This window comes from Ruania zhangjianzhongii (assembly GCF_008000995.1).
In the GTDB taxonomy this organism is placed as follows: Bacteria; Actinomycetota; Actinomycetes; order Actinomycetales; family Beutenbergiaceae; genus Ruania; species Ruania zhangjianzhongii.
Window position 1 is genome coordinate 1660493 of sequence record NZ_CP042828.1, and the last position, 56858, is coordinate 1717350.

Sequence of the window (56858 nt, forward strand, 5' to 3'; positions counted from 1 at the left end):
GCATGGACTGTGAGCGTGCTCGCAGGTCCAACCGGTGCGCCCAGGCCACCGTCGAGCGGTGCTTCGCGGTAACGTCATCCCCATGTCCATCATGCCGTCGCATCCTCCGCGCACCTTCGGTTCCGTCAGTGTGGCTATGGTCACGCCGATGAAGCCCGGCGGGAAGCTCGACATCCCCGCAGCCCAGCGGCTCGCGCGGCACCTGGTGGACTCCGGTGCCGACTCCCTGGTGCTCTCCGGCACCACCGGCGAGTCGCCGACCACGCACCAGCCGGAGAAGGACGAGCTGGTCACCGCCGTGGTGGAGGCGGTGGGCGAGGAGGCGATGATCATCGCCGGCGCCGGCTCCAACGACACCGCGCACGCCACCCGGATCGCCACTGCGGCCGAACGCACCGGCGCCCACGGAATCCTGGTGCTCACCCCGTACTACAACCGCCCGTCCCAGGAGGGCGTCTACCGGCACATCCGTACTGTGGTCGAGGCCACCAGCCTGCCCGCGATGATCTACGACATCCCGGGCCGGACCGGAGTAGCGGTCGGGGACGAGATTCTCGACCGGTTCGCCGAGCACCCGCAGATCCATGCGGTCAAGGACGCGACCGGAAACGTCGCCCAAGGCTTCGACCGGATGCGCCGCACCGGGCTGGAGTTCTACTCCGGGGACGACAACCTCAATCTGGCCTGGCTGGTGCACGGTGCCTCGGGTGTGGTCTCCGTGGTCGGTCACGTGGAGGTGGCCCGGTACGCTCAGATGGTCGCCGCCGTGGATGCCGGCGATCTGTTCGGTGCACGCGACCTCTCCGCCCAGCTCGCCCCCGTGGTGGAGGCACTCATGGGCACCGGGCAGGGCGCGGTGATGGCCAAGGCCGCGCTGCAGCTGCAGGGCCACCTGGAGCACCGCAGCGTCCGCTCGCCGTTGGTCGAGGCCAACGACGCCGAGCTGGCCGACCTGCGCACCGCCCTGATCTTGCACGGACTACTGAAGGACACCGATCGATGAGTCACCCGCACCCCGAGCTCGACCTGCCCGCACCGCTGGCCCCTGGCGCACTGCGGATCGTTCCGCTCGGCGGGCTCGGCGAAGTCGGCCGGAACATGGCGGTCCTGGAGTTCGGCGGCAAGCTGCTGATCATCGACTGCGGCGTGCTGTTCCCTGAGGACAGCCAGCCCGGCGTGGACCTGATCCTGCCCGACTTCAGCTACATCGAGGACCGGATGGACCAGGTGGAGGCGATCGTGCTCACCCACGGGCACGAGGACCACATCGGCGCCGTGCCGTATCTGCTCCGGCTCCGCCGGGACGTGCCGATCGTCGGCTCGAAGCTGTCCCTGGCGTTCCTGGCCGCCAAGCTGAAGGAGCACCGGATCACTCCCGAACTGCGCGAAGTGGCCGAGGAGCAGCGGCTCAGCATGGGCCCCTTCGATCTGGAGTTCGTGGCGGTGAACCACTCCATCCCGGACGCGCTCGCCGTGATGGTGCGCACTCCGGCCGGTTCGGTGCTGCACACCGGTGACTTCAAGATGGACCAGCTGCCCCTGGACTCGCGGATCACCGATCTGCGCGCCTTCGCCCGGCTGGGCGAGGAGGGCGTGGATCTGTTCATGACCGACTCCACGAACGCCGAGGTACCCGGGTTCACCACCTCGGAGCGGGACATCGGCCCGGTGCTGGACTCGGTGTTCGGCCAGGCTGACGGCCGGATCGTGGTGGCTTCGTTCTCCTCGCACGTGCACCGGGTGCAGCAGGTGCTCGACGCCGCGCACGCCCACGGACGCCGGGTGGCGCTGGTGGGCCGCTCCATGGTGCGGAACATGACCATCGCCAGCGAGCTGGGCTACCTGAACGTGCCTGATGGCGTGCTGATCGACATCAAGAAGATCGGCGACGTGCCCGAGGACCGGATGGTGCTGATGTGCACCGGGTCCCAGGGTGAGCCGATGGCGGCGCTGTCCCGGATCGCCAACCGGGACCACCGGGTGAGCGTGGGCCCGGGGGACACGGTGATCCTGGCCTCGTCGCTGATTCCCGGGAACGAGAACGCCGTCTTCCGGATCATCAACGGGCTGATCCGCCTGGGTGCGAAGGTGGTGCACCAGGCCAATGCCCGGGTGCACGTCTCCGGGCACGCCTCCGCCGGTGAGCTGCTGTACGTGTACAACATCGTCCGTCCCCGCAATGTGATGCCGGTGCACGGCGAGATCCGGCACCTGGTGGCGAATGGCGCCCTGGCGGTCAAGACCGGCGTGTCGCCGGAGCGGGTGGTGCTCGCCGAGGACGGCGTGGTGGTGGATCTGGTCGACGGCCGGGCCCGGATCGCCGGTGCCGTGCCCTGCGGGTACGTCTACGTGGACGGGTCCTCCGTGGGCGGAGTGACCGATGCCGAGCTGAAGGACCGGAGAATCCTCGGCGAGGAGGGCTTCATCACCATCTTTGCGGTGGTGGACTCCTCCAGCGGCCAGGTGGTCGCCGGACCTCACCTGCAGGCCAGGGGAGTGGCCGAGGGTGAGGACCGGCTGGCGATGATCGTCCCGGAGATCACCAAGGCGCTCACCGAGGCCGCCGCCGGTGGGAACGCCGACGTGCACCAGCTGCAGCAGGTGATCCGCCGGGTGGTCGGCCGGTTCGCCTCCAGCAAGCTGCGCCGCCGCCCGATGATCATCCCAGTGGTGGTGGAGTCCTGAGCATCCGCCGGTAGCGGGCCGCGCGTTCGGCCTCCGAGCCCGGCAGCAGGCCGCCCAGCTCCAGGCTGACCAGTCCGTGCACCAGGCCCCAGGCGCGTACGGCCTGGTCCTCCACCTGTTCCTCGGGTGCTGTCGGCATCAGGCGTGCGACGGCGGAGCGCAGGATGGCAAACGTCGGTTCCGTCAGGCTGGCCGCACCTGTGCGCAGGCCCGATGCGGAGAACATCACCCGGTAGAAGTGCGGGTTGGCCAGGGCACTGGCCCGGTAGGCCATGCCGAGCGCGGTCAGGTCGGTGCCAGCATCGCCGGTGCGGCCGACCGCGTCCAGGTGCGCCGCGAACCGGGCCAGCCCCTCCGCCACGACGGCGTCCACCACCTGGGCACGTCCGCCGAACAGGGTGTAGATCGCGGCAGTGGTGGTATCGGCGCGGGCGGCGAGGGTGCGTACCGAGAGGGCGTCGGCACCGTCGGTGGAGATCAGCTCGGAGGCGAGGTTCAGCAGGCGCCGGTGGAGGGCGTCGTCGTACTGGCGAGGTCGGGCCATACCCGGAGTCTAAAGCCTTGACAGCAGTTTCCACACACTGTTTGCTAACAGCGTTAGTATTGGTGAGCACGTTTCCGGGGCACAGCCTTCGGAGCAGGTGAGGAGAAGGTCATGATCGAGTTGTCCCAGTCCGCCCACATGACGGCAGGCATCGTGCTCCTCGCCGCTGTGACCGTGACGTCTGGGGGAGCCTTCCTGGCCAAGGTCGCCACCGGCGGCGTCCCTGCCACGGATTTCCAGCGGTCCTTCTACCGGGCGGGGCACGGCCATGCGGGCATCCTGATCATTTTCGGTCTGGTCTGCCTGCTGCTCGCCGAGGCGACGGCGTTGACCGGGTTTGCGCGCTGGCTCGCCGCCACCGGGGTACTCGTCTCGGCGATCGTGCTCCCCGCCGGTTTCTTTTTGTCCGCGATCGGCAAGGGTCGTACCCGGCCGAACCGCGCGATCGTGCTGGTTTGGGCCGGTGGTGCGGTGCTGGTGGCCGGGCTGGTCACACTTGCGGTCGGGCTGCTCCTGGGCTGATCGGGGCGCGCAGGTCACAGGTGGGTGACGGGCCAGCCCATACCGCGGCGGTCCCCGGGGTGCTGTGCCATGGCTGGTGCGAACTGATCGACGACCTGACACTCGACCAGCTGGTTGCCGACCGTGAGCGGTCCGAAGCGGTGTGCGCGACCTCCATCGACGCCGAGAACTCCGTCGATCAGCAGTAGATTCCGCATGATCTCGGTCCAGAGGCGTGTTCCTGCGCGCCTCGGAGCCCGCTGTCTGGTTGAGTAGCGACGAACAGGCTTGTCTCGGCACGCCTGAGCGAGGAGGGACAAGAACATCATGGCGACCCGTACGACTTCCCCCGGACGGTCCGCCGCACCAGGACGAAAGAAGAACGCGCCGGCGAAGTCCAGCGCGGCCCGGGCGAAGAATTCCAAGCCCGCCGGCCGCAGCCAGCAGACCCGCCCGGCGCTGCCGATCCGGATCCTGCGCGGCCTGTGGATGGGTGTGGCGCACGTGATCGGTGGCACAGCGCGTTCGATCGGCTCCGGTGCCCGTGGCCTGGACCCCGCGCACCGGCGCGACGGCCTGGCGTTCCTGTTGCTTGCGCTCGCGGTGATCGTGGCGGTGCGGGAGTGGTTCGGGCTGTCCGGATCGGCCGGTGACATCGTGCATGCGGCGGCCGCCGGTGGCGTGGGCGTGCTCGCTGTGGCGATCCCGCTGATCCTGCTGTTCCTGGCGGTCCGGCTGATGCGCCACCCGGAGCGCGGTGAGGTGAACGGCCGTATCTCGATCGGCCTGACCGCGATCGTGGTGGCCGTCTGCGGCCTCATCCAGGTGGCTTCCGGTCTGCCTTCCCCGCCGGACTGGGCAGCGGTGTTCGGCGCCGGCGGCCTGATCGGCTTCGTGGCCGCCAATCCGCTCTCGGCGGCACTGACCGAATGGGTCACCATCCCGCTGATGGTGCTGCTCGGCTTCTTCGGCATCCTGGTGGTCACCGCCACCCCGGTGGCGGCGATCCCGCGCCGCATTCGCCAGGGGATCGATTGGATCACCGGCAATGACGTCGGCGCCGGCGAGCCGGCGGATGAGGCGCCCGCCCGTTCCCGCGGCGCGCGAAAGGTCAGCAAGAGGGGCGACACCCAGGCGATCGAACCGGGCGACTTCCACGGTGACGAAGCGTTCGAGCAGGCGGCCGAGCTGGCCGCGGCGGAGGCCGCAGCGGGCGGCGCGTCCGTGGCTGACTTCGCCGAGACTGGCGACGGCGCACCGTTCGCGGGTGAGGAAGGGCCGGCTGCCGAGGTGGCCGGGGAGAACACCGAGGACCTGCAGGCGCCGCCCACACAGGCGTTGCCCAAGCGGGCCGAGCAGCTGGTGCTAGACCCCGGCATGACCTACACCCTGCCCGAGGACGACGCCCTGATCGCGGGGCCGCCGCACAAGACCCGCTCCGCAGTGAACGACCGGGTGGTCGAAGCGCTGACCACTGTGCTCACCGACTTCGGCGTGAACGCCGAGGTCACCGGATTCACCCGTGGGCCTACAGTGACGCGGTACGAGGTGGAGCTCGGCGCCGGGGTCAAGGTGGAGCGCGTCACCGCGCTGAGCAAGAACATCGCCTACGCGGTGGCATCGGCGGATGTGCGCATCCTGTCTCCGATCCCGGGCAAGAAGGCGATCGGTATCGAGATTCCGAACGCCGACCGGGAGACCGTGGCCCTCGGTGACGTGCTCCGGTCCGGACCGGCGCGTCGCAACGAGCACCCGATGGTGATCGGTGTGGGCAAGGACGTCGAGGGTGGCTACGTGGTCGCCAACCTGGCGAAGATGCCGCACATCCTGGTGGCCGGTGCCACCGGGGCCGGTAAGTCCTCGTTCGTGAACTCGATGATCACCTCGATCATGATGCGCGCCACCCCCGAGGAGGTGCGGATGGTGCTGGTCGACCCCAAGCGGGTGGAATTGACCATCTACGAAGGCATCCCGCACCTGATCACCCCGATCATCACCAACCCGAAGAAGGCCGCGGAGGCCCTGGACTGGGTGGTGCGGGAGATGGACAACCGCTACGACGACCTGGCCACCTACGGCTTCAAGCACATCGACGACTTCAACAAGGCGGCACGGGTCGGCAAGCTCACCCCGCCGCCGGGGAGCGAACGCAAGCTGGCGCCGTACCCCTACCTGCTGGTGATCGTCGACGAGCTGGCGGACCTGATGATGGTGGCCCCACGGGACGTGGAGGCCTCGATCCAACGGATCACCCAGCTCGCCCGCGCCGCGGGCATCCACCTGGTGCTCGCCACCCAGCGGCCGAGTGTGGACGTGGTCACCGGTCTGATCAAGGCGAACGTGCCGTCCAGGCTGGCGTTCGCCACCAGTTCGTTGGCCGACTCCCGCGTGGTCCTGGACCAGCCGGGTGCGGAGAAGCTGATCGGTCAGGGTGACGCTCTGTTCCTGCCGATGGGTGCCTCCAAGCCGATGCGGGTGCAGGGTGCCTGGGTCGGGGAGTCCGAGATCCACACCGTCGTCGACCACGTGAAGGGCCAGCTGAAGCCGAACTATCGCGAGGACGTGATCGTCCCGGTGGCGAAGAAGCAGGTGGACGAGGACATCGGCGACGACCTCGACCTGCTGCTGCAGGCGGCGGAGCTGGTGATCACCAGCCAGTTCGGCTCCACCTCGATGCTGCAGCGCAAGCTCCGGGTCGGGTTCGCGAAGGCGGGCCGGCTGATGGACCTGCTGGAGTCCCGGGAGATCGTCGGCCCGTCCGAGGGCTCCAAGGCCCGCGACGTGATGATCCAGCCGGACGATCTGCCGGGCACGCTGGCGATGCTGCGCGGGGAGTCCCCGCCGGCTCCGGCCGGGGATGCCGGCGCCCCGGTGTACGACGCTGCCGGGAACGACGCCGGCGCGGGCTACCCAGCCGACGACTATGCCGACGAGAGCGAGTCCGAGGACGCCTGGGAGCTCACCGACCACCGCTGAGCGTCACGTCGGCTTCCGTCCGGAAGGACTCATCAAAGCGCGTGTCTTGGTCGGCTGGCGGTTCATCGCCCGGTTCCGCTGACAAGTGCGCTCCCGCCTGTTACGTTCGACGCACGAAGTCCAGAACGTACCGGGGGAGGTACCGATGTACTATCTACTGTTTGACTCCAGCTGTGCTGGTTGCTCTGAGTTGGCTGCCATGTGTCGAGATGCGAGCCACGGCGACATTGAAGCTCGGTCGCTGTATGATCCGCGGAATAGCAGTCTAATAGCAGTCTAATGGCAGTCGATCAACTTCGTGCCGACGAGCCCATACTAGTTGACTCGACGAATGTGGGCCTGCCGCGATCCTATCGCGGATTGCCTATGTTGATGCGTCTTATTGGGATTGTTGGACCCGCGAACGGCTTCGCGATTTATCGACGAGCACGCGAACTATCAGATTCAACTTCGCCGATTCGTGATCTCTTGTCCCGACGTTCTCTCATCAAAGGTACAGCTGTCGCTGGAGCTGCTGGCCTCAACGTGGCGTTCGGCGCTTCCGCCGCCTTCGGAACTGTGGACGGCGAGTCGCGTCCTTCTGATGTGATGTCTGGCTTCACGTCCGACGCCGCGGTGCAACGACTCATCGAGTTCGCGGCTCAGCTTGGGTTAGTAGCGGATGCAGCTGGGAGTCCGGTCGCCCCTATTCCGGAGGTGGAACGCGAGGGTTCCCGCGCTTTCGCGGTCACCTTGCTCCTTCTGGACCAGGGTGGCAATGTGGGAGGCTTCATTTCTGGTGTCACGAGTGAAGGCGGCGTCCAGCGCTTACAAATGGGCCACAAGCACCACGAGACCTCGCGTTTGGACTTCTTCTCAGTCATCGATGGCGAAGTTGCGCAAGACAATGTCACCGTATGGAGCAGTTCTGATACCTCGAGGGTGGCTGAGACCCTTGAAGGTCAATTCATCATGGAGGTCGATGAAGCAGCGTTCGAGGAACTGCTCGACAGTGACACATTGACACAACAAGGCGCTTTAGCCGCCTATGGGAACGGGCGCACGGTGGCCCCTGCGTGGACTATGAGTTGTAGCGATTGCCGCTACTGGGTCGGTGCGATTTGCTCGGTAGGGTGTTCACTCGGTGGTGCGTTGGTCGTTGCACTCCTCTGTGGACCAGCCGCGCCGGTATGCATCGCGATTGCGACAGCGGCCTACGCGATCGCTTGCTACGGCACAGGTCCTATAAGTGTTGATGCACGATGCAAGGCGTACTGCTGATCGATGATTCTCACCGGATTTTGCTTCCTAGCCGTTGGTGGAGTGCTGGCGCTATTGTCGCGCAGCAGGAAGAGCCTGTATAAGTGGACAAGCGGCGCCCTGATCTTCGCTGGGGTTGGTCTAGTCGTGTTGATCATCGGATTCTTGTTACGGTGAGAAACATGAATGTTCGCCGGGAGCAGCGCAGTACGGCGGTGTAGGCGTGCCAGGACCATCTCGAGTGAGTTCGTACATCATGCGACTCGGTGGCGCCCTGGGTCCAAGATCCACCGGCTGGGCTCAGACGGCGGCGAGCACCTCGCGCTCGAGGCGCTGGTAGGAGGTCTCCATTCCGTCGGTCATGCCGGTGGCCAGCACCATGTCGCGCACCTCAGCGCTCGGATAGGTGATGACCTGGATGAGCAGCGTGCCGCCGTCGACGGCGGAGAGCGTGAGGTCGTTCCGGACCGGCTCGCCCGCCATGCCGATCATCGCCTCGGTGGTGACCTCGCGGTACGGAGCCTGAGCCGAGACCAGCTCACCGGTGAAGCCGAAGCCGGGCGCGCCGTCGTCAGACTCCCACTCGTACCGGTAGGACTCCCCGACGGCGGTGGCCACCTCACAGACGGTCATCCGCCAGCCGTCCGGACCGAGCATCCACCGCTTCAGCAGTTCTGGCTCGTGGTGGGCACGCCAGACCTGGTCCACCGTGCCGCGGATCACCCGGGAGACACGCACCTGCGTGTCAGAGAGGATCTGGGCCGCGACCGTGCGGTCCGCGGCGAATGAGGAGAGGTCGGCCAGTACCGTGTCCATCTGGCCGAGAGCTTGGGTCATCCCCTCCGGTGTGCCCATGGCGACCAGCTGCTCCAGGTCCGCCAGGGTGGCAAAGTGGCTCACCGCGGTGAAGGAGGAGCCCGCATCGAGGTCGGCGAACGTGACGGTGATCCGGGTGTGCGGCAACGAGTCGTTGACCGTGCCGTCCTCGTGCGCGAAGCCTTCGATGATCTCGAACGCGCGACCCGCATCGACCGAGAGGAACTCCCAGTAGCCGTGGGCGCGGCTCCCGTCCGGGCCGGTCATGAAGTAGTCCGAGCGTCCGCCCGGGAAGGTCTCGTGCCGGATGAACGTCGCCGGCCAGGTGGGTGGGCCCCAGAACTGCTCCAGCTGCCGCGGGTCGAGCCAGGCCTCCCAGAGCCTGGTCCGGCTCGCCGCACACTCACCGACGATGGTGAGGGTGAGTGCTTCCGGGTCTTGGTGCACGTCGGTGATCGGCATCGGTCTACTCCTTCGGATCGTGGGCAAGCAGGTCATCGAGCTGACGACCACGCTCTCGCCAGAGGCCTTCGAGCTGGGTGAGCAGCACGCGGGCTCGGGCGAGACGTTCGGGGTCGCCGCGGACGAGACGTTCCCGCCCCCGACGCTCCTTGGTCACCAGACCCGCCTCCTGCAGCATCGCCACATGCTTCTGTACTGCGGCGAAGGACATGTCGTAGTAGCTCGCCAGAGTGCTGACCGATGCCTCGCCCGCGAGGGTGCGGCGCAGGATGTCCCGTCGCGTCCCATCCGCCAGCGCACGGAAGAGGCGATCGATCTCGACTTCGGAGAACTGATCTACAACCATTAGGTTGTATGTTATGGGATGGCGGGGTGCTGGTCAAGGGGGAGAGCGCCGGGTGTGCATGATCGCCGATTCGGCAGTGCGCCCGCCCCGTCGATACCGCAGAGCACGACCACGCGTAGGAAGTATCGCGTGAATGGATTCACGCCGGCAGGGCAGACACAGGGTGGCCAGGCCCGCGCTAGGACCGGGGGGTGACCTCGGCCGCATCGCCGGTGGGCTCCGGCGCCTCGGTACGCTCGGCGAAGTCAGCCCCTGAGGACTCCGCCATCACTTCCTGCACCCCGTCCATCCGGGACTCAAGTGTGCTGTTGTCCAGCTCGAGGCCGTCCGGCCGCTCGCCACCGAGCAGGTCGGCCAGCGGATAGACCACCTGACCACCGACGCGGTCCACGGTCATCGCCGTCCACTCCAGGCCGGTCACCCGGGCCGGACCTTCCACCGGCTTGACCACAGTGGCGGTCATGAACAGCCCGGTTCCGGTCTGCGGGACGCAGCACTTGTCGTCCTGGTTGGAGATGAAGTTCCCCAACGAGTAGGCGACCCACATCCCCTCCCCGTCCGGACCGCCGTCGAGCAGGGCGAACGGCTGCGGTACGTGCGGATGGTTGCCGATGATCAGGTCCACCTGGCCGGATTCGGCGAGCGCTTCGGCGAGCTCGGTCTGATCCTCGTTCGGGTAGCTCTGATACTCCACCCCCCAGTGCAGGGTGGCCACCACCAGGTCCGCACCGCCGTCCCGTGCGGCGCTGGCCTGCTCGATCAGCGTGTCGGCATCGAGGAGGCTCACCGACCACGGGGCATCGTCGGGGATCGGGAGCCCGTTGGTGCCGTAGGTGCCGCCGATCTGCGCCACGGTGATCTCCTGACCCCCGCGCTCAAGCTGGTACAACTGCGGTGCGTCGGCCTCCTCCTGGCTGCGCGCCGTGCCGACATGCCCGAGCCCGACGTCGTCGAAGACGTCCAGGGTGTAGGCGAGGTTGTCCTCACCGCGGTCCAAGGAGTGGTTCGTGCCGGTGGAGCAGCCGTCCCAGCCCAGGTCCGCCAGATTTTGTGGCAGCTGGTCCGGGGCGCCGAACAGTGGGTAGCCGGTGGGCTCCTCCTCGGGCAGCGAGAGTGGCACCTCCAAATTGCACAGTGCCAGGTCTACCCCTTCGCTCCAGTCCTGGGTGGCTGCCAGCATCGGGGTGAAGTCGTAACCGTCGTCCGTGCGCGATTCCTCGATCGGGGTGTCGTGCGGGAGTACGTCGCCTGCGGCGCCGATGGTGAAGGTTGCTTCCTCCTGCTCCGGCTCCGACGGCGTGGGGCTGCGTTCGTCGCTCGGCTGATCGGCCGGGTCGGTCGCCGTGGCCGTGTCCTCTGGCGGGCCATCGGTGCTGGTGGCGGGGTCCCAGGGTCGGGTGAAGAACAGCACCATCGCCACCACCAGCACGATCGTGAGAGCGGTCAGGGCAGCAGGAAGCACCCAGCGTTGCTGGGGGGAAGACGCCATGGAACTGCACTGTAGCGCCGTCGGCTGGACCCTCCGTCCCCTACCCTGGAGACGTGTCGAGCAACTCGGAGTCCCCGGCCCACCAACCCGCCAGCGCGGAGGGTCAATCGATCGCGCCGGTGTGGAACCTGCCGAACGTGCTCACTATGCTGCGCATCGCCTTGGTGCCCGTGTTCGTGGTGCTGCTCTGGCAGGACAGCACCGCCACCGCACTGGCCGCGCTCGCGGTGTTCCTCATCGCCGCCGCGACCGACAAGCTCGACGGTACGATCGCCCGCCGTCGCGGCATCGTGACCAACTTCGGCAAGATCGCCGACCCTTTTGCGGACAAGCTGCTCACCGGTGCGGCGATGGTGGTGCTCTCCGTCCTGGGTGTGATGCCGTGGTGGGCCACGATCCTCATCCTCATCCGGGAGATCGGGATCACCGTGCTCCGGTTCGTGATGGTGCGCCGGTCGGTGATCGCCGCATCCAACGGCGGCAAGCTGAAGACGGTGCTGCAGATCGTGTTCCTGTCGATGATGATGCTGCCGGCCGTTGACCTGGTCGGCTCTCCGCTGGGCGACTGGTGGGAGACGACCGCCTACGTGATCATGCTGCTCGCGACCGCAGTCACCGTGGTCACCGGTCTGGACTACTGCTGGCGCGCCTGGCGGATCACGCGCGACCAGAAGCAGTGACCACCGGCGTCGCCGCGCAGGTGATCATGCGGCTGCGCAGCAGCCGGCTGACCCTCGCGGTGGCGGAATCGCTCACCGGCGGCCTGCTCGGTGCCGAGCTCGTCGCGGTGCCGGGCGCGTCAGCAGTCTTCCGTGGTGGCGCACTCACTTATGCCACCGATAGCAAGGCTGAGGTGCTTGGCGTAGATGCGGAACTGCTCGCCAGCTCCGGTCCGGTGCATCCGCAGGTGGCCGTGCAGATGGCCGACGGCGCCCGGTCGCTTTTCGGCGCCGACCTCGCCCTGGCCACCACGGGTGTGGCCGGCCCGGGCCCGGCGGATGGGCATCCCGCCGGCACCGTGTACGTCGCGTGCACCGGGCAGGGGCGCTCGCCTCAGGTGCGCTGGCACCTGCTGGCCGGGGGGCGCCCGGCGGTGCGCGCAGCCGCAGTGCAACTGGCGCTGGCGCTGCTGCTCGACTGACCGATCGAGCCCGATTCGAACACGCTCGGCGCATCCGAACGCGCTGATAGGGGTGTTCGTATGGGCTACCAGTGTTCCCATGCGCGCGAGTGCGGGTGAGAATGAGGGCAGGTATGGGTGAGCCTGCGGGGAGGTGCCGGTGAATGTGGCGCAGTTCACGTGCGGAACAGAACGCAGGGCTGACGCGTTGGGGGGAGTAATGATGCAGACACGTTCGCCGAAGACGCCCCGGGTGGCGACCGGGCCCCGCAGTGGATGGTCGTCGACCCGGCCACCACGCGATACCAAGCGCGCACCTGTCGGTGCGGCAAGGTACGGTAGGAGTACAGCAGTCGAAGGCAGCATGCGAGAGGAGGGACGCACCATGGTGGTACTACGGCGCGAGATCGGTGACGTCCTTCGTGGCGCTCGCCAGGGGCAGGGACGCACGCTGCGCGAGGTCTCCTCAGCAGCGCGAGTGTCCCTCGGTTACCTCTCCGAGGTGGAACGTGGGCAGAAGGAGGCCTCTTCGGAGTTGCTCTCCTCGATCTGCACCGCACTGAGCATCCCGATGTCAGTGGTGCTGCGCGAGGTCTCCGACCGGGTCGCGCTCGCCGAAGGGGTGGCCATCCCGGACACCATTCCGGCGGACTTCATCAACCAGTTCGGTCACGACGAGGACCTCGCCGCGGTCTGACGAACCAGGTGGCTTGACCGCAGGCTCTCGGTCGGCTGACGCGCTCAGTGTCGGCTGAGGCGCTCAGCCCGGCTGGCATGCGGGACAGTGGAACGCGGGCCGTTCCATGGCCGACGGCCCGATCGAGGCCATGGCAATCGGCGTCCCGCAGCGAGCACAGGCCAGTCCCTCCCGGCCGTGCACGTGCGTGCTCTGCTCCCGGCTGCCGGTGGCGGTGAGGGTGGGAGCGTCGGCCGAACGGCGCATCAGCGCCGCCGCCGTGGCGTACAGCGCACGCGCGTCCGGCACCAGCTCCACCATCCGCCACGGACTGATCTGGTGCCGCCAGAGGGTCTCGGCCAGATAGATCGTGCCGATCCCGGCCGCCACCGACTGGTCCAGCAACACCTCGCCCGCCGGGCGGCCCCTCGACCGCGTGAAGTTCGCCGCCGCGAGATCGAGGGCGGCGTCCAGCGCCTCACCCTGAGCCATCAGGTTCGGGCCCAGGTGGCTCAACAGGCGTGCCTCGTCCCGCGTGCGCAGCACGGTGAGCATGCCCAGCTGCTCACCCACACAGGTCCACTGCTGGGTCGCCAGGACGGCCCGCACCCTCGGTTGCCGCAGCGGTTCCGGCGGGGTCCGGGTGGTTCGAGCGCGCCACACGCCGTCCATCCGCATATGCGTGTGCAGCGTGCGGCCATCGTCGAACCGGGTGAGCAGATGTTTGCCGTAGCTCACCGTGCCGGTGCTGCGGCGACCGGTGAAGTCCGCCCCGGCGGCTTCGGGCCAGCGCAGGTCGGAACGGACCAGCACCTGATCGGCCAGGCTGCGGGTGAGCAGCCGCGCCAGCCGAGCCAGCACGTCACCTTCGGGCACCGCTCACCGCCTCGGGATCCGCAACCCGCTCGGTGCGGCGATGAAGCCGGCTTCGGTCAGCGCCGCCGCCGTTGCCGAGGTGCTGCCCAGCGCGCGCTGCCCGTCGATCCGGGTCACGGTGAACCGGCCCAGCGCACCGCTGCCGGCCACCGCCACCAGCTCGGCCGCGGCGGCGGCTAACGGCTCCGGCTCGGCGGTGAACGCGAGCACCGAGCGGGCGCCGCGCTCGAGGTAGAGCACCAGTTGCCCGCCGACCAGCACCACGCTCGCGCCCACTTTGCGCCCGGGCCGGTGGCCGGTCGCCTCTCCCGCCACGGAGACTGGATCCGGCCAGCCCAGCGCCGCGCCGTAGGGGTTGGCCGGGTCGGTGGCGGCCAGCAGCAGGGAACCCGCACCATCGGGCTCGGCGGCGCGGAGCGCATCCACCGCATCCGGAAGTGCGAACAGCGCCCCGCCCAGGCCTTCCACGAAATACCCGCGCCGCACCTGCCCGGACTCCTCCAGCTGGCCGAGTACCCGGTAGGCGGTGGAGAAGCCGCCGGGCAGGCGATCGGCCGCACTGCCACGGGTGACCAGGCCATCCCGGTCGATCAGCGCCAGCGCCGCCATCGTCGCCCGCCGGCCCGGTTCGCTGCGCGCCCGCACCAGCGACCAGCGACCCAATGCCTCGTCCGGTATGGAGCGCGCCGCACGCGCCCCACCCGCACGCAGCCCACCTGCACCCGCACCACCCGCACTCGCAGCTGAGATCATCGGCGCCCCCTGGTCCAGACTCGCCCCACGTAGCGCCAGGGCCCGCAACGAACGGCCCCGAGGCCGCGCCCGCCGGCGAGCGTTCGTCCCCGGGCGCGGGCGCGCCCCCAACCGGGCCCGTAACGGCGTGAGCGTGTCATTGGTGACCAGCCCGGCCCAGACGGTCTCCCACAGCGCATCCAGCAGCTCCGATTCTGACGGCGCCTGCTCACCGAGCTGCTCCACCACACCGGCGGCCAGGTCCCGGAAGAACACCCCGCCACCACCGGCGAGCACCTCCAGCACGGCTGCCGGTACGGGCCCGGTGACCTCCTCCGGTTCCGGTGCCAGATCTGCGACCGCTTCGGCCGGCAGCAGCGCGACCAGGCCGTCGTTGCCCGGTCCGCCACCGGCCCCGACCCAGATCACCTCACCGGAGCTGGTCAGCTCATCGAGCATCTCCGGGGTGTAGTCCCGCACCCGCGCCGGCAGCACCATCGACTCCCACGCCGAGGCGGCCACGCCCGCCCCGGCGAGCTGGTCGATCACCGCGAGTACGCCGTCGACCCCGCGCAGCGCCCGCACCTGGTGCCACCGCGGCAGGTAGACCGCGAGCTGTTCACCCGGGACCGCCTCCACCTCAGCGCGCAGCGCCGCCAACGAACGGCGCCGGATCCGGCGCAGCACGTCCGCATCGCAGTAGTCCGGACCGGGCAACTGCGCGCTAGCCGGGGTGTGGGCCTGCGCGGGGCGAAGCGTTCCGGCGGCGAGCACCGCGCGGCTGGTCAGATCGTCCAGCACTGGAGCCACCGCGCCGATTCCGAGGCCGTAGTGGCCGGCGAGCTCCTGCGCGCGGAACGGGCCGTGCGTGCGGGAGTACCGGCGGACCAGGTCCACCAGCGCGGACGGCACCGGCTCCAGCAGCTCCTCGGGCAGCCCCGGCGGCAGCGCCACGCCGAGCCCGTCCCGCAACCGGGCCGCGTCCTCCACTACTGCCCACCGTGCCTGGCCGCCGACCCGAACCTCGATCACCCGTCGTGCGGTCTGCAGCTCATCCAGCCAGCCGGTCACGGCCTCCGGTTCGGTGGCCCGCGCCGCCAACTCCTCACCGCTCACCGGTCCGAGGCGGCGCACCAGGTCCACCAGCCGCTCCGCGCCGTCGGCCCGGTAGGCCTCGGTGCGTAGCTCCACCTCGGCCTCCACCGAGGCAAGGGCCTCAGGATCGAGCAGATCGGCCACGTCCGCACCGTCGCCGAGCAGATCCGCCACCAGGCCGGCGTCCAGGGTCAGCGCGGCGGCCCGGCGCTCTGCCAGCGGGGTGTCCTCGCCGTAGAGGAACTGGGCCACGTACCCGAACAGCAGCGACTGCGCGAACGGTGAGGGTTTGGCGCTGCTGACCTCCACCACCCGGACCCGACGAGCGTGGATGCCCCGCATCAGCTCTGCCAGCGCGGCGGTATCGAAGTCGTCCTGCAGGCACTCGCGCACCGCCTCCAGCATCACCGGGAACTCTGGGTACTCCGCTGCCACGGCGAGCAGCTGGGCGGCGCGCTGGCGCTGCTGCCACAACGGTTGACGCTGGTCCGGGCGCCGTCGAGGAAGCATCAGCGAGCGGGCGGCTGCTTCCCGGAACCGGGCGGCGAAGTGCGGTGACGAGCTGAGTGCGGCCATCACATCCGTATCGATGCGCTCAGACTCGAGCAGCAGGTCCTCGATCGGCACCTCACCGGCCTCGGTGTCGGTCGGTGCGGTGAGGTCGTCGACCGTCATCGGTCCGAAGTCGTCCAGGACGGAGGCTGCGGCCTCGGTATCCGGCAACCGCAGCACGATTCCGTCGTCGGCGTGCATCGCGGCTACGTCGAGCCCGAACCGCTCCCGTAGCCGCGCGGAGAGGATCAGCGCCCACGGCGCGTGCACCTTGGCGCCGTAGGGGGAGTGGATCACCACCCGCCAGTCCCCGAGCTCGTCCCGGAAGCGCTCCACCACGATGGTCCGGTCATCCGGTAGCCGGCCGGTGGCCTCCTGCTGCTCGGCCAGGTAGGCGAGCAGGTTGTCCCGTGCCCAGTCGTCCAGCCCCCAGTCGGCGACGGCGTCGGCCGGGGTGGTCGCTTCGGTCACCGACCGCACCATCGCCCCGATCGCGGCCCCGAGCTCGGCCGGCCGGCCGGGAGCGTCCCCCTTCCAGAACGGCAGCCTCCCGGGCAGGCCGGGAGCGGGGGAGACCAGCACCCGGTCGGGGGTGATGTCCTCGATCCGCCAGGTGGAGGAGCCCAGGGTGAACGTGTCACCCACGCGAGACTCGTACACCATCTCCTCGTCCAGCTCGCCGACCCGTTTGCCACCACGAGCGCTGGATTCTCCGGCCACGTACACCCCGTACATTCCCCGGTCCGGGATGGTGCCGCCGCTCACGCTGGCCAGCAGCCGGGCCCCGGGCCTGCCGGTCAGCGTGCCGGCGACGCGGTCCCAGGTGATCCGCGGGCGCAGCTCGGCGAAGCTCTCGCTCGGGTACCGGCCGGAAAGCATGTCCAGCACGGCGGTGAGCACCCGGTCGGTGAGCGTGGTGAACGGGGCGGCACGGCGCACCAGTGCGGCCAGGTCGGTCACTGTCCAGTCGTCGACGGCGCACATCGCCACGATCTGTTGCGCCAGCACGTCCAGGGGGTTGGTGGGGGTGCGGGTGGCCTCGATGTGCCCGGTGCGTGCGCGGGCGGAGGTGGTGGCGGCGGCAAGCAGATCACCGCGGTGGGTGGGTAGCACCACTCCGTGGGACAGGGCGCCGACCTGGTGCCCGGCGCGGCCGATGCGTTGCAGCGCACTGGCCACCGACGGTGGGGCACCCACCTGGATCACCAGGTCCACAGCGCCCATGTCGATACCCAGCTCCAACGAGGAGGTGGCCACCACCGCCGGGAGGGTGCCGTTCTTCAGCGCGGTCTCGGTGGCAGTGCGCTCATCCCTGCTCATCGACCCGTGGTGCGGGCGGGCGATGATCTCGGCCGGTCCGGTCTCATCTGTGATGCCCAGCGAGGTGCCGGACTGGGCCGGGACCTCGGCGGCCCACGCGGAGCCGGCGTCCAGCTCGCTGCCCGTGCCCTGCCGCTGCGCGTGCGCCTCGTTGATTCGCGCAGCCAGCCGTTCCGCCCCGCGTCGGGAGTTTGCGAACACGATGGTGGAGGAGTGGCTGGTGATCTCGTCGACCACCCGCTCGGTCACATGCGACCAGATCGAGGCAGCGCCGTGTTCCGGTGGCGCGGACCCCTGAGCGGGCGCTGCGGCGGCGATATCGCTGAGATCGGGCACAGGCACGGCCACGTCGATGCGCAGCTGACGGCTACCTGGGCGAGTGGCGTCGGGCTGCACGATCCGCGTGCTGCGCGAGCCCTCGGCCGGGCGCGCTTCTCCGGTCAGGTAGCGCGCCACCGACTCCGGCGGCCGTACGGTCGCGGACAGCCCGATCCGCTGCGCCGGCTGCTCCAGCAACGCATCCAGCCGTTCCAGGGAGAGGGCCAGGTGCGCGCCACGCTTGTTCCCCGCCAGCGCGTGCACCTCGTCGATGATCACCTGCTCCACCCCGCGCAGCCCCTCCCGGGCGCCGGAGGTGAGCATCAGGAACAGCGATTCCGGCGTGGTGATCAGGATGTCCGGCGGATGCGTGCCGAACCGACGCCGTTCGGCCGCCGGGGTGTCCCCGGTCCGTACTCCGACGGTGACCTCGCGCACCGGTGTGCTGGTCTCCTCGGCGGCGCGGGCCACCCCCACCAGCGGAGAGCGCAGGTTGCGCTGTACGTCTGCTGCCAGCGCCTTCAGCGGGGAGATGTACAGCACCCGGCAGCGGCGGGAGCCCTCGGCCGGCTCCGGGCCGGTGAGCAGGTGGTCCAGTGCCCAGAGGAACGCGGCGAGAGTCTTGCCCGAGCCGGTCGGCGCGACCACCAGCGTGTGCTCTCCGGAGGAGATCGACTCCCAGGCGCCACCCTGGGCGGCAGTGGGCGCGGCGAATGCTCCGGTGAACCAGGACCGCGTCGGCGCGCTGAATGCGCCGAGTGCCGCGTCGGGTTCTGGTGTCGATGCCACGGCGCTATTGTGCCGCCTGCTACCGACACCCATCGAGCGCACCGGCGCTGGACCCATCGAGCGCACCAGCGCTGGTCCAACGGTAACGACGGCAACGAGGTCAAGCTCCGGGATGTCACCAGCGGTTCTCTGTGCCGCTCGTTCCCGGAGATTGCCTCCGCTGATGCGTGCGGTGCGGCGCCCAGAAAAGAGAGTCGAGCCACCGGCATACGGCAACATGCGTGCGTGAGGTGACGCACGCCTGCAATCGCGCCTGACCGAGCGTTGTCGGTGCCTGGTGAGAGGCTATGAATCAGTCGGACGGGTACCGGTTGTCTGTTGGGACGGTGCCCGTCCGGCGACATTCAGAGCGTGGCAAAGCCCTTGACATCATCCACTCGAATTGGTACGTTTGTTCTATGGAGTTCGACGGCGAAGGTCCTGACCCGGAGGAGGCCTCTCCGGGCGATCAGGCGCGTTCGTCGAACATGGAAGAGGAGCGGCCGGAGCGTTTCGTGACCTTGCCGGTAGGCCCGGATGTCGGGCTGACCGAGGTGGTCGCAGCAGCGCAGGCAGTCGATCAGGCCCAGGCTGCTTGGCACCCGGGGATGATCTCCTCGCAGGTGGCTGAGGTCATCGCCGGAGCTGTGCCGGGAGCCTCGTTGGCGAGGACGCTGGAGGCGGCAGCGGGGCGAGACAGCGGCGAGCGGGATCAGGCGGCCAGGATCGAGCTGGTCGCCGCATGTGAGCGGATGATGGCTCATCTGGCCGGATTGCAGGCCGGATTCACGCAGGAGTTCCTCGATCAGCGGGGCCGCGGGTCCGGCGCGTTGACCGCTGTCCATGATGAGATCTCTGCTCGGTTGGCCACCACGTCCTATGCGGCCGGGTCGATCATTACTCGCGCCGGAGCGCTGGACGAATCGCCTCGGCTGCGCGAGGGCCTGGCCTCGGGTGAGGTCTCGGCGCGCAAGGTGGATGTGATCGCTGCCGCCGTCTCCGGGCTGGGTCTGAAGGAGCGGGTGGTGCTCGAGGACTACGGCGTGGAGCTTGCGCCCACGCACACTCCGCCGCAACTGAAGAAGGCACTCGCTGCCGCGGTGATCGCCGCCGACCCGGCCAAAGCGGCAGAGCGGCACGACAAGGAAGTCGGGCAACGGTGCGTGAGCTTCGAGCCCGCGGCACACGGGATGTCCTGGTTGGGGATGTACCTGCCGGCCGAAGAGGGCCTGAGCATCTACACCTGCCTGGACTCGATCGCCGCCAGTAGGTCTGCCGACGACGAGCGGGGTATTGATGCACGCCGTGCTGATGCGTTCACCGGGATCTTCACCCAGATCATGTCCTCCGGACGGTTGCCGGACGGGGCCGCGTTGCCCAGCCATCACGGGCAGGCCCCGCATCTGCGGCTATCGATCACCGCACCTGTGCTCGCAGGCGACGAGCACACCCCGGCCCTGCTGCACGGATACGGGCCGATCTGCGCCGACACCGCTCGCAAGCTGGCGATGCAGGCCGGAGCCCCAAGCGACTCGCTGATGGCGCCGGCGTTCTTCAAGCCCACATCCGCCACCCAGCAGGCGGCCACCGAACCGACAACCGCCCAGCACGCCGGGACGGCGCCCGCGCACAACGGCAGCACGAATAACGGAACGAGGTCGACAGGTTCGTCGACTTCCGCTGCCAGGAGTGCCGCGTGCGGCACGAGCGGACTTGCGGCTCCGCCGACAATCGGTGATCCGACCGGAAATGCCGCCAGCTCAGCCGTGTGTCCAGCCACTGGCTCCCTAGCCGGAGACGCCGGCGGCCCAGCCACACCGCCCACCGGGGGCCCGGCAACCCTGGGCGGCGCGAGTTCGCCAAGTGTGCCTGGGATGAGTGTGCTCAGCGGTCCGTGCCAGGTTGCCCCCGGTGTCATCGTGAGCCTGGCCGCTCATCCGGGAGCGACCTGGAGTGAACGCTGTGACCTGGCCGAACGACTCGGCCCGGACGCCACGATGGAGCAGCTCGATGCGATCTACGGTCCGGCCCGTCCGTGGCCCGACCATCGGTCCCGGGCCGAAGACCTAGCGATCTGGCGCGAACTGCTCGGCGAGGAGCGACATCCGCCAGGTGCGCTGAGTCGGTCCACGAACATCGATTCCACGAGCATCAACCCCGGCGCCGATGATGTGGAGACCGCCGCCGGCACCGGCACCGGCACTGACGCCGGCACCGGCACTGATGCCGATGCTGAGTGGGACTGGATGTGCCGGTACCTGCCCGCCTTCGACCCGATGCGCGGCCTCTTGCCGCCGCCGCGGCCACCCCAGCTTCCCGACGGCACGGACGCCCAGGCGCTCATCGGTTGGCGGCAGCGCCACGAGCCGATCGCGGGCGGGGTCTGCCGCCAGGTTGAGGACGGCCTCGGAATGATCTGCACCGACGCCTACGCTCCATCCCGGCGGCTCCGGGCACGAATCGTCGAGCGGGATCAGACCTGCCGCTTTCCGACCTGCCAGGTACCGGCGTGGCGCTGCCAGCTCGACCACATCGTGGCCTTCGATCCTCGCTTGCCTGCCTGGGCGCAGACCATCGAGACCAACCTGCACGCATTGTGCGCACACCATCACCAGATCAAGACCGCTGGATTCTTCCGGGTCGAACGCGACTCGCGCAGTGGCATCACCACCTGGCATAGCCCCACCGGCCACGTGTACGCGCGAAGCTCAGAGCACGCCGACTACACCGCAATCGCCCACCATCTGCGGGACGAGTACCACATGACGCTCTGTGAGGAGGGAGAGCGCCCGGTCACCGGCCTGGACACCGAGCGTCTGCACGCACTGTTGGCTGCAGCGCTCCCCGGCACCCCGGGAGGTCAGGCCGGCCAGACCGATCCCGCCCGTCAAGGACGCAGCGCAACCGACCCCAGCGCAACAAACACCGGCGCAACCGGCGGCGCGCTGCCGACCCGGCCATTCACCTTTCCCGCCGACACGGAACCGCCTTTCTGACCGGGCATCTTGGCACCGGCACCGTGGGGCTGACCGGGCATCTTGGCACCGGCACCGTGGGCGGGTCCGTCGGTGGCGGCGATTATCCTGGTCGCCGTGAAGCACTCCGAGTTCCAGCAGGCCATGCGCGACACCTTCGGCGCCTACGCCTCCTCTTTGGCTGAGGATATGGTGCTTGCCCCGTTGAGTAGCCGGACTGCGAACCAGGCGCTCGCCGACGGCGCCCCGCCCGGGGTGGTCTGGGACGCGATCTGCACCGTCAACGAACTCGGCGAGGACGTGCGCTGGCGGCACCGCCGCGCGATCCGTGCAAAGTAGTAGCGCGCCAACTCCCGTGCCCCTGCATGTTAGATTGCTAGCATGGCGTTGATCGAGGCATCCGGGCTGCACAAGACCTTCGGTGACTTCGTGGCCGTGGACGGCATCGACCTGCAGATCGAAGCGGGGGAGTCGTTCGGCTTCCTCGGACCGAACGGCGCCGGCAAGACCTCCACGATGCGGATGATCGGCTGCACCTCACCGGTCAGCGGCGGCACGCTGCGGGTGCTGGGGATGGACCCGGCCGCCGACGCCGCGGCGATCAAAGCCCGGCTCGGCGTGGTTCCGCAGCAGGACGCGCTGGACGAGGAACTGTCGGTGGCCCAGAACCTGGCGGTCTTCGGGCGCTACTTCGGCATCAGCCGGGCCGAGGTGCAGCGCCGGACCACACCGCTGCTGGAGTTCGCCCAGCTCACCGAGAAGGCCGGCGCCCGGGTCGAGACCCTCTCCGGTGGGATGAAGCGCCGGCTGACCATCGCTCGCGCGCTGATCAACGAGCCGAGCATCCTGCTTCTCGACGAGCCGACCACCGGGCTGGACCCGCAGGCCCGGCACATCCTCTGGGACCGGCTGTTCCGGCTCAAGCGGGACGGTGTCACCCTGGTCCTCACCACGCACTACATGGACGAGGCCGAGCAGCTCTGCGACCGGCTGGTGGTGATGGACCAGGGCCGGATCGTCGCGCACGGCTCACCCCGTGACCTGATCCGCCAGCATGCCTCCCGGGAGGTGCTCGAAGTGCGCTTCGACGTGCCCGACCACGTGGAGAAGGCCGGCGAGGTCAGCGGTGTAGCCGACCGGGTGGAGGTGCTCGCCGACCGGTTGCTGCTGTACACCCATGACGGCGACGCCGCTCTGGACGCGCTCACCGCCCGGGGCGTGCATCCGCAGTCCACTCTGGTGCGCCGCTCCTCCCTGGAGGACGTGTTCCTGCGTCTGACCGGACGGAGCCTGATCGAATGAGGCCCGACCGAATGGCGACCTCCCCGCGCCGGCCGGCCGGAACCAGGCACCCGTGAGCGCCTCGGTGACCACCCGCACAGGTGAGCGGCGCACCTGGGCGCGCTCCGCCGTCGGCGGCGGTTGGCCCTCGGTGACCGGCTACTGGCTGACGGTCTACCGGCGGATCTGGAAGTCCACTGTGGCCTCCTCGCTGCTCGTGCCGCTGCTGTACCTGGCCGGGATGGGCTACGGGCTCGGCGCGATCATCGACTCACCGGGGCGCTCCGCTGTGCCCGGGGTGGCCTACGTGGGATTCGTGGCTACCGGGCTGGTCGCCGCGCAGACGATGATGACCGCCGTGGCCGAGACCACCTACAGCGTGTTCGGTGCGATCAAGTGGCAGCGCACCTATCACGCGATGCTCGCCAGTCCGCTGCAGGTGGCGGACCTGGTCCGCGGGCATCTCGCCTACCTGGCGTTGCGGCTGCTGATGGTCTCCACAGCCTTCGCCCTGGTGGCCCTGGCGATCGGGGCGATGACCGGCTGGGCCGCACTGCTCACCGTGCCGATCGCAGTGCTCGGTGGGCTCGCGTTCGGGCTCCCGGTCTACGCCTACACGGTCGGGACCGCCAGCGACGAAGGCTTCAACATGCTGAACCGGTTCGTGATCATGCCGCTGTTCCTGTTCTCCGGCACGTTCTTCCCGATCAGCCAGCTGCCCGCGGTGCTGGAGTGGCTCGCCTGGGCCTCACCCCTCACGCATGCGATCACCCTCACCCGCGCCGTCGGGCTCGGCTCCCCGGCGCCGCTGCCGGTCGAGGCCTGGCCGGCGGTCCTGCACGTGGCGTACCTGGTGGCTTGGGCGGTGGCCGGATACCTGCTCGGCGTGCGCCGGCTGCGCGCTCGGATGGTGGTCTGAGATGGCGACGGCGATCCCGACCCGGCGTAGGTCACTACCGTTCCCGATCGCGTTCAGTGCCTCAGCCGCGCTGGTCGAACGGAACATGCGGGCCGCGCGCTCGTACTGGCGCACGTTCGTCTCCGGGTTCTTCGAGCCGGTGTTCTACCTGTTCGCGATGGGGGTGGGCATCGGCGCACTGGTCGGGGACGTGCAGGTGGATGGCCGGGCCGTTCCGTACGCGATCTTCGTCGCACCGGCGATGATGGCGACCTCGGCGATGAACGGTGCGATCTACGACTCCACAGCGAACGTGTTCGGCAAGCTGAAGCACTCGAAACTGTACGAATCGGTGCTCGCCACTCCGTTGCGGCCGCTGGAGGTGGCAGTGGGGGAGATCTCCTGGGCGCTGCTGCGCGGACTGGTCTACTCCTGCGCCTTCCTGCTGGTGGCGGCGGTGGCCGGGTTCGTGCAGTCCTGGTGGGCGCTGCTGGCGATCCCGGTGTGCACCCTGATCGGGCTGGCGTTCGCCTCGCTGGGGATGGCGGCGACCACATTCATGCGGTCCTGGAACGATATGGACTACGTGCAGCTGATCATCCTGCCGATGTTCCTGTTCTCCGCCACGTTCTACCCACTGTCCACCTACCCGGACGTGCTGCAGGGGGTAGTGCAGGTCACCCCGCTCTATCACGGGGTGGCGCTGGTGCGCGCGCTGATGATGGGGGAGCTGAGCCTCGGGCTGGGTGTGCATGTGGCGTACCTGCTGGCGCTGAGCGCGTTCGGGCTGTGGGCCACCACCCGGCGGATCACCCGGCTGCTGATGACCTGAGCCCACCGTCGCCGTGAGTCCCCCCGAGGGGAGGGCGCAGGGGCGGATAGGCTGCGGTGGTTGAGAGGTGCCGAGAGGGGGGAACGAGGATGGGCGAGGACCGGAAGGTGCCACGGCTGAGCGCTGATGTGACGCGCAGTGCGATCAGTGACTGGACCAGCCTGGCCGCCGCGCTGGTGGCCATCGTGGTCGTCGGCCTGGTGGAGCCGGACATGCTCACCGCGGCGCCCACCGTGGCGCCGAGCGTAGCGACGATCTACCTCTCCACCTGGTCCCTGCGCTGCCTGCTGTACTCCGTGATCACGTGGTTCACGTTCGTCCGGGCGGACGGCGACCTGCTGGCGCAGTGGCTCACCGAGGGTCGCACTGCCCGACGCAAGCGGGTGTCGATGGAGCGGCTGTCCCTGTCCAGCGGTCCGAGCGGCGCGGTGATGTTCTGCGCGTTTGCGCTGGTGGTGGTGGTCTACTGCGCCGCCGAACCGAACTTGCGGTCAAGTCCCGTGGTCGCAGCACTGGCCGCGCTCACCGTGGCCACGTCCTGGCTGCTGATCCTGATGGTGTACACCGTGCACTACGCACGAGAGGACACGAACAGGGGTGGCCTGACCTTCGTCGCCGCCGAGCGCGACGGCGCGCCGATGTTCAGCGACTACTTCTACCTGGCTGTGCAGGTCTCCACCTCGTTCACTGCGGCCGACGTCACCGTAGGGAGCCGCGGGATGCGCCGCGCCGTCACCGTGCACTCCATCATCGGCTTCGTCTTCAGCACGGCGATCATCGCGCTCCTGGTGTCCTTCCTGATCGTCGCCGCATCCTGATGCGTGCTCCGCACCCGGGGTGCAAATCCGGTTGACTGTCCCGCCGAGGGGCTGCCACGGTCGCGGTCGTGGCCCACGTGAGCAGCGCCGTCGTGCGCATCGAAACCAGCGGAGACCGTGCGGCGGTCTCCGCCGTGATCGAGCAGGCCTTCGAAGCCGAGGCGGCCGGGGAGGGCGTCCGGGTCCGGGGGCTGGAGCAGGCGCTGCAGACCGCGATGGCGCCGCGCGACCGGCTTGCCCTGGTGGCCGAGCACGGCCGCCAGATCGTGGGCCAGGCCCTGCTCACCCGCGGCTGGGTGGACGCCGACCAGCGCCTGGTGCAGGCGTGGGTACTCAGCCCGATCTCGGTCCGCCCGGACCACCAGCACACCGGCATCGGGCGGGAGTTGCTGACCGGCGTGATCGCCTGTGCCACCCGCGCTGCGGCCGAGCGCCCGGCCGACGATCCGGAGCGCCGCGTACATATCTTCCTCGAGGGCGACCCGGGCTTCTACCGCAAGTTCGGCTTCGTACCCGGTGATCGGGCGGGCTTCACCGCGCCGTCGGTACGCATCCCACCGTCGGCGTTCCAGGTGCTGGCGGTTGCCGAGGCCCCGGGCGTGAGTGGCGCCCTGGTGTACCCGGACGTGTTCTGGGCCCACGACTGCGTCGGCCTCCGGCGCGGAGCCTAGTCTTGGCGGGCGCGGGGCAACGTCGGCGCGCACGCGCGCAACCTCGGTCCAGGCGTGCGACCTTGGCGGGCACGCGCGCCACCTCGGCGCACGCGCGCAACACGCAGCGGCGTGTCGGGCGCGGCGTCCCCAGGTAGAACGGTTGTTCGGCTACTGTGGATACAGCGCGAGGACGGGTGCGCTCATCCACAGATGGTGGCTGAGCCACCCGGATGTCGGTGGTCGGACATAGCCTCCGTGTCAGGTTGCCGCCCGGAGAGGGCGGGTCCCTGAAGAGACCAGCCCACGTCCACAGGTGGCGGCTCGACCGCCCGAGAACGAAGAAGGTGACACCATGGCTGCTCCGGTAGCAGACCGCAGCAAGGCACTCGATGCTGCACTCAGTCAGATCGACCGGGCTTTCGGTAAAGGCTCGGTGATGCGTCTCGGTGACGAGAACCGCCCACCGGTGGAGGTGATCCCCACCGGGTCGATCGCCCTGGATGTGGCCCTGGGCACCGGTGGCCTGCCCCGCGGGCGTGTGGTGGAGATCTACGGGCCGGAGTCCTCCGGTAAGACCACTGTGGCGCTGCACGCGGTGGCGAACGCGCAGAAGAACGGCGGGATCGCGGCGTTCATCGACGCGGAGCACGCTCTGGACCCGGAGTATGCGAAGAAGCTCGGCGTGGACACCGATGCCCTGCTGGTCTCCCAGCCGGACACCGGTGAGCAGGCGCTGGAGATCATGGACATGCTGATCCGCTCCGGCGCACTGGACATCGTGGTGATCGACTCGGTCGCGGCCCTGGTGCCGAAGGCGGAGATCGAGGGCGAGATGGGCGACAGCCACGTGGGTCTGCAGGCCCGGCTGATGTCCCAGGCGCTGCGCAAGATCACTGGTGCCCTGAACTCCTCCGGCACCACGGCGATCTTCATCAACCAGCTTCGGGAGAAGATCGGTGTGTTCTTCGGCTCCCCGGAGACCACCACCGGCGGTAAGGCGCTGAAGTTCTACGCGTCGGTCCGTATCGACGTGCGCCGGATCGAGACCCTCAAGGATGGCACCGACTCGGTCGGCAACCGGACCCGGGCAAAGGTGGTGAAGAACAAGATGGCGCCGCCGTTCAAGCAGGCCGAGTTCGACATCGTCTACGGCGTGGGCATCTCCCGTGAGGGCAGCCTGATCGACCTGGGGGTGGAGCACGGCATCGTGCGCAAGTCCGGTGCTTGGTACACCTACGAGGGCGACCAGCTCGGCCAGGGCAAGGAGAACTCCCGCCGGTTCCTCAAGGACAACCCCGAGCTTGCCGTGGAGATCGAGCAGAAGATCAAGACCAAGCTCGGTATCGGCGTCAAGCTCGAGGCGGTGCCTGAGGCGGGGCCCGAGGACGTAGCCGTCGACTTCTGATCGGCCGGTGGCGCCGTCGCTGGTTCGAGCACCCGCTGCTCCGGCCGGCGACGGCGCCACTTCCGTCTGGTCTGTCCACGCCACGGGAGGTGGGAGTTCAGTGAGGCAAGCACGACGGCGCAGCGCACCGGGGCAGGAGCCGCCCGCCTCGGGTGCGGCTGCTGAGGATGTTGAGCCGGATCCGGAAGGGGTGGCTCGTGCGATTGCGTTGCGGATGCTCACCGGGGCGCCTCGTTCCCGTGCTCAGATTGCCGAGCGGATGGCGCAGCGGGACGTGCCGGAGGAGGTCGCCGCGAGGGTGCTGGACCGGTTTACCGAGGTCGGGCTGATCGACGACACTGCCTTCGCGGAGATGCTGGTGCGCACCCGGCACAACGAACGCGGGCTGGCCGGGCGCGCCCTGGCGCAGGAACTGCAGCGCAAAGGCGTGGACCGGGAGATCGCGAACGAAGCGCTGCAGGCCATCCAGCCCGAGGACGAGGCCGAGCGGGCCGTGGAGCTGGTCCGCCGCAAGGCCCGCAGCACCACCGGCGTCGATCCGGTCAAGCGGCGCCGCCGACTGATGAGCATGCTTGCTCGCAAGGGCTACGGCCCCGGTGTGGCGCTGCGAGCGATCGATCAGGTGCTCGGTGAGGAGGACGAGGAGCCGATCGAGGACTTCTCGCTGTAGACCGAGACGCCGGCGTCACCGATGGCGGTGCAGGGGAGCGCCGCGGGACGAGTGCGCCGGGCCATGCTGCAGGGGAGCGCCGCGGGACGAGTGCGCCGGAGCGCCTGTTCCCGCCCTAGCGCCCCTTCACCCCGAAGCTCGCGGTGACGTCCACGCCGCCCTTGAGCGCGCCCGGGCGCTGCGTCTTGCCCGAGGTGCGGCCGCCGATCCGCCGGGCCACCTTTCCGGCCACCCAGGCCAGGGTCGCGTTCAGCACGATGTAGATCACGCCGATCACGAAGAATGACTGCAGCACCGGGAACGGGGAGTCCGCACCGATCAGCCGGGCGGAGCGGAGCAGCTCGCTATAGGTGATGATGGCGCCCAGTGCGGAGTCCTTGAGCACCACCACGAACTGGCTCACCAGGGACGGCAGCATGGCCATCAGCGCTTGCGGGAGCTCGATCGAGCGGATCGACTGGCTGCGGGTCATCCCGATCGCCAGGGCGGCTTCCCGCTGCCCCTTGGGTAGGCCGTGCACCCCGGAGCGGACCAGTTCGGCAATCACCGAGCCGTTGTACAGGGTCAGGCCGATCACCACCCCGAGCAGGGGGCCGAGACTGGGATCGACGCGCAGAACCTGGGAGACGAAGATCCAGCCACCGATCATCATGATCAGCACCGGTACCGCCCGGAAGAACTCCACCACCACCCCGCAGAACCAGCGGATGGCCCGATTGCTCGCCAGCCGGCCGATACCGAAGAGGAGGCCGAACACCAGCGCGAGCACGATCGAGTACGCGGCCGCCACCAAAGTGTTCTGCAGGCCGGGCAGGAAATAGTACAACCAGGTGCGCGCCTCGATCATCGGCGCCCACTTCTCCGGTGCGAGCTGGTCGTGCACCTGGAGCTGGTACACCACGAACGTCGCGATGCCCAGCACCACGAGGACGCCGACGATGTTCCCGATCAGCAGCCGGCGCCGCGCCCGGGGACCGGGAGCATCGAACAGGACCGATTGTGTGCTCATCGGGACACCGCCAGACGCTGGGAGAGGTAGGTGACCACGAGGCCGACCGGGATCACGATGACCACGAAGCCGGCAGCAACGGTGAGGAAGATCGGGATCACGTAGTTGCCATGCGCTTCCACCATCCCCTTCATCAGCAGCGAGATCTCGCTGACCGAGATCGCTGCCGCCACGGTGGTGTTCTTGATCAGCGCGATGAAGGTGTTGCCCAGGGGTGCGATCGCACCCCGGAACGCTTGCGGCATGATCACCTGGCGAGCCGCCGGAAGGAAGGACAGCCCGATCGCCCGAGCCGCCTCCGCTTGGCCGAGCGGCACGGTGTTCACCCCGGAGCGGATCGATTCGCAGACGAACGAGGCGGTGTACACCGACAGTGCCCACACCGCGAGCCAGAAGAAGTTGTCAGCGAACTTCTCGGCGAACTGCACACCGAGCTGGGGCCAGAGCACGAAGGCGGCGAACATCATCACCACGGTCAGTGGGATGTTCCGCACGACGTTCACGTAGGCGGCACCGGCCCACTGCAGCGAGGGCAGCGGCGAGATCCGCATCATGGCCAGGATCGTGCCGAGGATCAGCGCGATGATCCCGGAGAAGAATGCCAGCTTGAGATTCAGCCAGTAGGCACCGGCAATGTCGTAGTTGGAGAGCACTTCGAGGAAGTCACTCACGGGCATTCCACCTCGGCGTCATCAGCTGGGGGCAGGGCGTTCGCCGTGGCCGGTGGCACGCACCGGCCACGGCGAACAGGGACTGGCGGGTCAGATCAGCCGCACTCGGCCGGAGTCGGCGGGTTCAGGTCGGCGTTCGGGGTGTAGCCGGTGCCCTCGGTGTTGGAGGTGATGAACTCCTCCCAGCTACCGTCCTCGATCATCGCGTTGATCGCATCGGTGACCGGCTGGCACATGTCCGAGTCCGGGGGCAGACCGACACCGTAGTTTTCCTCGGAGAAGGTGTTGCCCACCACCTGCAGCTCGCCACCGCCGTCGGCAGCAGCCAGACCGGCGAGGATGATGTCGTCAGTGGTGACCGCGTCCACCTGGCCACCGGTGAGGTACTGGATGCACTCCGAGTACCCGTTCAGCTCCACCAGCTGGGTGTCCGGGGAGAACTCGTCCTTGACGTTCTGCGCCGAGGTGGACCCGGCCACCGAGCACAGGTTCCGCCCGTCCAGCACATCCGGACCGGTGATCTCGCCGGCGTCCTCGGAGCGGATCAGCAGGTCCTGACCGGCCACGAAGTACGGTCCGGCGAAGTCCACCACCTCATCCCGCTCGTCGGTGATCGAGTAGGTGGCCACGATCATGTCCACCTGCTCGTTCTGCAGCATCGTCTCCCGCTGCGGAGAGGGGGACTCGATCCACTCGATCTGGTCCTCGCCGTAACCGAGCTGGTCGGCGATGTAGGTGGCCACGTCCACGTCGAACCCGGTGTAGGTGTCGCCATCCTGGTAGCCCAGGCCCGGCTGGTCGAACTTGATCCCGATCCGGATCGAGTCCCCGCCACCCTCGCCGGAGTCGCCGCCCTCGCCCGTGTCGCCGCCCTCGGCACCGGCGTCACCGCCGGTCTCCTCGTCGCCGGCCCCCGGCTCGGCGGTACAGGCGGCAAGGGTGAGGGCCCCCACGGCCGCCAGTGCGGCCAGCGCTGCTCGCGTTGTCTTCATCCTGGTCTCCTTCGTTGGTTACTGAGGCGTATGAGTGCTCGTGAGCGCTCAGTGCGTGAGGATCTTGCCGAGGAAGTCCTGCGCCCGGTGGCTCTGCGGGTGGTCGAAGAACGTGTCCGGCTCGGCTTCCTCCACGATCTGCCCGTCGGACATGAACACCACCCGGTCCGCAGCCTTGCGGGCGAAACCCATCTCGTGGGTGACCACCACCATGGTCATGCCCTCCTTCGCCAGGCCCACCATCACGTCGAGCACTTCCTGGACCATCTCCGGGTCCAGCGCCGACGTGGGTTCGTCGAAGAGCAGCACCTTCGGCTTCATCGCCAGCGCGCGGGCGATCGCTACCCGCTGCTGCTGGCCGCCGGAGAGCTGCGCGGGCAGCTTCTCCGCCTGGTTCGCCACCCCCACGCGCTCCAGCAGCTCCATCGCCTGCTTCTTTGCCTCGGCGGTCTTGACCCGCTTCACCTTGATCGGGCCGAGGGTGACGTTCTCCAGGATCGTCTTGTGTGCGAACAGGTTGAAGGACTGGAACACCATTCCCACGTCTGCTCGCAGCCGGGCCAGCGCCTTGCCCTCGGCAGGCAGCGGCTGGCCGTCCAGAGTGATGGAGCCGTCATCGATCGGCTCCAGCCGGTTGATCGCGCGGCAGAGCGTCGACTTGCCCGAGCCCGAGGGGCCGATCACCACCACCACCTCGCCGCGGTGCACGGTGAGGTTGATGTCCTGGAGCACGTGCAGCTCACCGAAGTGCTTGTTCACGTTGCTCAGCACCACCAGCGGTTCGTCGGTGGGCTTCGGAATGCCCCCGCCGTCGTCGCTGACAGGCTTGGCTGTGCTGTCGGTCATAGAGGCAACCTAACGCCTCACGCGCGTTTCGGCGAAGAAGTTGCGGTAACAGTGCGGATACGATCGATTTCCGCCGGGGTGGGCCCGGCCAAGGGGTGCGGATCAGAACGTAGAATCTTCTGCCATGACCGACCACTCGCGTACGTACCTGGTGCGCACTCTGGGCTGCCAGATGAACGTGCACGACTCCGAGCGCATGTCCGGCCTGCTCGAGGATGCCGGCTACACCCCGGCGGCCACTCATGATGCCCGTTCATTGCTCGCTCAGGCCGAGGGCGCGGACGTGGTGGTGATCAACACCTGCGCGGTGCGGGAGAACGCCTCCGACAAGCTCTACGGCAACCTCGGTCAGCTCGCCGGGCTGAAGAAGACCCACCCGGGCCTGCAGATCGCCGTCGGCGGGTGCCTGGCCCAGCAGGACCGGTCCGGCATCGTCGAGCGCGCCCCCTGGGTGGACGTGGTGTTCGGCACCCACAACATCGATGTGCTCCCGGCACTGCTGGAGCGCGCTCGGCACAACAACCAGGCCGAGGTGGAGATCGAGGAAGCACTCAAGGTCTTTCCGTCCACTCTGCCCACCAAGCGGGAGAGCGCCTACGCCGGCTGGGTATCCATCTCGGTGGGCTGCAACAACACCTGCACGTTCTGCATCGTGCCGCATCTGCGGGGCAAGGAACGTGACCGCAGACCGGGTGACGTGCTCGCGGAGGTGCAAGCCGTCGTCGCGCAGGGGGCGATCGAGGTGACCCTGCTCGGGCAGAACGTGAACTCCTACGGCGTGGGCTTCGGCGACCGCGGCGCGTTCGCGAAGCTGCTCCGCGCCTGCGGTCAGATCGAGCACCTGGAGCGGGTTCGGTTCACCTCCCCGCACCCGGCCGCCTTCACCGACGACGTGATCGAGGCGATGGCCGCCACGCCCAACGTGATGCCGCAGCTGCACATGCCGCTGCAGTCCGGGTCGGACGCGATCCTGCGCGCGATGCGCCGCTCCTACCGCAGCGCCAAGTTCCTCGGCATCCTGGACCGGGTACGCGAGGCGATCCCGGATGCGGCGATCACCACTGACATCATCGTCGGCTTCCCCGGGGAGACCGAGGAGGACTTCCAGGCAACCCTGGACGTCGTCGAGGCGTCCCGGTTCTCCAGTGCGTTCACCTTCCAGTACTCCCCGCGCCCGGGCACCCCGGCCGCCGACCTGCCCGATCAGGTGCCGGCCGAGGTGGTCACCGAGCGCTACCAACGGCTGATGGCCCTGCAGGACCGGATCTCGGCGGAGGAGAACGCCGCCCAGGTGGGCCGCCAGGTGGACGTGCTGGTGGCCGAGACCGAGGGGCGTAAGGACACCGCCACCCACCGCATCTCTGGCCGGGCTGCCGACAACCGGCTGGTCCACCTGGCCCTCCCGGAAGGGCTCGCTGAGGCCGACACCCCGCGCCCGGGGGACATGGTCACCGTCACGGTCACCGGTTCTGCTCCCTACCACCTGATCGCCGACTCCGCGCGTACGGGCGGCCAGTTCACCCTGCGCCGCACCCGGGCCGGCGATGCCTGGGCAGCCCGGGGCACGGCCTCGCACACCCACCCGACCGGGCCGGCCGAAGGCCCGGTGACCCTGGGCATGCCGGCGCTGCGAGTCGCCGCGCCGGGAGCTTGAGCCCGCCGTGAGCTCCCGCGGGATACCCGTACGCGGACCGCTGCCATCCTCCGGGCGTCGCCAGGGGGTGCGGCTCCTCCGGTTCGCGGTCGACGACGGCGCAGCCGCCGTGGTCCGACACGTCTGGGTGCCGCTGTGGTCTCTACCCCCAGGTGAGCAGGTGGTCCAGGAGACGTTGCAGTACCCAGGCGGGAACGTCGTCGTGATGGCCGACGAGGCCGGCTTCTACGGTGTGGACGCCGGTCTGGGCACCCGGACCCTGGCTGGCACCGGCTGGGGCGTGGGGGTGCTGCTGCGACCAGCCGCGGCCGCCCTGCTGCTCGCCGGTGAACCGGCGCGTGCGGTGCGGCCGGGACCGGGGCGGATGGACGTCGGCCCTGCGATCGGAGCCGAGCGCACCGATCTGGGTGAGGACTTCGCCACGGTGTGTACGCAGATCCGCGAGCTGATGCCCACCGATCCGCAGACCGCCGGCCGGGCGCTCACCGACTGGGTGCGGACGCGGTGCGGGCCGGTCGACCCGGAGGGTGAGCTCGCGAATGCGGCCGCGGACCTGGCCGAGAGCGCAGCGGCGGACACCGTCGCGGAGCTGGCCGAACGGGTCGGGGTGGGCGAGCGGCAGCTGCAACGGATCTGTCGGCGGCGGATCGGGCTCAGCCCGAAGTGGCTGCTGCAGCGCCGCCGACTGCAGCAGGCCGCCGCGCAGCTGGGGGAGGAGGACGCGCCCGCGCTGGGCGATCTAGCCGCCGAGCTCGGCTACACCGACCAGGCACACTTCACCCGAGACTTCACCACTGTGGTCGGCCGTCCACCGGGCCGGTTCCGCCGGGAACAGCGCAGCTGAGCCACAGCTGAGCCACCGTGTGCACGGACTCCGGTTGAGGTACCTGCACGATGTCGGAAATCGACAAGATCTCCCACCCGGCCGGCGGGCAGGATCGAAGCATGACGAACGACACCACTGCTGCAACCGCTACCGTCCGCCCGATCCCCGCCGGCTACACCTCGCTGACCCCGTTCCTGGTGGTCACGGACGGCGCCGCCGCGATCGACTTTTACACCTCCGTGTTCGGCGCCCGGCTGACCAATCGCACCGACGCCCCGGATGGTTCGGTGGCGCACGCCGAGCTCGACTTCGGCAACGGCCGACTCCAGCTCGGTGACGCGAACCCGGCCTTCGGCCTGACGGCACCGGCGGACGAGGCCGACGCGGTCACGCACTCGATCTGTCTCTATTGCGAGGACGTCGACGACGTGGTGGCCCGCGCCCGGGCCGCCGGTGCCACGGTCCGCGAGGAGGTCTCCACGTTCGTCACCGGTGACCGGTTCGGCTCCATCCTGGACCCGTTCGGGCAGCGCTGGGCGATCATGACCCGGGTGGAGGACGTCTCCGAGGAGGAGGCGCAGCGGCGCGTGGATGCGTGGATGGCCGAGCAGGGCTGAGGCCCCGCCAGGTGCTCCGCGGGCGTCAGTCGCTCGTCCGGAGCTGGATGACCATCTCCGACTCGCCCCATGCGCGATCGGCGGTGAGTACGGGGACGTCCAGCCGACGACCGAGTGCGAGGCAGAGCCGGTCACCGAGCGAGAGACCGTTGCCGCGCTGCCACAACGCTGCTGCCTGTTCGCTGTCAGCCGGGCTGACTGCCTCGAGCCGGACTCCATAGCTGAGCAGCAGGCTGCGGGCGATCGCCGTGTCGGCGTTGCCGGCGCGCAGCTTCTGGAGCACTTCGGCCCAGTTGGCTGCACCGATGATCCCCTCGGGCAGCGCTCGTTCCACCTGGTCAGCTCCTCGCTCGCCCTGGAGGAAGGCAAGGACCGCGGAGGCGTCGAGGACCATCACGCGGCGTCGTCGCGCTTTGCCTGTTCCCGGCGTTCGGTCAAGAGCTCATCGACCAGGTTCGTGCCGGCCAACTGAGCGCGCAGGAGTGCCTTCGCCTGGTCTCTGGTCGCCAGGACCACACCGTGCGGAGTCTCGATGAAAAGCAGCGGTGTGCCTTGTTCCCAGTTCTGGCGCGTCCGAAGTCCGGCCGGCACCACTAAGCGTCCACGGTCGCCGAGCGGCGCACTGTATGTGGTATCCATCACCTCAACGTACCATCCTGGCTGCGCCGGTGGGATAGCGGGGCATCGTCGACCCAGTTCCGTGGGTCGCCCACTCAACGGAGGCGACTTCCGGCATCCGAGGTGAGGTATATCCGGACTCCGATCCCGCAGGTTGCCTCCGTTGCGAGTGCCAGCGGGTCTGCGGACGGGTGGACCCAGCGACCGGGTAGGTACGCTCGAGCATCATGACCGCGACCCACCCCGCCCCGCCCGTGGTCGCGGTCGTCGGCCCCACGGCCACGGGCAAGTCCGACCTCGCCCTGGACCTGGCCGAGCACCTCGGCGCCGAGATCATCAACGCCGACGCGATGCAGCTCTACCGCGGGATGGACATCGGCGCCGCTAAGGTCCCCGTCGAGCAACGGCGCGGTATCGCGCACCACCAGCTCGACGTGCTGGAGGTGACCGAGGACGCCAGTGTGGCCGCCTTTCAGACCTACGCCCGCGCAGACGGGACCGCGATCCGGAACCGGGGTAACGCCGTCGTGATCGTGGGCGGCTCGGGACTGTACCTGCGCGCCCTGCTGGACCGGATCGACTTTCCCGGCACCGATCCGCAGGTGCGTGCCGCCTGGGAGGCGCGCGCCGCCGAGGATGGCCCCGGGGTGCTGCACGACGAGCTGGCCCGCCGCGATCCCGAGGCGGCGGCACGGATCGAGCGCGGCAACACCCGGCGGATCGTGCGCGCGCTGGAGGTCATCGAGCTCACCGGACGGCCGTTCTCGGCGAACTTGCCCGACCACACCTACGCCATCCCCGCCGTCCAGCTCGGCCTCGACCTGCCCGCCGCCGAGCTGGATGAGCGGATCAACGCCCGTGCCGAGCAGATGTTCACCGGCGGTCTGGTCGGTGAGACCGAACACCTGCTCACCCGTGGCCTGGAGCAGGGCCGGACCGCCGTGCGCGCCGTCGGCTACGCGCAGGCCCTCGCGCTGCTCCGCGGCGAGCTCAGCCAGGACGACGCCGTCGCCCAGACCGCGCTGGCCACCCGGCAGCTCGCCCGCCGGCAGCGCAAGTGGTTCCGCCGCGATGAGCGGATCACCTGGCTCGAGCCCGGCGCGAAGCTGCTCGATCAGGCACGTAGGCTGACCGGGTGAGACTCCCCACCGCCCTGCCCACGCTGACCAAGGGCCACGGCACCGGCAACGACTTCCTGCTCTACACCGACACCGATGGCACTGGTGAGCTGGCCCCCGAGACGGTCGCCGCGATCGCAGACCGGCACACCGGCTTCGGCGCCGACGGCGTGATCCGCGCCGTACCCGCCGAGCTCACCGATCCCCAGGCCGCCGAGCAGGGCGCGCAGTGGTTCATGGACTACCGCAACGGCGACGGGTCCGTCGCCGAGATGTGCGGTAACGGCATCCGGGTGTTCACCGCCTACCTGCGCCAGAGCGGCCTGCTCGACCTGGCCGACGGCGCCACCGCCCAGATCGGCACCCGCGCCGGCGTGCTCAGCGTGCGCCGCGAAGGCGAGGAGTACGCCGCGGACATGGGCACCTGGCGGGCCACCGGCGGGCCGGACGCGCTCGCGGCCGGCTTCGACGTGTCCGTGGTGACCGAAGGGCTCGACGAGCAGCGCCCTGGCCTCCGGCTGGAACTGCCCAACCCGCACACCGTCGTCGCCCTGCAGGACGAGGCGACCCTGCTCGACCTGAACCTGTCCGCTCCGCCCCGGGTGGACCCGCAGCCCGAGCACGGCACGAACGTGGAGTTCGTGGTCCCGCTCGGGGACGCCGAAGGGGACGTCCCCACCGGTGCGCTGCGGATGCGGGTGCACGAGCGCGGCGTCGGCGAGACCCTCTCCTGCGGCACCGGCGCCTGCGCCGCCGCCCTGGCGGTGCGCGCCTGGTTCGGCGAGGGCGCACCGGACCACTGGCAGGTCCAGGTGCCCGGCGGAACGTTGCGGGTCCGGGTGGACGGCGACCGGGTGGAGCTCGCCGGCCCGGCCGAGCTGGTCGGTGTGATCACTCCGCTGGGGCAGTGACCACCAGGATCCGGTAGCCCTTCACGCTGGTGGTGCGTTCGGCCGGCAGCGCCAGCTCCGCAGTGATCCAGCGCTGCAGCGAGTCGGCACCGAGATTCTTCGCCACCACCAGCTGGGCGCTCGCCCCCGGCGCCAGCCGCGGCAACCAAGTGCGCAGCAGCTCGTGCAGTACCGCCTTGCCCACCCGGATCGGCGGGTTGGACCAGATCGCGTCCAGCACCAGGTCCGGCTCGGCGGCCAGCAGCGTCTCGGGGGTGAACGTCTCCACGTTGCGCAGCCCGAGGCGCTCGGCGTTCGCGGCAGTCAGCTCCAGCGCCCGGGTGTTCACATCCACGGCGAGCACCCGCACCTGTGGGCGGGCCATCGCTAGCGCCAGGCTGATCGGCCCCCAGCCGCAGCCCAGGTCCAGCACCGTGCCCGACGGCGGTGGGTCGCCGGCATGGCTCAGCAGCACCGTGGTGCCGGGGTCCAGGCGGGTAGCCGAGAAGACACCGGCGTCGGTGGTCACATCGACCTGCCTGCCGTGCAGGTTCACGGTCAGGGTGCGCGGAGCGCTCGCTGCTTCCGGCTCGTTGGTGAAGTAGTGACCCACAGGGCCCCAGCGTAGTGCCGCCCGGCGCCCCCGCCCTGAGCGAAATCCGTTGGCGGGCGGTGGTTCGGAGTGGGATCGTGGAAGAACACACTGACCGGCACTGCAGCAAAGGACACCATGACCCGACCTACCCATCCGACTCCCGCCGAGCTGGACACCTCTACCGAGGCCCGCGCTCAGGACGTCGTGGACCGGATTCTGGCGAGGGCGGGCACAGCGATCCAGCAGGACTCCGACGAGCACACCGACTACGACGGCGACCAGCTCGACCTGGCCGAACGCGTGGCCCTGCAGCGTGTGGGCGGACTGTCCACCGAGCTGGAGGACGTCAGCGAGGTCGAGTACCGGCAGCTGCGCCTCGAGCGGGTGGTGCTGGTCGGTCTGTGGACCCACGGCACCGCCGAGATGGCTGAAGTCTCGCTCCGCGAGCTCGCCGCACTCGCCGAGACCGCCGGTTCCACTGTGCTCGACGGCATGCTGCAGCGGCGCTCCGCTCCCGATCCGGGCACCTACCTGGGCTCCGGCAAGGCCGCCGAGCTGGCCGGCGTGGTCGCCGCGACCAACGCCGATACCGTGATCGTCGACTCCGAGCTCGCCCCGTCACAGCGGCGTGGGCTGGAGGACGTGATCAAGGTGAAGGTGATCGACCGCACCGCCCTGATCCTGGACATCTTTGCCCAGCACGCCAAGTCTCGCGAGGGCAAGGCGCAGGTGGAGCTGGCGCAGCTCGAGTACCTGTTGCCGCGCCTGCGTGGTTGGGGTGAGTCGATGTCCCGGCAGGCAGGTGGCCGGGTGGCCGGTGGTGCCGGCATCGGTTCCCGTGGACCCGGTGAGACCAAGATCGAGCTGGACCGGCGCCGGATCCGCACCCGGATGGCCAAGCTACGCCGGCAGATCGAGCAGATGGCCCCCGGCCGGGCCGCCCGCCGGCACTCCCGCAGTGCCGCCGAGGTCCCCTCGGTCGCGATCGCCGGCTACACCAACGCCGGCAAGTCCTCGCTGCTGAACCGGCTCACCGACGCCGGCGTGCTGGTGCAGAACGCGCTGTTCGCCACCCTGGACCCGACAGTGCGCCGAGCGCAGACTCCGGACGGACGCGCCTACACCCTCGCCGACACGGTCGGCTTCGTGCGGAACCTGCCCACCCAGCTGGTGGAGGCGTTCCGCTCCACGCTGGAAGAGGTGGGGGCTTCCGATGTGATCGTGCACGTGGTGGACGCCGCGCACCCCGACCCCGAGGGACAGATCGCCGCGGTCCGCGATGTGCTGCGGGATATCGAGGGGGCCCGGGACCTGCCCGAGCTGGTGGTGCTGAACAAGGCCGACCTGGCCGAACCGGAGACGATTGCCCGGCTGCGCACCCGCGAGCCGAACGCGATCGCGGTCTCCGCCCGCACCGGCGCCGGGATCGAGGAGCTGCAGGCGGCGATCGCCGAGGCCCTACCGCGCCCGGCGGTGGAGGTGGACGTGGTGGTGCCCTACGACCGGGGCGACCTGGTGCACCGCGCACACGCCACAGGTGAAGTCATCTCCACCGAGCACCTGGAAGCCGGCACCCGCCTGGTCGCGCGGGTGGACGACGCGTTGGCTGCGGACCTGCGCAACGCCGGCTGAGCCGCCCGGCGCTGGCCCGGGCGCCGCACGGCCCGTTCGATACTTGCCGCACTTGGGCGATACCGCGGAGCACTACTCAGTGCGCCAACTAGCGACTGGATGGATTCACGCCCGGGGCTGGGCGCGGGTCAGGTCAGTGGGATGGTGCGGGCTGTGGACGCGGGGTCTCGCAGCCTCGCGGGCGCGATACCGTCGGGGGGTGGGTGAGAGCGAGCAGGATGCGCAGCACGCCGGCTCGGTCGGCGAGGCTGGCGAAGCCGGCCCGGTCCGCCAGACGGCTACCGCCGCCGAGGGCGCGGAAGCGCACACCATCGACGCTGCCCTGGACCAGGTGGTCGGCGCGATGGGCGGCGCCCGTCGAGAGGGGCAGCACGAGATGGCCCGAGCGGTGGCGGACGCGCTGGACGACGGAGGGCATCTGCTCGTGCAGGCCGGCACCGGCACCGGGAAATCGCTCGCCTACCTGGTGCCCACGCTGATCAAGGCGGTCGAGTCCGGTCAGCGCGCGATCGTCTCCACCGCCACCCTCGCCCTGCAGCGGCAGATCCTCGGCCACGACCTGCCCGTGGTGCGGGAGAACCTCACCGGCCATCTGCAGCGGGAGCCCGACGTGGCCCTCCTCAAGGGCTGGCACAACTACGTCTGCAAGCACAAGGTTGCCGGCGGCTATCCCGACGACGAAGGTGCCCTGTTCGCCGCCACGGAAGCTGCGCCGTCATCGGCGGAGGAGCACCCCAGAGAAGCCGACGAAGGCCTGGGTGGCCAGGTAGTGCGGTTGCGGGAGTGGGCCGGCGAGACCGACACCGGCGACCGGGACGATCTGGTGCCTGGGGTCAGTGAACGCGCCTGGCGGCAGGTGTCCATCAGCTCGTTGGAGTGCCTCGGCCAGAAGTGCCCGCTGCTGGCGGAGTGCTTCCCCGAGCGCGCCCGCGCCCACGCCCGCGAGGCCGACGTGGTGGTCACCAACCACGCGATGCTTGGCATCGCCGCCGCCGGAAACCCCAAAGTGCTGCCCGAGCACGAGATCCTCGTGGTGGACGAGGCGCACGAACTACCCGATCGGGTCACCGCGCAGGCCACTGTGGAGCTGTCCGCGGCCGTGGTCGAACGCACCGCCCGCACTGCGCGCCGGCATGCCGGACTCCCGCTGAGCACCCTCGAGGAGGCCGCTGACGCGCTCCGGCCGCTGCTGATGGCGGTTCCGGAGGGCAGGCTCCGGTCCGGGCTACCGGCCGAGCTTGCTCCGATCGTGCGCAGCATCGCCGAAGGCACCCGGGAAGGGATGACCGCGATGCGCCAGCAGTCCTCTGCAGCCGGTGAGGCCGGGGCGAAGTCGATGGCGCACAGCGCACTGCTCGCCCTGTTCGAGGTGGCCGATCGGCTGCTCTCGGACCGGATCGCCGACCATGTGGACGTGCTCTGGTGCGAACGCGGCCGGCGGCCGGGGGAGGCCTCGCGGCTGATGCTCGCCCCGCTGAACGTGGCCGGCCCGATCGCGGGCGAGCTGCTCAGCGGACGCTCGGCCGTGCTCACCTCGGCTACGCTTGCCCTCGGTGGCACGTTCGAGGCCACCGCGCGCTCCTTGGGACTGGCCGACGGCGGCTACCGCAGCGAACTGGTCACCTCACCGTTCGACTATGGCCGGCAGGGCATCCTGTACGTGGCCTCCTCGCTCGCCGCGCCGGGACGGGACGGGACCGACGAGAAGATGCTCGCCGAGATCGCCGAGCTGATCACTGCCTCCGACGGCGGGGCGCTCGGGCTGTTCTCGTCTCGCCGGGGTGCCGAGGCGGCCGCCGAAGCGCTTCGCGAGCAGGTGGACACCCCGATCCTGCTGCAGGGCGAGGACGTGTTGCCCACGCTGGTCCGCGAGTTCGCCGCCGACCCGCGCGCCAGCCTGTTCGGCACCCTCTCGCTCTGGCAGGGCGTGGACGTGCCCGGGCTGAGCTGCCGTCTGGTGTTCATCGACCGGATCCCGTTCCCGCGCCCGGACGACCCGGTGAAGGCGGCCCGCACGGAGGCGATCGGGCGGGCTGGTGGCAACGGGTTCATGGCCGTCTCTGCCACTCATGCGGCCCTGCTGCTCGCCCAGGGTGCCGGTCGGCTGATTCGGTCGGTGACCGACCGGGGGGTGGTCGCAGTGCTCGACCCGCGGCTGCGCACCGCTCGGTACGGTTCCTACCTGGCGGCCAGCTTGCCTCCGCTGTGGCCGACCACCAATGCTGAGGTAGTCCGTGGTGCCCTGCGCCGGCTGGCCGCGGAGGCGGTGGCCGAGAGCGAGCCTAGAGTGAGCGGAGCACGCTGACCACGCGTCCGAGGATCTGTGCGTCGCTGCCGTCGATCGGGGCGTAGTTCTCGTTCGCCGGCAACAGCCACAGTGCGCTGTCGGTCTTCTTCAGCGACTTGACCGTGGCCTCACCGTCGATCATCGCCGCCACGATCTCGCCGTTCTCCGCGACGGCCTGGCTGCGCACCACGACCCAGTCGCCGTCGCAGATCGCGGCGTCGATCATCGAGTCACCGACCACCTTGAGCAGGAACAGCTCACCCTCGCCCACCAGCTGGCGGGGGAGCGGGAAGACATCCTCGACCGCCTGATCGGCCAGGATCGGGCCACCGGCGGCGATTCGCCCGACCACCGGCACATAGGCGGCGTGGCTGGTGTCCTGCTCGCCGTCATGGGTGGTGAACGTGGCGGCGTCACCGCGTACCTTGCGGGAGTCGTCGGAAACGATCTCGATGGCCCGGGTGGAGAGTGCATCGCGGCGAAGGAATCCCTTCTGCTCCAGCAGCTCCAGCTGGTACTTCACCGAGGACGGGCTGGCCAGGCCGACGGCGGTGGCGATCTCCCGCATCGTCGGTGGGTACCCCTTGGCCTCCAGGCTGGCGCGGATCGAGTCCATGATCCGTCGCTGCCGGGGGCTCAGGCTGGCTGGGTCCGGGCGGTCGCTCGGGTCCTGTTGTGCGCGGGCCATGGTGTCCTCCTGTTCCGCATCGCCTGGAAATCCGCCGATGTCGGTGGTCGATGATCTGCTCGGTCTGTGGCGTTCTCCACGATAGGCGCCACCACCCGAAAGACCAAACATGTGTTCGACTGGCGTGTCGAACGAACAGATGTGCTACTGTCAGTACAGACGTTCGACGGACGGGTGTTCGACGAGTTTGAGGAGACGAGAACGATGAGCGCACTGGCCTTCCCCACAGCGCCCCTGACCGTGCCCTCCCGCAGGCGGCACCTGAGGGCCGTCCCTGATCTGCCGGCCGCACCTCTGCCTGTGGCGGAGACGGAGTCTCGCCCGGCCGACACGAGTGCCGCCCTGCGACTGACCGTCCGTGGCCGTGTCGTGCTGGTGGCCCTGGCGTTCGCAGTTGCCGCCGCTGTCGGGGTGGGTGCCGGCCTGGCGTTCCCGGAGGCGGAGCCGATGCCCGAGCAGGTGCAGAGCGTGACCGTCGGCCCCGGCGAGAGTCTCTGGACCATCGCTGCGGACGTCGCGGCCGATGGGCAGGACGTGCGCGTGGTGATCGACCAGATCATGGCGCTGAATAACCTGTCCGCCTCGACAGTGCACGCCGGCGCAGAGCTGACCGTTCCTTCGGGGGAGTGACCTGATCGACCCGCCCGGCTGCCGCGGCCGGTCCAGGCCGGTCGATGGCACTTGCGCGAGTGGCCCTCGGATGTCTAAGTTGGGTACATCTAGTAGTTACATGGATGTGATTGACCAACATGTGGTGCTTTCGCACGACGCCGGAGGGAAGGGAACCGCTAGGTGCACTGCCCGTTCTGCCGGCATGGCGACTCCCGGGTCGTGGATTCTCGCACGGCTGAGGATGGCGCGTCCATCCGTCGTCGCCGACAGTGTCCGGAGTGCGGCCGCCGCTTCACCACAGTGGAGACCACCAGCCTGACGGTGATGAAGCGATCGGGTGCCGTCGAGCCGTTCAGCCGGGACAAGGTGATTGCCGGCGTGCGCAAGGCATGCCAGGGCCGCCCGGTCTCCGAGGACGATCTGGCGCTGCTCGCCCAGCAGGTCGAAGAAGTGGTCCGTGCCACCGGTGTGGCCGAGATGGACGCGCACGAGGTGGGGCTGACCATCCTGGGCCCGCTGCGCGAGTTGGACGAGATCGCGTATCTGCGGTTCGCGAGCGTGTACCAGGGCTTCTCGTCCCTGGAGGATTTCGAAGCGGCGATCACGGCTCTGCGCGACGAGCGCAGCGCAGCCGAGCCGCTCGAGTAATAGACGGCCGCCGGTGGCCCGGGAGGGGAAGCCCGGACCACCGGCGGCGAACCACTGTTCGTGGGATCGGCCCGCTATCAGTGGGATCGGCCCACTTTCAGCGGGGTCGGAGAGTGCTCAGCGGTCGCTGGAGCGCGGCGCCCAGAGGTTCACTCCACCGTCCCGGGCGTAGCGGTCGATCTCGGTCAGCTCAGCCTCGGTGAACTCCAGGTTGTCCAGCGCACCGAGGGTGTCATCCAGCTGACGCACGCTCGAGGCACCCACCAGCGCGGTGGTGACCCGGGGATCGCGCAGCACCCACGCCACCGCCATCTGGGCCAGCGTCTGGCCGCGACCGGCGGCGATCTCGTTCAGCGACCGTACCCGGGCCAGGTTCTCCTCGCTCAGGTACTCCTCCCGCAGCGGGCCACCCTTCGCACGGCGGGAGTCGGCCGGAACGCCATCCAGGTACTTGCCGGTGAGCATCCCCTGCGCGAGCGGGGAGAACACCACGGCACCCATGCCGGCATCGCCGAGCACGTCCAGCAGCGACTCGCCGGTGCCGGCCTGGTCGGGGTCCTCGATCCACCGGTTCAGCATCGAGTAGGACGGCTGGTGTACCAGCAGGTCGAGCCCGAGGTCCGCGGCCACCGCCAGGGCCTCCCGGGTGCGCTTGGCGTTGTAGGAGGAGATGCCCGCGTACAGGGCGCGGCCGGAGTCCACTGCCGTCTTCAGCGCCCCGAGGGTCTCGGTCAGCGGGGTGTCCGGGTTGTACCGGTGGCTGTAGAAGATGTCCACATAGTCCAGGCCCATCCGGCGCAGGGAGGCATCCAGCGAGGAGAGCAGATACTTGCGCGAGCTGCCGTCGCCGTAAGGCCCGGGGTGCATCGGGTAGCCGGCCTTGGTGGTGATCACCAGCTCGTCCCGCAGCGCGGCCAGGTCGGCGCGCAGCATCCGGCCGAAGTTCTCCTCCGCGCTGCCCGGCGGCGGTCCGTAGTTGTTCGCCAGGTCGATCTGGGTGATCCCGCGGTCGAAGGCGTGGTAGACGATCTCCCGCTGGGTCTGCAGTGGGTCGGTATCCCCGAAGTTCTGCCACAGCCCGAGGGAGACTAGCGGCAGCTGCAGCCCGCTCTTCCCGCAGTGGCGCATCGGCATGTGGTCGTACCGGTTATCGGCAGGTGTGTACATGGTCCCGAGAGTAGTCCGTCGCTGCAGGTGGATGAGAGTGCGTCTCGCTCCGCCCGGAGAGTCCCCAGCACTGTGCGAGCCCCGGGTCTCTATCGGTTCGAACTCATGCCCCCGCCGGCCGCGATGGGTCCGAACTCATGCCCGCGCCGGCCGCGATAGGTTCGAACCCATGACCCCTCGACGCCGCGACAGCCCCGACCTTCGCACCTTCTACCCGGAGATCGAGCCCCACGAGACCGGGTACCTGGGGGTGAGCGATGATCACGAGCTCTACTACGAGGTGAGTGGGAATCCCGCGGGCAAGCCGGTGGTCTTCCTGCACGGCGGGCCAGGCTCGGGCGTGAGCCCTGCACAGCGGCGTGTCTTCGATCCGGAGCGCTACCGGATCGTCCTGTTCGATCAGCGGATGGCCGGCCGATCCCGCCCACACGCCTCGGCGCCGGAGGCCGATCTGAGCACGAACACCACCTGGCACCTGGTGGCCGATATCGAAGCGCTGCGCGAGCACCTCGGCGTCACGGCGTGGCAGGTGTTCGGCGGCTCCTGGGGCTCGTGCCTCGCTCTCGCGTATGCCCAGACCCATCCGAGCCGGGTCACCGAGCTGGTACTGCGAGGCATCTTCACCCTGCGCCGCAGCGAGCTGGACTGGATGTACGAGGGACCGCTGCGCAACGTCTATCCCGATGCCTGGGAGGACTACCTCGCCCCGGTGCCGCTTGAGCGCCGCATGCCCGGGCGGCTGCAGGAGGCCTTTCACGACCTCCTGTTCGACCCCGACCCGGCCGTCCATGTGCAAGCCGGCGCGGCGTGGACAGCCTGGGAGAACACGGTGATCTCCCTCTATCCCGACCCGGCAAACCTGGCCAAGGCAGCTGATGACGCCCATGCGGTCTCGTTCGCACGCATCGAGAACCATTTCTTCGTCAACCACGGCTGGCTCGAGGAAGGTCAACTCATCCGCGACGCCTACCGGCTGGCGGACATCCCGACCGTGATCGTGCAGGGCCGCTACGACATGTGCACTCCCGCGGTCTCCGCCTACGAGCTCGCCCAGGCCATGCCCCACGCCGAGCTGGTGATGACCCCAGACTCGGGCCACGCCTTCAGCGAGCCCGCCACTCTGGATGCGCTGATCCGTGCCACCGACTCGTTCGCCGCTGGCTAGAGCCGATACGGACGGCCGTTGCCGCACCGTCGATCGGTAGTAATCGTTGGCGATGCCCGCGGCAACCGGGCAGAGTGGGCACACGGCATCGGGTCCCCCTGATGCCGACGACCGTCAGAGGGAGCCCTGATGTCATCCGAGAAGTCCGACGATCCGATGGCCGACGCGAAGGCGAAGATGCGCGCAGCCCTCGACCGCAAGTCTGAGCGTGAGCATCTCACCGAGGAAGCCCCACCGAACACCGGACCGGTCCACGGTTCCGAGATCGACGGGCCCGGCGGGCGCCGACAGTTCCGCCGCAAGTCCGGCTGAGATCGGCCCACCCCGCCGGTTTGCCGTGTTCTGTCGCTTCCCCGGCCGGGGAAGCGACAGAACACGGCAAACCGAGGGAGGGGGAGCGGCGATGGGGCGTCGGTCCTGCCCCGCGGGTCAGTCCGTGGCGTCCGGATCCAACGTGCGCAGCCGCACCGTCGCCTCCATCGCCTCGATCCGGGCCAGCGTCTGGGCCGATACGCTGCCACTGACATCGGTGACCGCATAGCCCAGGCTTCCGGACGTCGCCAGCACCTGGCTCTCGATGTTCGCCCCGGCCGCGGAGAGTTCCTGGTTCGCCGCCGCCATCACCCCGGGCACGTTCTGGTGCAGGTGGGCGATCCGCCGGCTGCCGGCATGGGGCCGGTCCAGGATCAGCGCCGGTACGTTCACGCTCAGCGCAGTAGCACCGGCGTGCAGGTAGTCGCGGAGCTTCGCGGCCACGAACCGGCCGATGTCCTGCTGCGCCTCCTCAGTGGAGCCGCCCACATGCGGAGTGAGGATCACGTTCGGCAGCTCGCGCAGCTCGGAGTCGAACGGGTCACCCTGCGACTTCGGCTCGACCGGGAACACATCCACGGCCGCACCGCTGATCCGTCCGGCGAGCACCTGCTCGCGCAGCGCGCTGTAGTCCACCAGGAACCCGCGGGACAGGTTCAGGAAGATCGACCCCTGCTTCATCGCGGCGAACTCCCCGGCACCGAACATCCCCGCGTTCCCGGGCCTACCGTCCACGTGCAGCGTGACCACATCCGCCTCGGCGAGCAGCGCGTGCAGGCTCGGCATCCGCTTGGCATTACCCAGGGCCAGCTTCTCCGCGGTGTCGTAGAAGATCACCCGCATGCCCAGCGCCTCGGCCACCACGGACAGCTGGGTACCGATGTTCCCGTAGCCGACGATGCCCACTGTCCGCCCGCGCACTTCGTGCGAACCGTTCGCCGATTTGTCCCACACACCGGCGTGTAGCGACTTGTCCTTCTCGGTCAGCCGCCGGGTGAGCGCGATGATCTCGGCCAGCGCCAGCTCCACCACGGAACGGGTGTTGGAGAACGGGGCGTTGAACGCCACGACGCCGGCATGACCGGCAGCCTGCAGGTCGATCTGGTTGGTGCCGATGCAGAACGCACCGATCGCCAACAGGTCCGGGGCATGCTCCAGCACCCGAGGGGTGATCTGCGTCTTGGATCGGATCCCCAGTACCTGTACCCCGTCCAGTGCGGCGATCAGCTCGTCCTCGTCCAGAGCGCCGGATCGGGTGGCCACCTCCACACCGGCAGCGTCGAGCACCTCGGTGCCCAGCGGGTGGATGTTTTCCAGAAGGAGTGCCTTGACCACGGCCCTATCGTGCTCCTCAGCAGGCGTAGAACAAAAACGTGCTCAGTGGTTGGACTCCAGGGCTGCCGGGAGGTCGCCGGAGTGCACCAGGTGCAACCGCTGAGTAGCCCGGGTCATGGCGACGTACAGATCGGCCGGAGAACCGCCGTCGAGGATCGCCTGCGGTTCGGCCAGCACCACCACATCGAACTCCAGACCCTTGCTGCCGGCCGCGTCGAGGACCACTACGTCGGCGCGCAGGTCGAGCCCGTCGCCGGCGCCGAGCGCCGCAGCGATCCGGTCCCGGTCCGCGGCGGCGGTGATCACCGCCAGCTTGCCGTCGGCACGGGCATCGGCCACCACTCGCGGCAGCTCCCCGGTCAGGTTCGCCACCTTCTCCCGCACGACGGCGCCAGGCAGGTCTCGTGCGGAGGTCACCGGGGCGGGCGGAAGATCAGGCATCCAGCGATGCATCGCCTCCTGGGCCAACGTCATGATCGAGGCCGGGGTGCGGTAGTTCACCGTGAGCGTCTCGGTCCGGAAGTTCCCACGCAGCGGGCGGGCCAGCATCTGGTCCCAGTCGCGGGCACCGGCCCGGCTGGAGGTCTGCCAGACGTCCCCGACGATGGTCATCGAGCGGCTCGGGTTGCGTCGCAGCAAGGACCGCCAGGCCATCGCGGACAGCTCCTGAGCCTCGTCGACCACGACGTGCCCGTAGGTCCAGGAGCGATCCGCGGCAGCCCGTTCGGCAGTGGTCAGCCCGCTGCCTCCGCCGATGAAGCGCTGGGCCACCAGCTCCGCGGACACCAGACCGCCACCGGCGCCGGAGGCGGCGAGCATCTCCTCGGCGTAGGCCACCTCCTGGGCATGGCGGGCCCGTTCCGCCTGTTCGTGGGCCCGGGCGGCCTCGTCGTCGGCGCCGAGCAGCTCAGCGACCTCATCCAGTAGCGGTACGTCCGCCGGCGTCCAGGCCGAGCCGCGCTCGCGGACCAGCATCGATCGCTCGGCAGCGGTCAGCCGCGGCGCCGCCTCGGCGAGCCGGTGCGGCTTCGCGTACAGGTCCTCGAGCAGCCCGGTCACGGTCAGCGGCAGCCAGCACAGGTTCAGCGCGACCCGCACATCCCGGGTCGTGCGCAGCTCGTCGACGATCTCCGCGTGGTCCTCGGTGCCCGCCTCCACCTTCTCCATGTACTGGCCGGCCAGTGCGGAAAGCATATGCCGCACGAACGTGACCCGGGCCAGGTTGTGCGGCTGGCGGGACCGGCGCGCGCGGGCCTGAGCCTCCTCCATGTCCTCGGTGCGCAGCCGCAACCGCAGTGATCCCACGCGCAGGTCCCGCTCCGGCAGGATGCGCTGCCGAGCCCGTACCGCGTTGGACAGGATCCGAGCCCAGGTCGAGCGGCCCTTGATCTCTGCGACGGCCGGGTCCTCAGTGGCCGGGGCCTCGATATCGGGCAGCAGGTCCCCGATCGTGGTGGCCACCACCCCGGTCTCGCCGAGGGCCGGCAGCACCTGCTCGATATAGCGCAGGAACACCCGCGATGGGCCGACCACCAGCACCCCGGAGCGTTCGATCCGGTCCCGGTGGGCGTAGAGCAGATAGGCCGCACGGTGCAGCGCTACCGCCGTCTTTCCGGTGCCCGGGCCGCCCTCGACCACCAGCACGCCGTCCAGCGAGGAGCGGATGATCGCGTCCTGCTCGGCCTGGATCGTGGCGACGATGTCGCTCATCCGCCCGGTGCGCTCGGCGTTCAGCGCCGCGAGCAGCGCCCCCTCACCACTGAGCACCACATCACCGGCGACTGCGTCGGCGTCGAGCAGGTCGTCCTCCAGACCGATCACGGTGCGCCCCTTGGTCTGCAGGTGACGGCGCAGCACGACGTCCCCGGGATGGGCGGCAGTGGCCTGGTAGAAGGGCTGCGCGGCAGGGGCGCGCCAGTCGGTGAGCAGCGGCTGGTGCTCGGCGTCGGAGATGCCGATCCGACCGACGTAGCGGCGCTGACCATCCCGCAGATCGAGGCGGCCGAACAGCAGCCGGTCCTCCACCGAGTTCAGCTGGGCGAGGCGGTCCTCGTACAGGGTGGCGAAGGCATCCCGCTCCGAACGGTTCTGGTGGGTGCCCACGGCCCCGCCCCGGCGGACCTGCGTCAGCCGGTTGCGGGTATGCTCGCGGAGCTCGTCCAGACGCGTGTAGACGGCCCTGACGTGCTCCTGCTCCCGGTCCAGCTGGAGCTGCTGGTCGCGTTCGGAGTCCCGAGGCGCCCGGCCTGGCGCCGATGGGTCTGGTGACATGTCGCTACTGGTCACCGATGGGCTCTCCCTCGCGTCTGGACCGAACAAGGCGAACATCAATTATCCACGGTTTCTGCCCGGTGTGGTACGAGCGGCCAGGATTTCGGCGATCACGTCGGGCCCGCCGCGACCGCTGGAACTCGGGCTGCGACACTGGGAATGTCCCCTGGGCTGTTGGTGTTCACACCACCGAGGTGAGAAAGAGACGATGAACGATCCACGAGAGCTGTACCGCTGGGCTGACGACGCCCCCGCTCCTGTCGAGGGGGAGGCGCCGGTACTGGTGCACGCCTTGCAGGGCTCGATGGACGCCGGGAGCGCGGGTCGGCTGCTGGCCGAGCACTTGACCAGCAAGCTGCCGAGCACCCGGGTGCTCGGCTTCGACATGGACGCGCTGCTGGACTACCGGTCTCGGCGCCCGGCGATGACCTTCAAGGACAGCGCCTGGACCAGTTACGACGAACCGGAGCTGGTGCTGGACCTGGTCCGCGATGATGACGGCGCCCCCATCCTGCTGCTGCACGGGCTGGAGCCGGACCTGCAGTGGGAGCGATTCGTCGCCGCCGTGCAGACGCTGGTGGAGGAGTTCGGGGTCCGGCTGACCGTGGGGGTGCACGGGATCCCGATGGGGGTGCCGCACACCCGGCCGATGACCGTCACTGCGCACGGCACCCGGCCCGAGCTGGTCGAGGCTTACCCGAACTACTTCTCTGCTGTGCAGGTGCCGGCCAGTGCGGCCGCTCTGCTCGAGCTCCGGTTGGGCCGGCGTGGCCGGGATGCGATGGGCTTCGCGGCGAATGTGCCGCACTACCTGGCGCAGGCGGACTACCCGCAGGCGGCAGCCGAGCTGGTGCGCCAGGTGGCTCGCGCCGGGGACCTGAGCCTGCCGGTCGGGGACCTGGAGGCAGCGGGTGCCCAGGTGCGCGGCGAGATCGACCGCCAGGTCTCGGAGTCTGAGGAGGTCACCGCCGTGGTGGCCGCCCTCGAGCGCCAGTTCGACCAGTTCCGTGAGGCGGCCGGTGATCCCGGCCGCTCGGTCAGCGCCACCCCGATGGACGAGCTACCCAGCGCTGACGAGCTCGGCGCCCAGTTCGAGGCGTTCCTGGCCGGCAAGGACGGCGACGCCCCGGGGGAGTAGGCCCAAGGTACCGGCCGCTCGCCACGGCGGCGCAGCGCCGTCGTGGTGATCACCGCCGGGCGGTGGCGCCTTGCCGGGACGCACCGAAAACTCGATAGTGCTAGCGCGGTGCTCACCGGACATGCCAGACTGGCAGGCGTTGCAAGCGTTTGACTTACGTAGGACCCGGGGCACGCACACACCAGTGCAGGTCTCACGGGCGGCCATCGCATCCAGGTGGTGCCGGCCGCTCGCGCTGACGTGGGGCGAAGCATTGCGGCATCAGAAGGAGCGAGCACAAGGCTCGTCTCACAGAAGTCCCCGGAAGGACATGCACGACATGGCACAAGGAACCGTCAAGTGGTTCAACGCGGAGAAGGGCTATGGCTTCATCGCCCAGGACGGTGGCGGCGACGACGTCTTCGTCCACTACTCCGCCATCCAGTCCGAGGGTTACCGCACCCTCGAGGAGGCGCAGCGCGTCGAGTTCGAGATCACGCAGGGCCCCAAGGGCCCGCAGGCCGAGAGCGTCCGCGCTGTCTGAGCCGATCGTGACAACGGCCCGCATCCCGGATCGGGATGCGGGCCGTTGCTCGTTCAGGCGGCCTGGTCCGGCGGGTCGGTGAACGGCTGGAACGTCCCGATGAACTCCCGGGTCGCAGCCGCGTCCAGCACGGTGGCCGGGATCGGCAGTGAGCGCATCCGGCGGGCCAGATGGCGCGCGGGCAGGGGGTGGTGGGCGGCAGCGAGCACCACGTTCCCGTACCGGCGGCCCTTGAGCACTCCCGGCTCGGCGATCGCCAGGACGTGCTCGAACACCTCAGCGACGGTGGCCGCCTCCCGGCGCGCCAGGGTCAGCGGTGGGCGGTCCGCCGTGTTCACCAGGTAGATCCCCTGTCCGGTCAGCGCCGAGGAAACCGCCTGGGTGAACTCGACGCTGCGTACGTGTGCCGGTGGCTGCCGGTCGACGAAGACGTCTCGCACCACCACATCCTTGCTACCGGCGGGAAACGACTCGGTCGCCTCGCGTGCGTCGGCAACCCTGATCCGCAGCAGCGGTGACCGGGGCAGGTCGAACCACTCCCGCACGTAGCCGGCCAGCTGGGCATCCCATTCCACCGCGATCTGCCGCGAGTTCGGCCACTGCGCCTCGATCGCCCGCGCCAGGCTGCAGCCGGCTCCACCGAGGTGCACGGCGCGGAGCCGGTCGATCTCGATGGACTCCTCGAGCACTGCCATCATCTGCTGCATGTATTCGAACACCAGATGACTCGGGTCGGCCAGGTCCAGATGTGAGCTCTCCGCACCGTCGATCAGCAGCATCACACCGTCCGGGTCCCCGCTGTCGGTGGTCAGCTCTACGGTGGCGTGAGTGGTGCTGATCGGGCCGACAGGTAGATCGCGCGAGGCAGTCCGTTTCGACGGGTGACGGGGCATACCCCGACGCTAGCGCGAAGCCGAGGTCGGATCCGCATCCACTCTTGACAGAAGTAGAACGAATGTTCGATACTGGTTGGACGAACTGGAGTACGGAGGTCCCGAGATGGCGATTATGAGCGCAGCTCGCTTGGTGCGCCGGGCCGAGGACGAGCTGGCCCACGTGACCTCCGGCCAGGATCCCCAGCAGGCGTTCCTGCACGCGCACATGGCGGCACTGCGGGCTGCCGCCGGCGTGCTGGAGGTCCAGGTGGTACCCGGTGGGCGCCGGCGCCGGGTGCGCAGCGTCTGGGAACAGCTCGCCGAGAGTGGCCCGGACTGGCAGGAGTGGGCCGGCTACTTCGCCCAGGGAGCCGACACCCGGGCCGCGATCGAGTCCGGCCGCTCCGTCCGGCTGACGCCGGGGGAGGCTGAAGAGCTGGTCGCCGCAGCTACCGATTTCGTCGGTCTGGTCCGGGACACGGTGACCGCATCGGCCCGGCCGACGCGACTGGCGTCGTGACCGCCGGAGCGGGGCGACGATGAGCAGGGGTCCGCGTAGCGCCGCGGCCCGGAGGGACTGGGGCGGCGATGACTCCCAGACGCCGATCCTGCACGTGGACATGGACGCGTTCTTCGCGTCGGTGGAGCTGATCGACCGACCGGAGCTGCGCGGAAAGCCGGTGATCGTCGGTGGCCAGCACCGAGGTGTCGTGCTGGCCGCCACCTACGAGGCGCGGGCCAGTGGTGTGCATTCGGCGATGCCGATGACCCGGGCCCGGGTGCTCTGCCCGCAGGCGGTCGTGATCAGCCCGGACCACCACCGGTACCGGGAGATCTCCCGCGGGGTGATGGCCATCCTTGCCGAGGTGACCCCGGTGATGGAGCCGCTGAGCATCGACGAGGCGTTCCTGGACGTCTCCGGTGCCCGGCGCCGGCTCGGTGCGCCGGCGGCGATCGCTCGCCGGCTGCGCGAGCGGATCGCGGCCGAGCTGCGGGTGCCCGCCTCTGTCGGTGTCGCAGCCACCAAGTTCGTCGCCAAGCTGGCGTCCAGCCACGCCAAGCCCGACGGTCTGCTGGTGATTCCGAAGGAGGCGACCGTGCCGTTCCTGCACTCGCTGCCCGTCGGTGCCCTGTGGGGGGTGGGGGAGCGGACCGCCGAGCGTCTGTCCCGGTTGGCGATCCATACTGTGGCCGATCTGGCGCACACGCCCCCGGCTACGCTGCAGCAGGCAATCGGTCGCTCCGGCGGACAGCGGCTGTTCGATCTCGCCTGGGGACGGGACCCGCGGCCGGTCGAGCCGGTACACCGGGAGAAGTCGATCGGCCACGAGCAGACCTTCGGCACGAACCTCCTCCACCGCGCCGACCTTGCCGCCGTACTGCTCGACCAGGCGCACCGGTGTGCTGCCCGGCTGCGCGGCGGTGCGCTGCTTGCCGGCGGAGTCTCGATCAAAGTGCGGTATGCCGACTTCACTACGCTGACCCGGTCGCGTTCGCTGGAGGCTCCCAGTGACGTGGCTCACCAGCTCTACCTGGTCGCCCGCGAACTGCTCGCCGGCGTGAGGATCCCGCCGGACGGCATCCGACTGCTCGGTCTGCGCTGTGACGCACTGAGCGATTCGGCGACCACGGCCGTGCAGGGGCGACTGGACGAGGACGACACCGGGCGACGCCTCGCCGAGCAGGCGATGGACGATGTCCGGCAACGATATGGCGTCGGTTCGCTCACAGTCGGGTCACTCGTTCGCGGTACAACTACCGAGAACGGCTCCGGGGACATATCCTGAGGGGAGCAACCTCACACCGAGGCGGACCTGAACATGATTGGGAGGTGACCATGCCTCTCTCCGAGTACGAGCAGCGCGTGCTGGAGCAGATGGAGCAGCAGCTGCGCTCCGACGATCCCAAGCTCGCGGACACGATCTCGGGGGCTTCAGTGCGGCGTCCTCGAAACGTCGTCCTGGGTACCCTTCTCGGGCTGGCTGGTATTGGACTGCTGGTCGCCGGAGCGGCCACCAGCTATGTGGTGCTGGGGATCGTGGGCTTCCTCGCCATGTTCGCCGGCGTCATGCTCGCGATCTCTCGGCCCAAGCACGCACCGGCGCCCCCGGCGCAGGCGAGCAACGTGCACGAGCTCAAGCGCAAGCAGAGCGGTGGCTTCATGTCCAAGCTCGAAGACCGGTGGGATCATCGGCGAGACGGGGACGGTCGCTGACCGACTCGCTACGCCGCTGTCTGCCCGGACAGTTCACCTGACCGGCCCGGGCCTCCCGGCTAGAGTGCGTCGGCTCGTTCCTTAGGGCTCCGACCGGCCCGGGCCCCGGCTACGGTGCGTCGGCCCGTTCCTTCATCTCGTCGCGATCCTTACGGTCGGACTTGATCTGCGTCACCCACTCCCGCACCGTCTGCGGGTCGGCGTCCCTGCCGCCGGGAGCGTACCGGGACCGTTCCACGGCGGCAGCGAGGGCATGCAGCGCTGAGCGTGCGGACTCGCTGCTGAGCACGTCGTCGCCGGCTGCGGCCACCGCCCGGGGTGTGGAGCCTGGCCGGACCTGCCCCCCGGCTGCCCGAACGACGCCGACCGCCTGGTGCCATCCGGTCTCGAGCTCACCGCTGGAGCGCGCCCGATAGCGCCGGACCGCGAGAGCCCCACCGAGCCCGATCACCAGCAGTGCAGCCAGCACCACGATGCCGGGCAGTGCCGAGGAAGGATCGGCGGTGCCGGCCGCCTCGGTCCCGTCCTCGCTGCTGGCTTCCTCGCTACTCTCCTCCTCGGCGCTGGTGGTCGTGGAGGTCTCCTCCTCCGGTTCGGTGGTCTGCGTCGGCCCGGTGGTCGGCGGTTCCGGAGTCTGCGCAGCAGGTTCCGGCGCCCAGGATGGTGTCGTCCCGGCCTGCACACCCGGGGTGGGCTCGAACCGTACCCAGCCGACGTCCGGGAACAGCACCTGGGGCCAGGCATGGGCCTGGTGCGCGCTGATGCTGGCGGTCCCGTCCTCCTGAGTCTCACCGGGCAGGTAACCCACGGCCACTCGAGCAGGCAGATCCAGCGTGCGGGCCATCACCACCATCGCGGTGGCGAACTGTACGCAATAGCCGCGCCGGTCATGCAAGAAGTCCCACACCGCATCGCGGGTGCGGGCGCTGGTGACCGACTCGGTGTAGGTGAACAGCTCGGGGTCACGGAGATAGTTCTGGACCGCGAGGAGCTGTTCGTACGCGGTCTCGGCACCGGCGTCGGTCACGATCTCCTGGGTCAGCTCGGCGACATCGGGTCCGTAACCAGTGTCCGGGATCTGGAGCAGGGCGGGGTCTGCATCGAGCTCGGTGGGATCGAGGTCCGAGAGCGCGGCGGCACTCAGATCCCGGGTCCGGTACGTCACCCGGTAGGTCAGCTCGCCCGGTGCCGCCTGTTCCAGCCGGACTTCGTCGGCGGCGGCAGAGTAGGAGGTCGCACTGTCCACCTCGACGCGGCGCGGTTCGCCCGGGATCGGCAGGCGATCCTGTCCCAGGTCGGTGATCGTGATGGTCGCGCTCTCGCCCTCCTCAGTCTCCACCTGGTCCGGCCAGAGCAGTCGGTTGTCGGCGTTCTCCCACTCCTCGGGCGGCGTGCGGTCCCAGGTGGAGCCGTTGAAGGTGGTGAGCGTATAGGCGTGTAAGGGTCCCAGCTCACGCGGGCTCGCTCCCTCATAGGTCATCACCACAGCGTCCCGAGGGCGGTTCAGGTCCGAACGCAGATCCAGGCCCAGGTCGAGGCGGGTGGAATCGGCGTCCGCGAGCTCGGCCGGCGAGTGCCAACGCACCGGGCTGGGGATGGACAGCACCCAGGGTGCGGCGACCAGCGCGACGGCGAGCACACCAGCGGTCAGCACCGCCAGTGCTCCCATCCGGCGCGGACTCGTTCGCCCGGTCGGCTCCCGCCAGGCTTCGGCACCGGTCGCCAGCATGGCCAGGAAACCCACCCCGGTGGCCACGATCGCCGGAGTACGCACCGGGGCCAGCAGCAGCACCGGGAGAGCCCAGATCGACAGGATCGGCAGCAACGCCCAGGCGGGCGACTTGCCCGGGACGGCGAGCAGGTCCGCGAGCAGGTAGACCAGGGCAATGGCGCAGGTGACCATCAACCCCACCCCAGGGGCGTCGTCGATCGGTGGCAGTGCCACCTCGATCGAGGTCAGTCCACGGCCGAACAGGAGGTACAGCGTGGTGACCGCGGACCTGGTCGGGAGGATGCCGAGGAGCGCATCGTCGTGCGCGTACCAGGCGGTGATGGTGAGCACGGCGGCCAGCGTCGCCACCAGTGACGGAAGCAGCGTGCGACGCGT

The 56858-nt window shown here is 69.4% G+C and carries 53 protein-coding genes (1 of these 53 cut by a window edge); 34 read left to right on the top strand and 19 right to left on the bottom strand.

The genetic code is table 11. The features are described from left to right. Positions 1-91: 91 nt before the first annotated feature. Positions 92-1003, top strand: a complete 912-nt coding sequence (gene dapA, locus FU260_RS07720; RefSeq protein WP_147919370.1) for a 4-hydroxy-tetrahydrodipicolinate synthase — start codon at positions 92-94, stop codon at positions 1001-1003. After that, positions 1000-2685 (top strand): ribonuclease J, encoded by a 1686-nt coding sequence (locus tag FU260_RS07725; protein WP_147916537.1) that lies wholly within the window; start codon positions 1000-1002, stop codon positions 2683-2685. Before dapA ends, FU260_RS07725 begins: the two co-directional genes overlap by 4 nt. Here FU260_RS07725 and FU260_RS07730 read toward each other — a convergent pair. Next, the gene (locus tag FU260_RS07730; RefSeq protein ID WP_147916538.1) at positions 2660-3229 is read right to left on the bottom strand and encodes a TetR/AcrR family transcriptional regulator; all 570 of its coding nucleotides are present in this window, start codon (positions 3227-3229) and stop codon (positions 2660-2662) included. The two genes, FU260_RS07725 and FU260_RS07730, sit on opposite strands and share 26 nt — an antisense overlap. A 111-nt stretch (positions 3230-3340) precedes the next feature. Here FU260_RS07730 and FU260_RS07735 point away from each other — a divergent pair, with 111 nt between their 5' ends. From FU260_RS07735 to FU260_RS07745, 4 genes are all read left to right on the top strand, one after another. Next, a complete protein-coding gene (locus FU260_RS07735; RefSeq protein ID WP_147916539.1) occupies positions 3341-3751 on the top strand; it encodes a hypothetical protein in 411 nt (136 codons plus the stop codon). Between the two features lie 20 nt (positions 3752-3771). Beyond that, complete coding sequence (locus tag FU260_RS23535; RefSeq protein WP_168211690.1) at positions 3772-3939, top strand: hypothetical protein; 168 nt, start codon at positions 3772-3774, stop codon at positions 3937-3939. A gap of 118 nt (positions 3940-4057) precedes the next feature. Next, positions 4058-6706: an FtsK/SpoIIIE family DNA translocase gene (locus tag FU260_RS07740; protein WP_147916540.1), complete on the top strand. Its 2649-nt coding sequence runs from the start codon at positions 4058-4060 to the stop codon at positions 6704-6706. 279 nt (positions 6707-6985) lie between these two features. Further along, complete coding sequence (locus FU260_RS07745) at positions 6986-7966, top strand: hypothetical protein (protein ID WP_148239374.1); 981 nt, start codon at positions 6986-6988, stop codon at positions 7964-7966. 279 nt (positions 7967-8245) lie between these two features. Here the strand turns inward: FU260_RS07745 and FU260_RS07750 are convergent, their stop codons facing one another. From FU260_RS07750 to FU260_RS07760, 3 genes are all read right to left on the bottom strand, one after another. Beyond that, a complete protein-coding gene (locus tag FU260_RS07750) occupies positions 8246-9223 on the bottom strand; it encodes an SRPBCC family protein (RefSeq protein ID WP_147916542.1) in 978 nt (325 codons plus the stop codon). 4 nt (positions 9224-9227) lie between these two features. After that, positions 9228-9569, bottom strand: a complete 342-nt coding sequence (locus FU260_RS07755; RefSeq protein WP_147916543.1) for an ArsR/SmtB family transcription factor — start codon at positions 9567-9569, stop codon at positions 9228-9230. A gap of 178 nt (positions 9570-9747) precedes the next feature. Then, positions 9748-11058, bottom strand: coding sequence for a CapA family protein (locus FU260_RS07760; protein ID WP_147916544.1), 1311 nt, complete (start codon positions 11056-11058; stop codon positions 9748-9750). Between the two features lie 53 nt (positions 11059-11111). Between FU260_RS07760 and pgsA the strand changes: the two genes are divergently transcribed. The 3 genes from pgsA to FU260_RS07775 all read left to right on the top strand — a co-directional run bounded on the left by pgsA (position 11112) and on the right by FU260_RS07775 (position 12875). Next, a complete protein-coding gene (gene pgsA / locus FU260_RS07765) occupies positions 11112-11738 on the top strand; it encodes a CDP-diacylglycerol--glycerol-3-phosphate 3-phosphatidyltransferase (RefSeq protein WP_328592995.1) in 627 nt (208 codons plus the stop codon). Beyond that, the gene (locus tag FU260_RS07770; RefSeq protein ID WP_268957781.1) at positions 11735-12199 is read left to right on the top strand and encodes a CinA family protein; all 465 of its coding nucleotides are present in this window, start codon (positions 11735-11737) and stop codon (positions 12197-12199) included. The genes pgsA and FU260_RS07770 overlap by 4 nt, the downstream gene beginning before the upstream one ends. A gap of 364 nt (positions 12200-12563) precedes the next feature. Then, on the top strand, positions 12564-12875 hold the full coding sequence (locus tag FU260_RS07775; RefSeq protein ID WP_147916545.1) for a helix-turn-helix domain-containing protein: 312 nt from the start codon (positions 12564-12566) through the stop codon (positions 12873-12875). 63 nt (positions 12876-12938) lie between these two features. Here FU260_RS07775 and FU260_RS07780 read toward each other — a convergent pair whose 3' ends face one another. Next, entirely contained in the window at positions 12939-13730 is a 792-nt protein-coding gene (locus tag FU260_RS07780) for a DNA-formamidopyrimidine glycosylase family protein (RefSeq protein ID WP_147916546.1), read from the bottom strand. Between the two features lie 3 nt (positions 13731-13733). Then, positions 13734-18569 (bottom strand): DEAD/DEAH box helicase, encoded by a 4836-nt coding sequence (locus FU260_RS07785; protein WP_147919373.1) that lies wholly within the window; start codon positions 18567-18569, stop codon positions 13734-13736. A gap of 254 nt (positions 18570-18823) precedes the next feature. Here FU260_RS07785 and FU260_RS07790 point away from each other — a divergent pair, with 254 nt between their 5' ends. The 9 genes from FU260_RS07790 (at position 18824) to FU260_RS07830 (ending at position 28047) form a co-directional block, all read left to right on the top strand. Beyond that, a complete protein-coding gene (locus FU260_RS07790) occupies positions 18824-21511 on the top strand; it encodes an HNH endonuclease signature motif containing protein (protein WP_147916547.1) in 2688 nt (895 codons plus the stop codon). A gap of 96 nt (positions 21512-21607) precedes the next feature. Next, the gene (locus FU260_RS07795; RefSeq protein WP_147916548.1) at positions 21608-21829 is read left to right on the top strand and encodes a DUF3046 domain-containing protein; all 222 of its coding nucleotides are present in this window, start codon (positions 21608-21610) and stop codon (positions 21827-21829) included. A gap of 42 nt (positions 21830-21871) precedes the next feature. Next, positions 21872-22792 carry an ABC transporter ATP-binding protein gene (locus FU260_RS07800; RefSeq protein ID WP_147916549.1) on the top strand — a complete coding sequence of 307 codons (921 nt, stop codon included), beginning with the start codon at positions 21872-21874 and terminating at the stop codon, positions 22790-22792. 64 nt (positions 22793-22856) lie between these two features. Then, positions 22857-23690 (top strand): ABC transporter permease, encoded by an 834-nt coding sequence (locus FU260_RS07805; RefSeq protein ID WP_168211691.1) that lies wholly within the window; start codon positions 22857-22859, stop codon positions 23688-23690. Position 23691: 1 nt separating this feature from the next. Next, on the top strand, positions 23692-24501 hold the full coding sequence (locus tag FU260_RS07810; RefSeq protein ID WP_147916551.1) for an ABC transporter permease: 810 nt from the start codon (positions 23692-23694) through the stop codon (positions 24499-24501). Between the two features lie 89 nt (positions 24502-24590). Then, positions 24591-25319, top strand: a complete 729-nt coding sequence (locus FU260_RS07815; RefSeq protein ID WP_147916552.1) for a DUF1345 domain-containing protein — start codon at positions 24591-24593, stop codon at positions 25317-25319. 68 nt (positions 25320-25387) lie between these two features. Then, positions 25388-25990, top strand: coding sequence for a GNAT family N-acetyltransferase (locus FU260_RS07820; RefSeq protein ID WP_235912239.1), 603 nt, complete (start codon positions 25388-25390; stop codon positions 25988-25990). A gap of 334 nt (positions 25991-26324) precedes the next feature. Then, entirely contained in the window at positions 26325-27377 is a 1053-nt protein-coding gene (recA, locus tag FU260_RS07825) for a recombinase RecA (protein ID WP_147916553.1), read from the top strand. 100 nt (positions 27378-27477) lie between these two features. After that, complete coding sequence (locus FU260_RS07830; RefSeq protein WP_235912240.1) at positions 27478-28047, top strand: regulatory protein RecX; 570 nt, start codon at positions 27478-27480, stop codon at positions 28045-28047. A 115-nt stretch (positions 28048-28162) separates the two neighbouring features. Here FU260_RS07830 and FU260_RS07835 read toward each other — a convergent pair whose 3' ends face one another. The 4 genes from FU260_RS07835 to FU260_RS07850 all read right to left on the bottom strand — a co-directional run bounded on the left by FU260_RS07835 (position 28163) and on the right by FU260_RS07850 (position 31565). Next, a complete protein-coding gene (locus tag FU260_RS07835) occupies positions 28163-29056 on the bottom strand; it encodes an amino acid ABC transporter permease (protein WP_147916554.1) in 894 nt (297 codons plus the stop codon). Further along, on the bottom strand, positions 29053-29727 hold the full coding sequence (locus tag FU260_RS07840) for an amino acid ABC transporter permease (RefSeq protein ID WP_147916555.1): 675 nt from the start codon (positions 29725-29727) through the stop codon (positions 29053-29055). Before FU260_RS07840 ends, FU260_RS07835 begins: the two co-directional genes overlap by 4 nt. 95 nt (positions 29728-29822) lie before the next feature. After that, the gene (locus tag FU260_RS07845; RefSeq protein WP_147916556.1) at positions 29823-30719 is read right to left on the bottom strand and encodes a glutamate ABC transporter substrate-binding protein; all 897 of its coding nucleotides are present in this window, start codon (positions 30717-30719) and stop codon (positions 29823-29825) included. A gap of 48 nt (positions 30720-30767) precedes the next feature. Beyond that, positions 30768-31565 (bottom strand): amino acid ABC transporter ATP-binding protein, encoded by a 798-nt coding sequence (locus FU260_RS07850; protein WP_147916557.1) that lies wholly within the window; start codon positions 31563-31565, stop codon positions 30768-30770. Positions 31566-31689: 124 nt separating this feature from the next. On the opposite strand from FU260_RS07850, the gene miaB reads away from it, so the two are divergent. The 3 genes from miaB (at position 31690) to FU260_RS07865 (ending at position 34662) form a co-directional block, all read left to right on the top strand. Then, positions 31690-33219: a tRNA (N6-isopentenyl adenosine(37)-C2)-methylthiotransferase MiaB gene (gene miaB / locus FU260_RS07855; protein ID WP_147916558.1), complete on the top strand. Its 1530-nt coding sequence runs from the start codon at positions 31690-31692 to the stop codon at positions 33217-33219. 109 nt (positions 33220-33328) lie between these two features. Then, positions 33329-34063 (top strand): helix-turn-helix domain-containing protein, encoded by a 735-nt coding sequence (locus FU260_RS07860; protein WP_147916559.1) that lies wholly within the window; start codon positions 33329-33331, stop codon positions 34061-34063. Between the two features lie 50 nt (positions 34064-34113). Next, positions 34114-34662 carry a VOC family protein gene (locus FU260_RS07865; RefSeq protein ID WP_328592996.1) on the top strand — a complete coding sequence of 183 codons (549 nt, stop codon included), beginning with the start codon at positions 34114-34116 and terminating at the stop codon, positions 34660-34662. A 25-nt stretch (positions 34663-34687) separates the two neighbouring features. On the opposite strand, the gene FU260_RS07870 is transcribed toward FU260_RS07865, so the two are convergent. Together FU260_RS07870 and FU260_RS07875 are read right to left on the bottom strand one after the other, a co-directional pair. Then, positions 34688-35056, bottom strand: coding sequence for a type II toxin-antitoxin system VapC family toxin (locus FU260_RS07870; RefSeq protein ID WP_210418294.1), 369 nt, complete (start codon positions 35054-35056; stop codon positions 34688-34690). Next, on the bottom strand, positions 35056-35301 hold the full coding sequence (locus tag FU260_RS07875; protein ID WP_147916561.1) for an AbrB/MazE/SpoVT family DNA-binding domain-containing protein: 246 nt from the start codon (positions 35299-35301) through the stop codon (positions 35056-35058). The genes FU260_RS07870 and FU260_RS07875 overlap by 1 nt, the downstream gene beginning before the upstream one ends. A 206-nt stretch (positions 35302-35507) precedes the next feature. Here FU260_RS07875 and miaA point away from each other — a divergent pair, with 206 nt between their 5' ends. Together miaA and dapF are read left to right on the top strand one after the other, a co-directional pair. Next, positions 35508-36419 (top strand): tRNA (adenosine(37)-N6)-dimethylallyltransferase MiaA, encoded by a 912-nt coding sequence (gene miaA / locus FU260_RS07880; protein ID WP_147916562.1) that lies wholly within the window; start codon positions 35508-35510, stop codon positions 36417-36419. Beyond that, complete coding sequence (gene dapF / locus FU260_RS07885; protein WP_147916563.1) at positions 36416-37309, top strand: diaminopimelate epimerase; 894 nt, start codon at positions 36416-36418, stop codon at positions 37307-37309. Before miaA ends, dapF begins: the two co-directional genes overlap by 4 nt. Here dapF and FU260_RS07890 read toward each other — a convergent pair. After that, positions 37290-37901 carry a class I SAM-dependent methyltransferase gene (locus FU260_RS07890; RefSeq protein WP_235912241.1) on the bottom strand — a complete coding sequence of 204 codons (612 nt, stop codon included), beginning with the start codon at positions 37899-37901 and terminating at the stop codon, positions 37290-37292. The two genes, dapF and FU260_RS07890, sit on opposite strands and share 20 nt — an antisense overlap. 117 nt (positions 37902-38018) lie before the next feature. Between FU260_RS07890 and hflX the strand changes: the two genes are divergently transcribed. Further along, positions 38019-39515, top strand: coding sequence for a GTPase HflX (hflX, locus tag FU260_RS07895; RefSeq protein WP_147916565.1), 1497 nt, complete (start codon positions 38019-38021; stop codon positions 39513-39515). Between the two features lie 343 nt (positions 39516-39858). After that, positions 39859-41820: an ATP-dependent DNA helicase gene (locus FU260_RS07900; RefSeq protein ID WP_147919377.1), complete on the top strand. Its 1962-nt coding sequence runs from the start codon at positions 39859-39861 to the stop codon at positions 41818-41820. Here the strand turns inward: FU260_RS07900 and lexA are convergent. Continuing rightward, positions 41798-42490, bottom strand: coding sequence for a transcriptional repressor LexA (lexA, locus tag FU260_RS07905; RefSeq protein WP_147916566.1), 693 nt, complete (start codon positions 42488-42490; stop codon positions 41798-41800). The genes FU260_RS07900 and lexA overlap by 23 nt on opposite strands. A 204-nt stretch (positions 42491-42694) precedes the next feature. On the opposite strand from lexA, the gene FU260_RS07910 reads away from it, so the two are divergent. Both FU260_RS07910 and nrdR read left to right on the top strand, forming a co-directional pair. After that, complete coding sequence (locus FU260_RS07910) at positions 42695-43120, top strand: LysM peptidoglycan-binding domain-containing protein (RefSeq protein WP_168211693.1); 426 nt, start codon at positions 42695-42697, stop codon at positions 43118-43120. Between the two features lie 162 nt (positions 43121-43282). Continuing rightward, positions 43283-43750 carry a transcriptional regulator NrdR gene (gene nrdR / locus FU260_RS07915; protein WP_147916568.1) on the top strand — a complete coding sequence of 156 codons (468 nt, stop codon included), beginning with the start codon at positions 43283-43285 and terminating at the stop codon, positions 43748-43750. Positions 43751-43867: 117 nt separating this feature from the next. Here the strand turns inward: nrdR and mgrA are convergent, their stop codons facing one another. Next, positions 43868-44917: an L-glyceraldehyde 3-phosphate reductase gene (gene mgrA, locus FU260_RS07920; protein WP_147916569.1), complete on the bottom strand. Its 1050-nt coding sequence runs from the start codon at positions 44915-44917 to the stop codon at positions 43868-43870. A 169-nt stretch (positions 44918-45086) separates the two neighbouring features. Between mgrA and pip the strand changes: the two genes are divergently transcribed. Together pip and FU260_RS07930 are read left to right on the top strand one after the other, a co-directional pair. Then, positions 45087-46082, top strand: coding sequence for a prolyl aminopeptidase (pip, locus tag FU260_RS07925; protein ID WP_147916570.1), 996 nt, complete (start codon positions 45087-45089; stop codon positions 46080-46082). Positions 46083-46211: 129 nt separating this feature from the next. Next, positions 46212-46394, top strand: a complete 183-nt coding sequence (locus tag FU260_RS07930) for a DUF5302 domain-containing protein (protein ID WP_147916571.1) — start codon at positions 46212-46214, stop codon at positions 46392-46394. 117 nt (positions 46395-46511) lie between these two features. On the opposite strand, the gene serA is transcribed toward FU260_RS07930, so the two are convergent. Both serA and FU260_RS07940 read right to left on the bottom strand, forming a co-directional pair. Next, a complete protein-coding gene (gene serA / locus FU260_RS07935; protein WP_147916572.1) occupies positions 46512-47729 on the bottom strand; it encodes a phosphoglycerate dehydrogenase in 1218 nt (405 codons plus the stop codon). A 42-nt stretch (positions 47730-47771) separates the two neighbouring features. Then, positions 47772-50000 (bottom strand): HelD family protein, encoded by a 2229-nt coding sequence (locus FU260_RS07940; RefSeq protein WP_147919378.1) that lies wholly within the window; start codon positions 49998-50000, stop codon positions 47772-47774. 208 nt (positions 50001-50208) lie between these two features. Here FU260_RS07940 and FU260_RS07945 point away from each other — a divergent pair, with 208 nt between their 5' ends. After that, positions 50209-51138, top strand: coding sequence for a proteasome assembly chaperone family protein (locus tag FU260_RS07945; RefSeq protein WP_147916573.1), 930 nt, complete (start codon positions 50209-50211; stop codon positions 51136-51138). A 319-nt stretch (positions 51139-51457) separates the two neighbouring features. Continuing rightward, positions 51458-51661 carry a cold-shock protein gene (locus tag FU260_RS07950; protein WP_147916574.1) on the top strand — a complete coding sequence of 68 codons (204 nt, stop codon included), beginning with the start codon at positions 51458-51460 and terminating at the stop codon, positions 51659-51661. A gap of 53 nt (positions 51662-51714) precedes the next feature. Here the strand turns inward: FU260_RS07950 and FU260_RS07955 are convergent, their stop codons facing one another. Next, positions 51715-52554: a spermidine synthase gene (locus tag FU260_RS07955; protein WP_168211694.1), complete on the bottom strand. Its 840-nt coding sequence runs from the start codon at positions 52552-52554 to the stop codon at positions 51715-51717. Positions 52555-52669: 115 nt separating this feature from the next. Between FU260_RS07955 and FU260_RS07960 the strand changes: the two genes are divergently transcribed. From FU260_RS07960 to FU260_RS07970, 3 genes are read left to right on the top strand one after another with little or no spacing between them, the layout of a single operon-like run. Then, positions 52670-53056 carry an SAV_6107 family HEPN domain-containing protein gene (locus FU260_RS07960; RefSeq protein WP_147916575.1) on the top strand — a complete coding sequence of 129 codons (387 nt, stop codon included), beginning with the start codon at positions 52670-52672 and terminating at the stop codon, positions 53054-53056. 19 nt (positions 53057-53075) lie between these two features. Further along, positions 53076-54323 (top strand): DNA polymerase IV, encoded by a 1248-nt coding sequence (gene dinB, locus FU260_RS07965; RefSeq protein ID WP_147916576.1) that lies wholly within the window; start codon positions 53076-53078, stop codon positions 54321-54323. Between the two features lie 50 nt (positions 54324-54373). After that, a complete protein-coding gene (locus FU260_RS07970) occupies positions 54374-54751 on the top strand; it encodes a DUF3040 domain-containing protein (RefSeq protein WP_147919379.1) in 378 nt (125 codons plus the stop codon). A 109-nt stretch (positions 54752-54860) separates the two neighbouring features. Here the strand turns inward: FU260_RS07970 and FU260_RS07975 are convergent, their stop codons facing one another. Further along, a protein-coding gene (locus FU260_RS07975; protein WP_147916577.1) for a transglutaminase TgpA family protein crosses the window boundary here: on the bottom strand, positions 54861-56858 show its 3' portion. It continues 156 nt past the right edge of the window; 1998 of the gene's 2154 nt are visible here — the last part of the coding sequence; the start codon falls outside the window, past its right edge — the gene reads right to left on this strand; its stop codon occupies positions 54861-54863.

Bases quoted from the DNA above. Each gene is read 5' to 3' on its own strand.
- FU260_RS07725 (WP_147916537.1), top strand. From the start codon at position 1,000: ATGAGTCACCCGCACCCCGAGCTCGACCTGCCCGCACCGCTGGCCCCT.
- miaB (WP_147916558.1), top strand. From the start codon at position 31,690: ATGACCGACCACTCGCGTACGTACCTGGTGCGCACTCTGGGCTGCCAG.
- FU260_RS07865 (WP_328592996.1), top strand. From the start codon at position 34,114: ATGTCGGAAATCGACAAGATCTCCCACCCGGCCGGCGGGCAGGATCGA.
- FU260_RS07775 (WP_147916545.1), top strand. From the start codon at position 12,564: ATGGTGGTACTACGGCGCGAGATCGGTGACGTCCTTCGTGGCGCTCGC.
- FU260_RS07735 (WP_147916539.1), top strand. From the start codon at position 3,341: ATGATCGAGTTGTCCCAGTCCGCCCACATGACGGCAGGCATCGTGCTC.
- FU260_RS07790 (WP_147916547.1), top strand. From the start codon at position 18,824: ATGAATCAGTCGGACGGGTACCGGTTGTCTGTTGGGACGGTGCCCGTC.
- FU260_RS07955 (WP_168211694.1), bottom strand. From the start codon at position 52,554: ATGCCCCGTCACCCGTCGAAACGGACTGCCTCGCGCGATCTACCTGTC.
- dinB (WP_147916576.1), top strand. From the start codon at position 53,076: ATGAGCAGGGGTCCGCGTAGCGCCGCGGCCCGGAGGGACTGGGGCGGC.
- FU260_RS07910 (WP_168211693.1), top strand. From the start codon at position 42,695: ATGAGCGCACTGGCCTTCCCCACAGCGCCCCTGACCGTGCCCTCCCGC.
- FU260_RS07800 (WP_147916549.1), top strand. From the start codon at position 21,872: ATGGCGTTGATCGAGGCATCCGGGCTGCACAAGACCTTCGGTGACTTC.
- FU260_RS07900 (WP_147919377.1), top strand. From the start codon at position 39,859: ATGGGCGGCGCCCGTCGAGAGGGGCAGCACGAGATGGCCCGAGCGGTG.
- FU260_RS07750 (WP_147916542.1), bottom strand. From the start codon at position 9,223: ATGCCGATCACCGACGTGCACCAAGACCCGGAAGCACTCACCCTCACC.
- FU260_RS07785 (WP_147919373.1), bottom strand. From the start codon at position 18,569: ATGGGTGTCGGTAGCAGGCGGCACAATAGCGCCGTGGCATCGACACCA.
- hflX (WP_147916565.1), top strand. From the start codon at position 38,019: ATGACCCGACCTACCCATCCGACTCCCGCCGAGCTGGACACCTCTACC.
- FU260_RS07950 (WP_147916574.1), top strand. From the start codon at position 51,458: ATGGCACAAGGAACCGTCAAGTGGTTCAACGCGGAGAAGGGCTATGGC.
- FU260_RS07960 (WP_147916575.1), top strand. From the start codon at position 52,670: ATGAGCGCAGCTCGCTTGGTGCGCCGGGCCGAGGACGAGCTGGCCCAC.
- FU260_RS07875 (WP_147916561.1), bottom strand. From the start codon at position 35,301: ATGGATACCACATACAGTGCGCCGCTCGGCGACCGTGGACGCTTAGTG.
- FU260_RS07850 (WP_147916557.1), bottom strand. From the start codon at position 31,565: ATGACCGACAGCACAGCCAAGCCTGTCAGCGACGACGGCGGGGGCATT.
- FU260_RS07810 (WP_147916551.1), top strand. From the start codon at position 23,692: ATGGCGACGGCGATCCCGACCCGGCGTAGGTCACTACCGTTCCCGATC.
- FU260_RS07760 (WP_147916544.1), bottom strand. From the start codon at position 11,058: ATGGCGTCTTCCCCCCAGCAACGCTGGGTGCTTCCTGCTGCCCTGACC.
- FU260_RS07940 (WP_147919378.1), bottom strand. From the start codon at position 50,000: ATGTCACCAGACCCATCGGCGCCAGGCCGGGCGCCTCGGGACTCCGAA.
- FU260_RS07845 (WP_147916556.1), bottom strand. From the start codon at position 30,719: ATGAAGACAACGCGAGCAGCGCTGGCCGCACTGGCGGCCGTGGGGGCC.
- FU260_RS07730 (WP_147916538.1), bottom strand. From the start codon at position 3,229: ATGGCCCGACCTCGCCAGTACGACGACGCCCTCCACCGGCGCCTGCTG.
- pip (WP_147916570.1), top strand. From the start codon at position 45,087: ATGACCCCTCGACGCCGCGACAGCCCCGACCTTCGCACCTTCTACCCG.
- dapA (WP_147919370.1), top strand. From the start codon at position 92: ATGCCGTCGCATCCTCCGCGCACCTTCGGTTCCGTCAGTGTGGCTATG.
- lexA (WP_147916566.1), bottom strand. From the start codon at position 42,490: ATGGCCCGCGCACAACAGGACCCGAGCGACCGCCCGGACCCAGCCAGC.
- FU260_RS07745 (WP_148239374.1), top strand. From the start codon at position 6,986: ATGGCAGTCGATCAACTTCGTGCCGACGAGCCCATACTAGTTGACTCG.
- FU260_RS07970 (WP_147919379.1), top strand. From the start codon at position 54,374: ATGCCTCTCTCCGAGTACGAGCAGCGCGTGCTGGAGCAGATGGAGCAG.
- FU260_RS07835 (WP_147916554.1), bottom strand. From the start codon at position 29,056: ATGAGCACACAATCGGTCCTGTTCGATGCTCCCGGTCCCCGGGCGCGG.
- recA (WP_147916553.1), top strand. From the start codon at position 26,325: ATGGCTGCTCCGGTAGCAGACCGCAGCAAGGCACTCGATGCTGCACTC.
- FU260_RS07815 (WP_147916552.1), top strand. From the start codon at position 24,591: ATGGGCGAGGACCGGAAGGTGCCACGGCTGAGCGCTGATGTGACGCGC.
- FU260_RS07755 (WP_147916543.1), bottom strand. From the start codon at position 9,569: ATGGTTGTAGATCAGTTCTCCGAAGTCGAGATCGATCGCCTCTTCCGT.
- FU260_RS07740 (WP_147916540.1), top strand. From the start codon at position 4,058: ATGGCGACCCGTACGACTTCCCCCGGACGGTCCGCCGCACCAGGACGA.
- FU260_RS07870 (WP_210418294.1), bottom strand. From the start codon at position 35,056: ATGGTCCTCGACGCCTCCGCGGTCCTTGCCTTCCTCCAGGGCGAGCGA.
- mgrA (WP_147916569.1), bottom strand. From the start codon at position 44,917: ATGTACACACCTGCCGATAACCGGTACGACCACATGCCGATGCGCCAC.
- FU260_RS07945 (WP_147916573.1), top strand. From the start codon at position 50,209: ATGAACGATCCACGAGAGCTGTACCGCTGGGCTGACGACGCCCCCGCT.
- FU260_RS07930 (WP_147916571.1), top strand. From the start codon at position 46,212: ATGTCATCCGAGAAGTCCGACGATCCGATGGCCGACGCGAAGGCGAAG.
- miaA (WP_147916562.1), top strand. From the start codon at position 35,508: ATGACCGCGACCCACCCCGCCCCGCCCGTGGTCGCGGTCGTCGGCCCC.